40 protein-coding genes (2 of these 40 only partly in view) are annotated in these 57,671 nt (G+C 71.9%); 27 read left to right on the forward strand and 13 right to left on the reverse strand.

Annotated elements, in window-relative coordinates:
- Positions 1-1,907, reverse strand: the 5' portion of a protein-coding gene (locus IPJ59_RS14495; protein WP_293272172.1) for an IPT/TIG domain-containing protein. Its footprint begins 259 nt before the window's first position; the window shows 1,907 of its 2,166 coding nt (coding positions 1-1,907); its start codon is at positions 1,905-1,907; its stop codon lies beyond the left edge, outside the window.
- Between the two features lie 258 nt (positions 1,908-2,165).
- Between IPJ59_RS14495 and IPJ59_RS14500 the strand changes: the two genes are divergently transcribed.
- Both IPJ59_RS14500 and IPJ59_RS14505 read left to right on the forward strand, forming a co-directional pair.
- Positions 2,166-5,558, forward strand: coding sequence for a M4 family metallopeptidase (locus IPJ59_RS14500; protein ID WP_293272173.1), 3,393 nt, complete (start codon positions 2,166-2,168; stop codon positions 5,556-5,558).
- Between the two features lie 85 nt (positions 5,559-5,643).
- Positions 5,644-6,348, forward strand: a complete 705-nt coding sequence (locus tag IPJ59_RS14505) for a DUF4215 domain-containing protein (protein ID WP_293262420.1) — start codon at positions 5,644-5,646, stop codon at positions 6,346-6,348.
- On the opposite strand, the gene IPJ59_RS14510 is transcribed toward IPJ59_RS14505, so the two are convergent.
- From IPJ59_RS14510 to IPJ59_RS14540, 7 genes are all read right to left on the reverse strand, one after another.
- On the reverse strand, positions 6,337-7,278 hold the full coding sequence (locus tag IPJ59_RS14510) for an FHA domain-containing protein (protein WP_293262423.1): 942 nt from the start codon (positions 7,276-7,278) through the stop codon (positions 6,337-6,339). The genes IPJ59_RS14505 and IPJ59_RS14510 overlap by 12 nt on opposite strands.
- A gap of 189 nt (positions 7,279-7,467) precedes the next feature.
- Positions 7,468-9,372 (reverse strand): IgGFc-binding protein, encoded by a 1,905-nt coding sequence (locus IPJ59_RS14515; protein ID WP_293272174.1) that lies wholly within the window; start codon positions 9,370-9,372, stop codon positions 7,468-7,470.
- Positions 9,373-9,566: 194 nt separating this feature from the next.
- The gene (locus IPJ59_RS14520) at positions 9,567-11,483 is read right to left on the reverse strand and encodes a hypothetical protein (protein WP_293262429.1); all 1,917 of its coding nucleotides are present in this window, start codon (positions 11,481-11,483) and stop codon (positions 9,567-9,569) included.
- 159 nt (positions 11,484-11,642) lie between these two features.
- Entirely contained in the window at positions 11,643-13,472 is a 1,830-nt protein-coding gene (locus IPJ59_RS14525; RefSeq protein WP_293272175.1) for an IgGFc-binding protein, read from the reverse strand.
- A 94-nt stretch (positions 13,473-13,566) separates the two neighbouring features.
- Complete coding sequence (locus IPJ59_RS14530; protein WP_293272176.1) at positions 13,567-14,292, reverse strand: hypothetical protein; 726 nt, start codon at positions 14,290-14,292, stop codon at positions 13,567-13,569.
- Between the two features lie 8 nt (positions 14,293-14,300).
- Entirely contained in the window at positions 14,301-15,365 is a 1,065-nt protein-coding gene (locus tag IPJ59_RS14535) for a DUF4384 domain-containing protein (RefSeq protein WP_293262438.1), read from the reverse strand.
- Positions 15,362-16,417 (reverse strand): caspase family protein, encoded by a 1,056-nt coding sequence (locus IPJ59_RS14540; RefSeq protein WP_293272177.1) that lies wholly within the window; start codon positions 16,415-16,417, stop codon positions 15,362-15,364. Before IPJ59_RS14540 ends, IPJ59_RS14535 begins: the two co-directional genes overlap by 4 nt.
- 431 nt (positions 16,418-16,848) lie before the next feature.
- Here IPJ59_RS14540 and purT point away from each other — a divergent pair, with 431 nt between their 5' ends.
- Positions 16,849-18,045, forward strand: a complete 1,197-nt coding sequence (gene purT, locus IPJ59_RS14545) for a formate-dependent phosphoribosylglycinamide formyltransferase (protein ID WP_293272178.1) — start codon at positions 16,849-16,851, stop codon at positions 18,043-18,045.
- A 196-nt stretch (positions 18,046-18,241) separates the two neighbouring features.
- Positions 18,242-19,792, forward strand: coding sequence for a thrombospondin type 3 repeat-containing protein (locus IPJ59_RS14550; RefSeq protein WP_293272179.1), 1,551 nt, complete (start codon positions 18,242-18,244; stop codon positions 19,790-19,792).
- Between the two features lie 48 nt (positions 19,793-19,840).
- On the opposite strand, the gene IPJ59_RS14555 is transcribed toward IPJ59_RS14550, so the two are convergent.
- From IPJ59_RS14555 to IPJ59_RS14565, 3 genes are read right to left on the reverse strand one after another with little or no spacing between them, the layout of a single operon-like run.
- Entirely contained in the window at positions 19,841-23,008 is a 3,168-nt protein-coding gene (locus tag IPJ59_RS14555; protein WP_293272180.1) for a poly(A) polymerase, read from the reverse strand.
- A 54-nt stretch (positions 23,009-23,062) separates the two neighbouring features.
- Positions 23,063-24,082: a polysaccharide deacetylase family protein gene (locus tag IPJ59_RS14560; protein ID WP_293262457.1), complete on the reverse strand. Its 1,020-nt coding sequence runs from the start codon at positions 24,080-24,082 to the stop codon at positions 23,063-23,065.
- A 19-nt stretch (positions 24,083-24,101) separates the two neighbouring features.
- A complete protein-coding gene (locus IPJ59_RS14565) occupies positions 24,102-24,926 on the reverse strand; it encodes an arylamine N-acetyltransferase (RefSeq protein WP_293262460.1) in 825 nt (274 codons plus the stop codon).
- A 62-nt stretch (positions 24,927-24,988) separates the two neighbouring features.
- Between IPJ59_RS14565 and IPJ59_RS14570 the strand changes: the two genes are divergently transcribed.
- From IPJ59_RS14570 to IPJ59_RS14580, 3 genes are all read left to right on the forward strand, one after another.
- Positions 24,989-26,605 carry an aldehyde dehydrogenase family protein gene (locus tag IPJ59_RS14570; RefSeq protein WP_293272181.1) on the forward strand — a complete coding sequence of 539 codons (1,617 nt, stop codon included), beginning with the start codon at positions 24,989-24,991 and terminating at the stop codon, positions 26,603-26,605.
- Between the two features lie 62 nt (positions 26,606-26,667).
- Positions 26,668-28,359, forward strand: coding sequence for a sodium-dependent transporter (locus IPJ59_RS14575; protein ID WP_293272182.1), 1,692 nt, complete (start codon positions 26,668-26,670; stop codon positions 28,357-28,359).
- Between the two features lie 150 nt (positions 28,360-28,509).
- Positions 28,510-29,124, forward strand: coding sequence for a Uma2 family endonuclease (locus IPJ59_RS14580; RefSeq protein ID WP_293262469.1), 615 nt, complete (start codon positions 28,510-28,512; stop codon positions 29,122-29,124).
- On the opposite strand, the gene IPJ59_RS14585 is transcribed toward IPJ59_RS14580, so the two are convergent.
- Positions 29,125-32,958 carry a serine/threonine-protein kinase gene (locus IPJ59_RS14585; protein WP_293272183.1) on the reverse strand — a complete coding sequence of 1,278 codons (3,834 nt, stop codon included), beginning with the start codon at positions 32,956-32,958 and terminating at the stop codon, positions 29,125-29,127.
- A gap of 174 nt (positions 32,959-33,132) precedes the next feature.
- Here IPJ59_RS14585 and IPJ59_RS14590 point away from each other — a divergent pair, with 174 nt between their 5' ends.
- The 4 genes from IPJ59_RS14590 to IPJ59_RS14605 all read left to right on the forward strand — a co-directional run bounded on the left by IPJ59_RS14590 (position 33,133) and on the right by IPJ59_RS14605 (position 37,804).
- The gene (locus tag IPJ59_RS14590; RefSeq protein WP_293272184.1) at positions 33,133-34,344 is read left to right on the forward strand and encodes an acetyl-CoA C-acyltransferase; all 1,212 of its coding nucleotides are present in this window, start codon (positions 33,133-33,135) and stop codon (positions 34,342-34,344) included.
- 63 nt (positions 34,345-34,407) lie between these two features.
- Positions 34,408-35,079: a hypothetical protein gene (locus tag IPJ59_RS14595; RefSeq protein WP_293262478.1), complete on the forward strand. Its 672-nt coding sequence runs from the start codon at positions 34,408-34,410 to the stop codon at positions 35,077-35,079.
- Positions 35,076-36,020: a homocysteine S-methyltransferase family protein gene (locus IPJ59_RS14600; RefSeq protein WP_293272185.1), complete on the forward strand. Its 945-nt coding sequence runs from the start codon at positions 35,076-35,078 to the stop codon at positions 36,018-36,020. The genes IPJ59_RS14595 and IPJ59_RS14600 overlap by 4 nt, the downstream gene beginning before the upstream one ends.
- Positions 36,021-36,139: 119 nt before the next feature.
- Positions 36,140-37,804, forward strand: coding sequence for a metallophosphoesterase (locus tag IPJ59_RS14605; RefSeq protein ID WP_293272186.1), 1,665 nt, complete (start codon positions 36,140-36,142; stop codon positions 37,802-37,804).
- Positions 37,805-37,871: 67 nt separating this feature from the next.
- Here the strand turns inward: IPJ59_RS14605 and IPJ59_RS14610 are convergent, their stop codons facing one another.
- Positions 37,872-38,405, reverse strand: coding sequence for a Csp1 family four helix bundle copper storage protein (locus tag IPJ59_RS14610; RefSeq protein WP_293262487.1), 534 nt, complete (start codon positions 38,403-38,405; stop codon positions 37,872-37,874).
- Positions 38,406-38,676: 271 nt separating this feature from the next.
- Here IPJ59_RS14610 and IPJ59_RS14615 point away from each other — a divergent pair, with 271 nt between their 5' ends.
- The 16 genes in view from IPJ59_RS14615 to IPJ59_RS14690 are tightly spaced (at most 42 nt apart) and all read left to right on the forward strand, a layout consistent with a single transcriptional unit that may run on beyond the window.
- On the forward strand, positions 38,677-39,261 hold the full coding sequence (locus IPJ59_RS14615) for a Pvc16 family protein (RefSeq protein ID WP_293262490.1): 585 nt from the start codon (positions 38,677-38,679) through the stop codon (positions 39,259-39,261).
- Positions 39,258-40,073: a hypothetical protein gene (locus IPJ59_RS14620; protein WP_293272187.1), complete on the forward strand. Its 816-nt coding sequence runs from the start codon at positions 39,258-39,260 to the stop codon at positions 40,071-40,073. The genes IPJ59_RS14615 and IPJ59_RS14620 overlap by 4 nt, the downstream gene beginning before the upstream one ends.
- 14 nt (positions 40,074-40,087) lie before the next feature.
- Positions 40,088-41,398, forward strand: coding sequence for a phage tail sheath family protein (locus tag IPJ59_RS14625; RefSeq protein WP_293272188.1), 1,311 nt, complete (start codon positions 40,088-40,090; stop codon positions 41,396-41,398).
- A gap of 42 nt (positions 41,399-41,440) precedes the next feature.
- On the forward strand, positions 41,441-41,914 hold the full coding sequence (locus tag IPJ59_RS14630; protein WP_293272189.1) for a phage tail protein: 474 nt from the start codon (positions 41,441-41,443) through the stop codon (positions 41,912-41,914).
- A 5-nt stretch (positions 41,915-41,919) separates the two neighbouring features.
- Positions 41,920-42,363 carry a phage tail protein gene (locus tag IPJ59_RS14635; protein ID WP_293262502.1) on the forward strand — a complete coding sequence of 148 codons (444 nt, stop codon included), beginning with the start codon at positions 41,920-41,922 and terminating at the stop codon, positions 42,361-42,363.
- 10 nt (positions 42,364-42,373) lie between these two features.
- A complete protein-coding gene (locus tag IPJ59_RS14640; RefSeq protein WP_293272190.1) occupies positions 42,374-42,856 on the forward strand; it encodes a phage tail protein in 483 nt (160 codons plus the stop codon).
- A gap of 2 nt (positions 42,857-42,858) precedes the next feature.
- On the forward strand, positions 42,859-43,071 hold the full coding sequence (locus IPJ59_RS14645; RefSeq protein ID WP_293272191.1) for a DUF5908 family protein: 213 nt from the start codon (positions 42,859-42,861) through the stop codon (positions 43,069-43,071).
- Between the two features lie 16 nt (positions 43,072-43,087).
- The gene (locus IPJ59_RS14650; RefSeq protein ID WP_293272192.1) at positions 43,088-43,834 is read left to right on the forward strand and encodes a CIS tube protein; all 747 of its coding nucleotides are present in this window, start codon (positions 43,088-43,090) and stop codon (positions 43,832-43,834) included.
- Positions 43,831-45,450: a type VI secretion system tip protein VgrG gene (vgrG, locus tag IPJ59_RS14655; protein WP_293272193.1), complete on the forward strand. Its 1,620-nt coding sequence runs from the start codon at positions 43,831-43,833 to the stop codon at positions 45,448-45,450. The genes IPJ59_RS14650 and vgrG overlap by 4 nt, the downstream gene beginning before the upstream one ends.
- 14 nt (positions 45,451-45,464) lie before the next feature.
- Positions 45,465-45,641 (forward strand): hypothetical protein, encoded by a 177-nt coding sequence (locus IPJ59_RS14660; RefSeq protein ID WP_293262518.1) that lies wholly within the window; start codon positions 45,465-45,467, stop codon positions 45,639-45,641.
- Positions 45,638-46,066, forward strand: a complete 429-nt coding sequence (locus IPJ59_RS14665; protein WP_293262521.1) for a GPW/gp25 family protein — start codon at positions 45,638-45,640, stop codon at positions 46,064-46,066. The genes IPJ59_RS14660 and IPJ59_RS14665 overlap by 4 nt, the downstream gene beginning before the upstream one ends.
- Positions 46,067-46,069: 3 nt before the next feature.
- Positions 46,070-46,504: a hypothetical protein gene (locus IPJ59_RS14670; RefSeq protein ID WP_293272194.1), complete on the forward strand. Its 435-nt coding sequence runs from the start codon at positions 46,070-46,072 to the stop codon at positions 46,502-46,504.
- Between the two features lie 2 nt (positions 46,505-46,506).
- Positions 46,507-50,838 (forward strand): baseplate J/gp47 family protein, encoded by a 4,332-nt coding sequence (locus IPJ59_RS14675; protein WP_293272195.1) that lies wholly within the window; start codon positions 46,507-46,509, stop codon positions 50,836-50,838.
- Between the two features lie 16 nt (positions 50,839-50,854).
- A complete protein-coding gene (locus IPJ59_RS14680; RefSeq protein WP_293262530.1) occupies positions 50,855-52,762 on the forward strand; it encodes a hypothetical protein in 1,908 nt (635 codons plus the stop codon).
- 24 nt (positions 52,763-52,786) lie between these two features.
- Positions 52,787-56,644, forward strand: coding sequence for a hypothetical protein (locus IPJ59_RS14685; RefSeq protein WP_293272196.1), 3,858 nt, complete (start codon positions 52,787-52,789; stop codon positions 56,642-56,644).
- A gap of 9 nt (positions 56,645-56,653) precedes the next feature.
- A protein-coding gene (locus tag IPJ59_RS14690; RefSeq protein ID WP_293272197.1) for a contractile injection system tape measure protein crosses the window boundary here: on the forward strand, positions 56,654-57,671 show its 5' portion. It continues 854 nt past the right edge of the window; 1,018 of the gene's 1,872 nt are visible here — the first part of the coding sequence; its start codon is at positions 56,654-56,656; its stop codon lies beyond the right edge, outside the window.

Below are 57,671 nucleotides of genomic sequence, written 5' to 3' on the forward strand. Positions count from 1 at the left end.
GCGCGGTAGAGCTTGTCGACGTCGAGCTTGACGGTGGTGGCGGCGTCGGTGAGGAGCTTGCCACTGCCAGCGAAGCGGCCCTTGCAGGCGGCGACGAGCTTGGGCTGGGCGGCGCCGACGCTGGCGACGGCGGCGTCGACCTCGGCCAGGCCGGCGCCGGCGAGCGCGTCGGGGCCGAGGTTGGACCACAGCTTCTCGAGAGTGGCCAGCAGGGTCTGGCTGTGCCGATTGCTCTGGCGCAGGAGCTCGCCGGCGGCGGCGTTCTTGGCGGTCTGGGTGGCATCCTTGCCGCTGGTCATCGCCCCGCAGAGGGCGGCCTGGGCCAGCGAGACGCGCTGGAGATCCTGGGCGAGGCGGAGGCCGAGGGCGGCGACGCGGGCGGCCTCGGCGTTCTGCTGGGCGGCGCCCTCGGCCTCGCCGACCAGGTGCGTGCTGACCTCGAGGTCGAGCTGGGCGGCGACGAGGTCGTAGTTTTGCAGGCCCGTGGGGAGCAGCGCGGCGAGCTGGTCCGCCGGGACGCGGTAGCCGTTGCCGGCGCCGTCGACCTCGATCGGCGCGCCGGCGTACTTTCCGGCCTTGGCGCTGAGCTTCTGGGCGCTGGCGGGCGGGGCCTTGGCGAGCGAGAAGCCGACGCGGTCGGCGGCGACGAAGCTGGTGCTGAGCGGCTTGCCCGCGAGGGTGAACTTGGTCTTCTCCGAGAAGTCGGCGCCGCGGATGACGCCGTCGACGCCCTTGCCGTCGGGACCTGTCCAAAAGGCCAGGCCCTGAACGATCGGCGTCTTGACGGTGGCGACCGGCTTCTTGCTGGTGAACTCGCGGCCCTGGGTGACGGCGATCAGCGGCTGGTCGATCGGGGCGTCGGCCGGGACGGTGAGGGTGACCTTGCTGGCGGTGGCGGCTGCCACCGGGGTGAGGGTGACCTGGCCCAAACGCCAGGTCGTGACGGCGTCGAGGTGCTTGCCGCTGACCTTGAGCTCGCCGGGTGCGCCGACCTCCTTGGGCACCGTGCTGAGCACGGGCGTCGGGTGGACGGTGAAGTCGCTGCCGAGGCTCGCCTTCTTGCCGCGGGCGCTGGCGGCGAGCGGGCCGGACTTGGCGGCCTTGGGGACCACGAGCTTGGCGCTGGTCTCCGTCTGGTCGGCGGGGTCGGCGAGCTTGAGCGACTTGCTGCCGAGCTTGAACTTGACGGGGGCGGCCAGGTGGGTGCCCTTGAGGGTGATGGCGTCGCCCTCGAACGCGGCTGGCGGATCGACGCTGGCGAGGGTGGGCGCGTAGAAGACCTCGTAATCCTTCTTGAGCGCCGCCTCGCCGCCGATGCTCTTGACCGCGAGCGGACCGCTGTGATTGCCGTCGACGGCGGTGAACTTGATCGCGATGTCGGTCTGCTCGTCGATCTTCAGCTTGGCGCCGCCGAGGCTGAGCTCGCTGACGCGGGCCAAGCCCTTGCCCTTGAGGGTGACGGTCTCGCCGGGGGCGGCGAACTTGGGCGTGACGCCGCTGAGCTTGGGCGCTGGCACGAAGGTGAAGCGGGCCATGCCCTCGCTGCTGGCGGCAAACGTGGCGACCTGCTTCTTGGCGCGCTTCAGCACGAGCTTCTTGCCGGCCTTGGCGGTGGCCGGGACGGTGCCGGTGATGCTCGTCGGCGTGATCTTGAGGTCGGTGAGGGCGTGGCTGTCGAGCAGCAGCACGTCGCCCTCGGCGAAGCTGTCGCCGGAGATCGTGATGGTCGCGCCGGCGGCGAACTCGGCCGGGCTGACGCTGGCGATCGTGGGCGCGGCGGCGGCCGCGGGTGGGTCCCCGTCGAGGGCCATATTGAGGGCCACTTCGACGGCCGCGATCTCGGCCGCGCGCGCGCGCTGGGGGCCGGCGAACAGCATGGCGACGGCGACCACCGAGGATGCCACCACGGATGCATTCAATCGGCGACGCGGCGATCGGGGACGCGCGCCGTCCGAGCTCGTGCAATCGGGGATCCGCATGTTTGTGCTAGAGGAGCGACGATCTGTGAACCACACGCGGCGACTTTCCCTCCTCGGCACGCGCCCCGTCAAGCTATTCTCGCGGCCACCACGATGACGCGCCGCAACTGTTCCTCTGTTCGCGCCTCCCTTCGCACTTCGTCGTCTCGCATCGGCACGGTCTCCGCGCTCGCGTGTGGCGTCTGCGTGTCGCTGCTGCTGGCGCCCGCGCCGGCCCACGCCGATGGCAAGCAGTCGCCCGCGCAGGCCGGCAAGCGCATCGGCAAGCCGCCGCCGAAGGTGCTGCCCGCGGACATGAATCGGGCCGCGGCGCTGACCCTCGCGGGCGCGGCCAAGGCGAGCGCGCCGGCGCCTCACGTGCGCGACGCGCTGCTGCACCTGCACCGACTCGCGTCGGGGACCGCGAGCGTGCGGCTCGACCCGCAGCGCGGCTCGCTGCAGCGGTTTCGCGGGCGGGTGGCAAACCCGCACGGCAAGGGCGCGCTGGCGGCGGTGCGGTTGCTGCTCGAGCACCGCGACGCGCTGGGAATTTTGGCCGCGCCGGAGCGCATGACCCTGGTCCAGAGGCACCTGTCCGAAGTGCCAGGTGAGGGGCTGCACGTGGTCCTCGACGTCCACTACGACGGCCTGCCGGTGTGGGGCGCCGAGGTCGCGGCGCACTTCGACGAGGACGGCGCGCTGACCTCGATCAACGCGCAGCGGCTCGGGGCGCTGCGGCCGGCGCAGACGCTGCGCTACGGGCCGGCGGCGGCGCAGCAGCGGGCCCGGCGGTGGAACGCGGCCGCGGCGGGTGACGGCGTCGTGCGCGAGCTCGGCGAAGCGACCCTCGGCGTGTGGCCGGGCCGCGGCGGCGAGGACGACGGCGGCGCGCTGGCGTGGCGGCTGGTGCAGTCGCTCGAGACGGCCGACGGCGCGCCGCAGCACTACGCGACCTACATCGACGGCAACAGCGGGGCGGTGCTGGCCCGCCACGCGCTGGTGCACACCGAGACCGTGACGCCGACCACCGGCAGCGGGACCAATCTCTTCGGCAAGAAGGTGACGCTGCGGATCTCGAACTACGAGGACAAGGGCTACTACGGGCTGTTCGACCAGAGCAAGGGCCTGGCGGCGGCGACCCTGCAGACCTTCGACGCCAACCACAGCCAGTACGACGCGACCCTGGCGACCTCGGCGAGCAAGACGGCGTGGTCGGCCTCGCTGGCGACCGCCCACGATCACATGCAGCAGGTGATCGACTATTACAGCAAGACCCACGCGCGCAACTCGTGGGACGGCAAGGGCGCCCAGGTGCGCCAGCTGGTCCACTACGGGCAGGACTTTAATAACGCGTTCTGGGACGCGTGGTCGAAGCACATGGCGATCGGGGACGGCGACGCGTTCACCTTCAAGGAGTTCACGCGCGCGCTCGACGTCTCGGCCCACGAGTTCTCCCACGCGGTCGTCACCGGCACCGTCGACCTGGTCTACCAGGGCCAGCCGGGCGCGCTCAACGAGAGCTTCGCCGACGTGATGGCGGTGATGGTCGACCGCGACGACTGGCTGATCGGCGAGGAGATCGTCGGGCCGCAGGTGTTCCCGCAGGGCTACGCGCGCAGCTTCATCGACCCGGGCGGCGGCAACCAGCCGGCCCACATGGACGAGATCTACAAGGGCCTCGACGACTACGGCGGGGTGCACATCAACAGCGGCATCCCCAACCACGCGGCCTACCAGCTGGCCCAGGCCAAGAGCCGCGAGGTGGTCGAGAAGATCTGGTACCGCACGCTGTACAAGAACCACATCGGCAGCCAGGCGAGCTTCATCGACATGGCCGAGGGCACGCTGACGGCCTGCGACGAGCTGGTCGCCAGCAAGACGCTGACCGCCGGCGACTGCACCGCGACGGCGCAGGCGTGGGTCAAGGTCGGCGTGCTCGGGGCGGCCGACGTGCCGATGGGCGGCTGCCCGACCAACGCCAGCGAGCAGGGCGGCGTGTGCTTCTGCGACCCGGGCTTCGTGCCGAACCAGGACGGCAGCGCCTGCGTGGCGGTCGACAACGTGATGTGCCCGCAGAACGCGATCGAGGGCAACGGGCAGTGCTTCTGCAAGGACGGCTTCAAGCCGAACGCCAACAACACGCAGTGCGTGGCGGTCGAGATGGGCTGTCCGCTCAACAGCGGCTGGGACGCGGTGGCCAAGGCCTGCAAGTGCGACCCGGGCTTCGAGGGGGCGCCGAACGCCGCGGACGGCAAGTGCGAGGCGGTCGAGTCGGACTGCCCGGAGAACGGACACCCGATCTTCGACGAGCAGCAGCAGGGCATGTACGTGTGCGGCTGCAACGACAACTTCCAGGACGACGGCATGGGCGGCTGCGAGGTGGTCCCGGGGACCTGCGGCAACGAGTCCTTCTTCGGCCGCTGCACCGGCGACACCCTCACCTACTGCGAGCTCGGCGGCGGCGACCCGACGATCACGGTGGTCGACTGCAAGGCCGACGGTCTGGTGTGCGGCAAGTTCGACAGCATCGTCGGCTACGACTGCCTGAACCCCAAGGGCGTGGCCGCGGGGGGCAAGTGCGCGGCCGACAGCTACCAGGTCTGCGACGACACCGTGCCGTTCTGCGTGTCCGAGGAGGGCCAGCCGGACGGCTTCTGCTCGCACGAGTGCAAGGCCAAGTCGGAGTGTCAGGCGAGCCAGGTCGAGAAGGACGCGTTCGACTGCTGCGCGACGGTGTCGGACGGCACGCGCGCGTGCCTGAAGGACCCGTACTGCGCGGAGAACGTCGACACCAAGGCGAGCTGCGACGACGTGCCGGGCGGCAGCACGTACTTCGGCAAGTGCAACGGCGACGTGCTGATCTACTGCGACGGCTCGACCGACACCACGCAGGAGGTGTTCTGCAACAAGCTGGGCCTCGACTGCGGCTGGGTCGACAAGAAGACCGGCTACAGCTGCGTCGACCCGGACTCGGGCGCGCTGCCCGAGGCGCCGGACGACTGGTGCCCGTACGAGGGCGACGGCGTGTGCGACGCGCCGGAGCGCTGCCCGGAGGGCACCGACCTGCTCGACTGCAACCCCTGCGGCGAGGTGCCAGCGGCGGGCGTGTGCGTCGGCGATGTGCTCAAGGTGTGCGACCCGGCGGCGGGCCTGGTGACGACCAACTGCGCCGAGCAGGCGATGACGCCGGTGTGCGGCGAGGGTGGCGACGGTCAGGCGGCGTGCGTGCCGGGCGGCGGTGAGCCGACGCCGACCGAGGGCGGCGGCGACGACACGACGACGCCGGACAGCGAGTCGGGCGGCGGCCAGGACGGCGGCGACCAGGCGATCAGCTGCACTTGTCGCGGGGATGGCCGCGGCGACGGCGGTGGCGGCAGCGCGGGCCAGGTTCGGGGCGCTCGGGCTCCTGTTCCTGCGGCGACGTCGCGGCTGAGACCGGTGCCCGCGTGGCGTGGAGGCCCGCCTGCTGGCAGCAGGCGGGCCTCTCTGCGTGGTGCATCCTCCCCGCGTCTGGGGGCCCCGGCGGCCGCTGTAATTGCCTGTAAGGATCCCCGGGCGGCCATCGCGTCGCTATCTCGACAACGAGGTTGCCGCGGCTGACGCGGCGACCACCGGGACCGGAGGACGCTTCACGATGTCGTGGAGCCCTGGGCCTGGGCAGACCGCACGCGATCGAGGAGTTGACATGAACCGCATCATCACCGTTTTGAGTGGCGCTTTCCTGGTCCTTCTCGCCGGCTGCGACGGCATCGACGACGACTCGATGGACTCCGAGGCCGAGCAGTTCGCGGCCAGCGAGGACGAGGAGATGCTGACCGACGAGGACGAGAGCGACGACGAGGACGACGCCCCGCGGGTGCAGTCCGCGAGCCGCATCCGCCCGGCGGCCAGCTCGGGCTCGACCGCCGCCACGGACATCCTCCGCGCCCGCCCCGGCAGCAACCCCGGCGATCTGAGCCCCGCGGCCTTCTGCGGCAACGGTGTGGTCGAGCCGGGCGAGCAGTGCGACGACGGCAACGACCTCACGGTCGACGGCTGCGACGACTGCGTGGTCCATGCCGGCCCCGAGCTGGACGGGGGCGCCGACGCGCCCGCGCCGACGCAGGCCGGCCCCGACGAGCTGGTGGCGGCGTCGTTCTGCGGCAACGGCATCGTCGAGTACGGCGAGGAATGCGACAGCGACGACGGTATCGGCTGGTGCGTGGACTGCAAGCTGCAGGGACGGGCCGTCGCGGACCGCGAGCAGATCGGGCCGGCGCCCGTGTGCGGCAACAGCATCGTCGAGGTCGACGAGCAATGCGACGACGGCAACGGCTTCGACGGCGACGGCTGCGACGCCTGCGTGCGCGAGAAGTCGATCGGCCGCCTGGCTGCGGGGTCACTGCGCTAGTTGGGCCGCGTCGAGCGGGACCAGCTCGAGGCGCGCGACGCCCAGGCGGAGCTGGCGGGTGCCCGAGCGGCGTTCGACCAGCCCGGCCACGTCGGCGACACCGAGCTTGCCGAGCTGGGTGCGGGCGCGATGGAGGCTGATATGCAGGTAGTTCTCGTCGATGCGCAGCTGCTTGAGCAGCTCGTCCTGGCGGATCCATCCCTGCTCCGACTCAGCCAGGCCGGCGGCGCGGTCGGCCAGGCGCTGACGCGCGAGCAGGAGCAGCGGATAGTGGTACGCCCGCGCTTGCAGGTCGAGGCAGCGCTCGCCGTGGAGGGCGCGGAGCTCGACGTGCTCCTCGTCGCGCGTGAACGAGAAGCGCAGGAGCAGCATCCCTATCAGCAGCGGCGGCTCGTTCTCCTTGAGCGTCCCGTCGCCGAGGCTCGGCAGGTGGACCCGCCACACGGCCCCGTTGGCGACGGCGATCACGGCGCGGTCCTCGAGGCTGGCCTGCTCCCCGCGCGTCTCGGCGACCCAGACGCCGCGCGCGTCCTGGTAGACCGCGACCTCTGGGCGCTCCGCGTCAGGCAGCACGAGGTATCCGCCCGCGGCCAGCTGCGACTCGCCGGTGGCCAGCTGCACGGCCATGAGCGAGGGCCCGCCGTCGTCGGCGAGCAGCCACGCCGGGGACTCGCGGCCGAAGCGGAGTTCAGCGCCCCGGCGGATCGGCACCCGCTCGCCGGCCGCCAGGCGGAGTCCGTTGACGTGCGTCCCGTTGCGACTGCCGAGGTCGCAGACCTCCCACTTGCTGCCGTTCCACTCGAGCGCGGCGTGCTGGCTCGAGACCTGCGGTTCGCCGAGCACGAGGTCACAGGCCCGCGAGCGCCCGATCAGGCAGCGGGCCGGCAGCTGCAGCGTGTGCCCTGACTCCTGGGCTCGAAGCACACCCATGCGCGCGACGCTAACCGATCGCCCGCGCACGTACAACTGCGCGCGCGCGGAGCGTGCACGCGTTGGGTCGACGGCCCGCAACGACTGCGAGCCGTTCTGCGGGCCGTCCTGCGGGCCGTTCTGCTGGCCTGATTGCGGCCTATTGCGGCCTATTGAGGCCTACTGAGGCCTATTGCGGCCTATTGCGGCCTATTGCGGATTGATGACAGCGAGCTTGAGGCCGCCGGGGTACGCGTAGGAGGTCGCGTCGGTGTAGCCGACGCTGATGATGCCGAAGGGCGAGTCGCTCTCGGCCAGGTGGGCGCCCTCGCTGATCTTGTAGTCGGCGACCTCGTACTCGCCGACGGCGTAGTAGCCGTTGACGATCGCGCCGTCGATCTTGACGTCGGCGGCGCCCTTGAGGCGGATGATCTGGGCGTAGTGGACGACGTAGCCCTGGCCGGTGACGAAGGCGTAGCGGTCGAGGAACTGCTCGACGGGGATCATCTGGTACATCGCTGGGTCGCCCGTGCCGGCGCCGCCGCTCTGGCTCTCGAGGTACTGCACCGGCAGGAAGGGCTTGTCGCTCTCGAAGATGAAGCTGGTGTTGTTGGGGATCACGAGCTCGGCCCACTGGGCCTTGTTGACCATGAAGGGCGTGCCGGGCTGGACCGGGTTGGTGGTGACCATGGTGCCGTCCTCGCCGCCGAACACGCGCCAGTAGTGCTTCTCGGTGCCGCGCTTGGGCGAGTGGGCGCCGACGTACTTCTTCCCCCAGTAGTCGAGCGCGAGCATCTGCTCCTGGATGTGGTCGCAGTAGAGGGTGCCCTTGTTGGGCACGTTGATGCATTCGGCGGCGCCGACCACCCAGATCGGCTTGTCGGCGCTGACGAAGGTGCCGGTGAGGTCACCGCCGAAGTTGGCGCGGGCCTGCATGGTGTCGAAGCGGTTCATCATGATCTGGCCGGTCGCGCCGGCGGCGACGGCCGGCACGCCGGCGCCGGCGAGCGTGGCCTGGCTGGCGGTCCACTTGACGGTGGTGCCGTCGACCAGGGCGATCACGTTGAAGTAGCTGGGGTACGCGTTGTGCGAGTCGGGCCACGAGGAGATGACGTAGTCCTGCTTGAGCGCGTGCTCGGGGAACAGCACGGAGGCGTCGTTGGTGGCCTGGCCGGTGATCGGCGAGTGCTGGTAGGCGATGATCGGGATCGTGCTCTGGACGCGGTAGTTGCCGCCCTTGCGCAGGCCCGAGACCTTGTCGAAGGGCGGGTTGGTCATCTGGAAGATCTGGGTCTTGCCCGGCGTGACGATCACCGGGGCGCCCTGGGCCTGCTCGACGTTGGTGCCGTTGGGCGTGAAGTACAGCTGGACCGAGGCGTTCTTGGTCTTCGAGGTGTTGCCGAGGACCAGCGAGTCGATCTCGTTGCCGTAGATGTTGTCGACGCGGCTGGCGATGAAGGAGCAGCCGATCGTGCTCGGCTCGGCCTCGGCGAGCAGGCACAGGCTGGTACACAGGCCGCCGCTGCAGCCCTCGGTGTCGGCGCAGTTGACCGGCGGGTCGAAGGCCTCGCCCTGGCCGTTGCAGGTCTTGGTCGCGGCCTCGCCCTCGCACACCTTCTCGCCGGGGATGCAGAACAGGGCGGTGCAGACGTCGTTCTTGCAGCTCTCGCCCATGGGACAGGGCGCCGGCTCGAAGCCCGTGCAGTCGTCGGCGCAGATCAGCTGCTGGTCGCCCATGCAGCCGCCCGCCTCGCCCGGCGTGCAGGCGCAGGCCATGGTGGTGTCGCCGACGGTGCTGCTGGTGCTGGCGCTGATCGGGCCGGTGCTGTCGGTGGTGGTGGCCGCCGTGGTCGCGGTCGGGTCGGTGGTGGTGGTCGCGGGCTCGCCGGTGCTGGTGACGACGTCGGTCGCGCCGCTGGTCGGGGGCGTGGTGCTGACGGTCGTGTTGGGATCGCTGGTCGGCGTGTCGCTGGTGCTGCCCGGCGTCAGGCCGGAGGTCACGGTGGTCGCGCCGGTGCTGGCTTCGCCCGAGCTGCTGGTGCTGCCGTCGTCGCTGCAGGCGGCCACGGCGACGAGCGCGGCGGCGAGAGAGTGTAATCGGAGGTCTTGACGCATGGCCCCCATGTGCGGCCATCCGCGGGCGCGAAGCAACGACGCTGATGCGGACCTCGCCGGTTCGCGCGTGGGCGAGGCCCGCATTCCGATTCGCATGCGCGCAGGCACGCGCATGCGCGCGTGCGAGATCGGTGATCGGGGCCTGGTGAGCCCTGTTGCCATTGAGGCTATGAGGCCATCGCGGCCTCGTGAGCCTATTGCGGGTTGATGACCGCGAGCTGGAGGCCGCCGGGGTAGGCGTACGAGGTCACGCCGGTGTAGCCGACCACGGTGACGCCGAAGTTGGCGTCGCTCTCCGCGAGGTGGCCGCCCTCGCTGATCTTCCAGTCGGCGACCTCGTACTCGCCGACGGCGTAGTAGCCGTTGACGACCACGCCGTCGACCTTGACGTCGGCGCCGCCCTTCTGGCGGATGATCTGGGCGTAGTGGGTGGTGTAGCCGGTGCCGGTGGCGAAGGCGTAGCTGGCGAGGAACTGCTCGACGGGGATCATCTGGTAGCTGGCGGGGTCGCCGGTACCGGCGCCGCCGTCCTGGCCCTCGAGGTACTGCACCGGCAGGAAGGGCTTGTCGCTCTCGAAGATGAAGCTGGTGTTGTTGGGGATCACGATCTCCTTCCACTGGCCCTTGTTGAGCATGATGGGCGTGCCGGGCTGGGCCGGGGTGGTGGTGATCGTGGTGGCGTCCTCGCCGGCGAAGACGCGGTAGTAGTGCTTCTCGCTGCCGCGCTTGGGCGAGTGGGCGCCGACATACTTCTTGCCCCAATAGTCGAGCGGGAGCATCTGCTCCTCGATGTGGTCGCAGAAGGTGACGCCGTTCGGCACGTTCACGCAGTTGACGGCGCCGACCACCCAGATCGGCTTGTCGCTGCTGACGAAGGCGCCGGAGATGTCGCCGCCGTTGCCGACGCGCACCTCCATGGTGTCGAAGCGGTTCATCAGCACCTGGCCGGTCTGGCCTGCGGCGACAGCGGGGACGCCGGTGCCGGCCTGAGTGTTCTGCGGCGGGGTCCAGCTGACCGTCGTGTTGTCGGCGCTGGCGATCACGGAGAAGTAGCTGGGGTAGGCGCCGAGGCCGTCCTTGTAGGAGGCGACGATGTGCTGGGTCTTGAGCGCGTGCTCGGGCAGCAGCATCGAGGCGTCGTTGGTGGCCTGGGCGCCGATCGGGGAGTGCTGGTAGGCGACCACGGGGATCGTGCTCTGGATGCGGTAGGAGCCGCCCTTGCGCAGGCCCGAGACCTTGTTGAAGGGGGCGGTCGCGAGCTGGAAGGTGGCCGTCTTGCCGGGCATGATGACGACCGGGCCGCCCTGGGCCTGCTCGACGTTGCCGCCGACGGGCGTGACGTAGAACTGCACCGAGGCGGCCTTGGTCTTCGAGACGTTGCCGACGATCATCGAGTCGTTGGCGTTGTTGGAGTAGTTGTCCATGCGCTGGGCGAAGAAGGAGCAGCCGACCGAGCTCGGGGTCGCCTCGGCGATCAGGCACAGGCTGGTGCACTGGCCGACGCTGCAGCCCTCGCTGTCGGCGCAGTTGACCGGCGGGTCGAAGGCCTCGCCCTGAGCGTTGCAGGTCTTGGTCGCGGCCTCGCCCTCGCACACCTTCTCGCCCGGCTGGCAGAACAGGGCCACGCAGGCGTCGCCCTTGCAGACCTGGCCCATTGCGCAGGGGGTCGCGACGAAGCCGGTGCAGTCGTCGCTGCACACGAGCTGCTGGTCGCCCTCGCAGCCGCCGGCCTCGCCGGGGGTACAGGCGCAGGCCATGGTCGACTCGCCGACGCTGGTGCTGCCGCTGACGGGGCCGGTGCTGTTGTCGGTGGTCGCGCTGGCGCCGGTGGTGGTCGCGGTCGGGTCGCTGGTGCCGGTGGCGACGCCGCTGGTGTTCTCGCTGTCGGAGACGCCGCTGGCGACCGTGCTGCTCGCGCTGCCCTCGGTGGGGGTGGTGGGGCTGCTGGTCGGGTTGCTCTCGGTGCTGTCGGTGACCGTGGCGGGGGTCAGGCCGCTGTCGGTGATGGTGGCGGCGGTCTCGGTGTCGCGGCCGGTGTCGTCGCCGCACGCGGCGGTGATCGCCAGGGCGGGCAGCAGGGGCAGCAGGGATAAGGCGTGACGGCTTCGCATACCGCCATGTGCGGCGATCTCGTCGCGGGCTGCAAGCGGGAAGCGGCGGCTCGGGGGGTCGCGGTGCGGCGCGGAGTCACACCGGGCGTGTGCGTGCGGGCGGGGGCAGTTGACCGGACCTGGCCTTGCAGCGCTCGGCTCGTGTGCTCGACGATCGGCTCATTGGGGGTTGATCACTGCGAGCTTGAGGCCACCCGGGTATGCATACGAGGTCACGCCGGTGTAGCCGACCACCGTGATGCCGAAGGGGGCGTCGCTCTCGGCGAGGTGTCCCCCTTCGCTGATCGTGTGGTCGGAGACCTCGTATTCGCCGACGGCGTAGTAGTTGCCCACGACCGCGCCGTCGACCTTCACCTCGGGGCCGTTCTTGGTGCGAATGATCTGGGCGTAGTGGACCGAGTAACCGGTGCCGGTGACGAAGGCGTAGCTGTCGAGGAACTGCTCGACGGGGATCATCTGGTACATCGCGGGGTCGCCCGTGCCGGCGCCGCCGTCCTGGCCCTCGAGGTATTGCACCGGCAAGAAGGGCTTGTCGCTCTCGAACAGGAAGCTGGTGTTGTTGGCGATCACGAGCTCCTTCCACTGGCCCTTGTTCAGCATGATCGGGGTGCCGGGCTGGGGCGGCGTGGTGGTGACCACGGTGCCGTCCTCGCCGCCGTAGACCCGCCAGTAGTGCTGCTCGCCGCCGCGCTTGGGCGAGTGGGCGCCGACGTACTGCTTGCCCCAATAGTCGAGCGGGAGCATCTGCTCCTCGATGTGATCGCAGAAGGTGACGTTGGTCGGGACGTTCACGCAGTTGACGGCGCCGACCACCCAGATCGGCTTGTCGGCGGTGATGAAGGTGCCGGAGACGTCGCCGCCGTCGGGGGCGCGGACCTCCATGGTGTCGAAGCGATTCATGAGCACCTGGCCGGTCTGGCCGGCGGCGACGTCGGGGACGCCGGCGCCGCCGAGCGTGCTCTGCGGCGGGGTCCACTTGACGGTGGTGTTGTCGGCGATCGCCAGGACGTTGAAGTAGCTGGGGAGGAAGCCGAGGCCGTCGATGTAGGAGGCGACGACGTAGTCCTGCTTGAGCGCGTGCTCGGGCAGCAGCATGGAGGCGTCGTTGGTCGCCTGGGCGCCGATCGGTGAGTGCTGGTAGGCGACCACGGGGATCGTGCTCTGGACCCGGTAGGAACCGCCCTGACGCAGGCCGGAGGCCTTGCTGAAGGGGGCCTCGCTGAGCGGGAAGGTCTTGGTCATGCCCGGCGGGATGTCGACCGGGGCGCCCTGGGCGACCTCGATGTTGGTGCCGCTGGTGGTGAGGTAGAGCTGGACCGAGGCGGCCTTGATCTTCGAGGTGTTGCCGACGATGAGGGAGTCGTCGGCGTAGTTGTTGTAGTTGTCCATGCGCTGGGCGAAGAAGGAGCAGCCGACCGAGCTGGGGGTCGCCTCGGCGAGCTCGCAGAGGGTCAGGCAGGTACCGTTGAGGCAGGTCTCGTCGGCGCCGCAGGGGACCGGCGGATCGAAGGCGTCGCCGCCGGCGTTGCACGCCTTGGTGGCGGTGTCGCTGTCGCACACGATCTCGCCGGGGTTGCACAGCTGGGCCGAGCAGGCGCCGTCCTTGCAGACCTGTCCGTTGGGACAGGGCGTGGCGGCGAAGCCGGAGCAGTCGTCGGCGCACACGAGCTGCTGGTCGCCCTCGCAGCCGTTCTGCTCGCCGGGGGTGCAGGCGCAGGGGCCGGTGGTGGTGGCGGTGGCGGTGGCGCTGAGCTGACCGGTGCTGGCGGTGTCGGTGGCGCTGGCCTCGGTGGCGCCACCGGTGGCCCCGCTGACCGCGGTGCTGGCGTCGGGGCCGTTGCTGGTCGGGAGCTCGTCGGTGACGCTGGCGGGGGTCAGGCCGGAGCCGGCCGTGGTGCTGGCGCCGGCCGAGTCGACGCGGCCGCTGTCACCACAGGCGGCGGCGAGCAGGAGGAGAGGGACGATCGGCAGGGGCAGGCGGCTGCGCATGCCTCATGTCGGCCGATCGACGGGAAATTGGCAAGGGGGTCAGAAGCGCAGGCGGCTGCGCATGTCGGCCGATCGACGGGAAATTGGCAAGCGGTCAGAAGCGCAGGTTGACGCCGCCGCCGGCGAGGCGCAGGCGGGCCTTGCCGAGCGCGAGGCCGTCGAGCTGGCGCTTGGCCTTGATGGCCTTCGAGAGCGGGACGAAGGAGTAGACGAGGACCAGGACGCCGACCAGGCCGATGAGGTAACCGGCGGTGATGAACTTGTCGGGTGGGGCTTCCGTGGTGCCGCTCGAGTCCGACTTCTTTTGGAACCCGTACACGAGCAGGCCGACGCCGGCGCCGGTGGCTGCGGCGCCGAAGGTCAGGGTGGTGGCACCGACGGCGATCTGTCTCTTGTAGCCGCTGGCGATCTTGCTGCGGCGCTCGCTGAGCTCCTCGATCCGCTGCTCGGCGACGATCGCCTCGTCGGCGAGGGCGAACGGGATGAAGGACTTGTACTCGCGGACGGCGGTGCCGAGCTTGCCCTGGGCCTCGGCCATGACACCGAGGTTGAAGTGGAGCGGGCGCCACTGCGGGGCGAAGAAGGCGGCGCGGCGCAGCTCGGCCTCGGCGACCGCGTAGGCCTGGTTCTTGTACTGCTGGTAGGCCTTGACGACGTGCTGCTGGGCCTGGGGGCTGAGCTCGTCGGTGGCCTCGCCGGGGTCGGGTGTGGGCTCGGGCTGCGGGCTGCGGGCGTGGGCGGCGGCGGGCAGGGCGAGGCTGACGCTGCAGGCGATTGCGAGGGCGGCGCGCAGGACGGTGAGGGGGTGGCGCGGGGTCATGGCGGCTCTCAGGGGCTCTTCGGGTGGATCTCGTAGGTGAAGGTGGCGCGGGCCCAGCGACTGATCGGGACGCTGGCGAGGGCCTGGGTGAGCTTGGCGGCGTACGTGACGGCGTCGCTGCCGTCGCCGATCGCGGTCGGCTTGAACTGGTCGAAGTCGGCGCGGGTGGTGAAGGCGTAGACGACGAGGGTCTCGCGCGCGAGGGTCGTCGGGTCGGCCAGGCGGGCGCCGATCGGATGCTCGCCGACGCCGGGCAGGACCAGTGGTTGGTTGGCCTTGACCTGCGGCACGGGCACGTCGGGCGCCGGGTAGAGCACCGCCCCTGCCCCACTCGCCTCGAGATAGAAGATCACGAGGTAGGCGTCCTGGTTGGTGGTGAAGGTGAACTGGACGAGGTCGCCGTCGTCGAGCTGGGCGGGGGCGTCGACCAGGAGGTCGAGCGCCTTGGTCTGGGGGGCACGCTTGTAGGTGAAGGCGTAGGCCTGGGGGGTCGACCAGGACATCTCGTCGGCGACGTCGGTGGCGCCCTCGCGGGTGGCACCGATCTGCAGCGGACCGCGGCCGACGTTGCCGGTGGCGTTGCCCTCGGCCTTGCGCAGCAGGCGACGCTCGCCGGTGCCGACGCGCACGGAGTTGACGATGACGTCGCCGCAGGGGCCCTCGGTGTCGGCGGTGAGGGTCTCGGCGTTGTTGATCTTCATCGCCGCCTCGACGGAGCGGCCGTAGCGGGCCTCGAGCTTGAGGATCTCGCTGTAGCCGCCTGACATCGCGGTCATGTCGCCGAGGCCGATGCGGTAGGACTTCTGGTACTCGGCGGCGGAGCGCTTGACGCGGACCTGGCAGCCGGGGGCGCGCTCGTCGGCGATGGTCCAGGCGCCCTTGCTCGAGAGGTGGACGGTGCGACCGAGCAGGTCCTCGGCGTCGGCGGTGGGCTCGAGCAGGAAATGGGTATCGGTCGAGAAGCTGCCGATCTTATCGTGGACCTCGGGGTCGGCGTCGGGGGCCTCGAGGAAGCCCTTCTTGGTGCAGCCGGCGAGCGTGAGCAGGCAGACGAGTGGGAGGACGCGCTTCACTTGGCGTACCCCCACGAGACGATGAAGTCGGCGGGGGCGCCGAGCTTCTTGCCGACCTGGACGCTGGGGGTCTGGTCGCGGTTGGCTCGCTTGGCCTCCCGCTTGACGCGGGGCTTGATCCAATCCTCGAGCTCCTTGAGCGAGATCTGGCCGTCGCCGTTGATGTCGGCCTGGCCGGAGCCGATCGCGTCGATGAGATATTTTGAGAACAGGCCGCCCTTGCCGTCGGCGCTGGGGCCCGAGATCTCGGCGCCGGTGGAGGCGGACAGCAGGACGACGCGGGCGGTGGTCTTGACGGGCTCGACGCGGACCAGCGGGCGGGTGCCGGGGGCGAGCACGGAGCGGCCGCCGGCGCCGGAGAAGCAGGAGTCGGCGATCGCCAGGACGTCCTTGGCCTTGGTCTTCTCGAGGTCGCCCAGGACCTCGGTCATCTTCATCGCCGACTCGCCGAGGTACTGCGGGTCGCCGTCGTAGGGGACGATGTACGAGGCGCCGGAGGTCGGGTCGGGCGCGCCGTGGCCGCTGAAATACACGTAGATGCGGCCGCCGGCGGGGACGTTGCTCTGCAGCCAGCGCAGCTGCTTGGCGATGTCGGTCTTGCTGGCGCGGTCGTCGAGCAGGAGGCGGACGTTCTCCTCGGGGACGCCGAGGGTGGTGCGGGCCATCTCGGCGAAGCGCTCGGCGTCGCCGCGCGCACCGGTGGCGGCGGGGACGTCACGATACTTCTCGATGCCGATGATGAGGGCGTAGCTGCCGGGCTGCGGGGCGGCGACGACGAGGGCGCCGGCGCGGAGCGGGTCGGCGGGACGGTTGTCGGCCGGGCGCGGGTCAGCCGGGCGGTTGTCGGCGACGCGGTCGTCGCCGCGGTCGGGCGTGACGTCCGGGCTGGCGCCGACGGGCCGCGACTGGCCCGCGTCGGCGACCAGGTCGGCCGGGAGGATCAGCGCGGGGAGCTCGTCGGAGGGGGTCTCCGACTTGGGCACGGCGTTGCTGCAGGCGCCGAGGAGCGCCGCGAGGGCGACGACAAAGAGGCTTCGAGATCGCGTGGACATGGCGGAGCCGGGCGAGACTATACCCGTCCCCTGGCCGCGGCGAGGGGGCCCGCACATGCGGCGTGAACGCGGGGTTGTGCGGTCCCTGGCGCCAGTTGGGGCGTGACTTGTCGCGCCCGGCGGAGCACGGTGCGACCCGGCGTGGCGCGGCGGTCGACCTGGCTCTCGGGACATGTCGACCTGCGAATCGATGACATGTCCCTTTCGACATGTTGCATGCGACATGTCGCAATCGCCAGGTGGCCAGCCCGATGCGCGGCCCGACGCGCGTGAGCTGCGCCGCCCGACGCGCGTGAGCTGCGCCGCCCGACGCGCGTGAGCTGCGCCGCCCGACGCGCGTGAGCTGCGCCGACATGCGCTGCGTCACGGTCGAAAGGGGGCCCCGGGCGGCTTGCCGCGCGCGCGTTCGACCCACTATCCTGCGGCGGCGTATGGACCTCGAACTCGGGACCCCCCTCACCCCCTCGGCGACGCGGATGCTGTTGCTCGGCTCAGGCGAGCTCGGGCGCGAGGTGGCGCTCGAGGCGATGCGGCTCGGCGTGGAGGTGATCGCGTGCGACCGCTACCGCGACGCGCCGGCGATGCAGGTGGCGCACCGCAGCCACGTGTTCGACATGCAGGACCGCGACGCGGTGCGGGCGGTGGTCGGGCGGGAGAAGCCGCACTACATCGTGCCGGAGGTCGAGGCGATCGCGACCGACGCGCTGGTCGAGCTCGAGGCGGAGGGCTGGACGGTGATCCCGACGGCGCGGGCGACCCGGCTGACGATGGACCGCGAGGGCATCCGTCGGCTCGCGGCCGAGCAGCTGGAGCTGCCGACCAGCCCCTACGCGTTCGCCGACAGCCTGGCGGAGGTCGAGGCCGCGGTGGCGCGGATCGGCCTGCCGTGTGTGATCAAGCCGGTGATGTCGAGCTCGGGCAAGGGTCAGAGCACGGTGCGCGAGCTGTCCGAGCTGCCGACCGCGTGGGACTACGCGCTGGCCGGGGCGCGCGGCAAGTCGGCGCGGGTGATCGTCGAGGGCTTCGTCCGCTTCGACAGCGAGATCACGCTGCTGACGATCCGGACCCGCGACGAGGGCACCCTGTTCTGCCCGCCGATCGGGCACCGCCAGGAGCGCGGCGATTACATGGAGTCGTGGCAGCCGCACGCGATGTCGGCGACGGCGCTCGAGCGGGCCCAGATCGTGGCGGAGACGGTGACCGAGGCGCTCGGCGGGGTCGGGCTGTTCGGGGTGGAGCTGTTCCTGGTCGGCGACGAGGTGATCTTCAGCGAGGTGAGCCCGCGGCCGCACGACACCGGGATGGTGACGATGACGACGCAGGACCTCAGCGAGTTCGAGCTGCACGTGCGGGCGATCCTCGGGCTGCCGATCGTGCGGGTGATCCAGCGCGCGCCGGGGGCGTCGTCGGTGATCCTGGCCGAGCGGGCGGGCCACAACCCGCGCTTCCTCGGGGTCGCGCAGGCGCTGCAGGACCCGCGCACGCGCGTGCGGCTGTTCGCCAAGCCGGACACCCGCCGCTACCGTCGCATGGGCGTGGTGCTGACCTACGGTGACACGGTCGAGGAGGCGCGCGCGCGGGCCAACGCGGCGGCGCGGGGCATCGAGGTCGTGGTCGACGCGGGCTGAGCTCCGGCAGCAGGGAGCCCGCGGTGCCCGGGCGTCACCGGCCGTCCGTGGCGCTTGTGCGCACGCGGGCTTGGGCGCCGAGAGCCACGCGCGTTGCGGTCATCGGCGTCGCTTGTCCCGCTGTCCCACGAGGGTGATAGTCGCGGTGTCGCAATGCGCGACGCCGGCTCCTGGGTCGGCAGAAGGAGCCCGATCGATGACATCCACACGCCCTATCTTCGCGGTCCACTCGCGTGGCCTCAGCCTCGCCGCCCCCCTGCTCGCGCTCGGGCTGGCCCTGACCCCCGGCGACGCCGCGGCCGTCTGCAGCAACGGTGACCTGCTCGACTGCAACCCGGTCGGCCAGACCCTGAACCCCGCCGCCCGCTTCGTCGACCCCAACCCTCCCCCCGGCTACACGCAGTGCGCCGGCTTCATCAACACGAACCAGGACGACGTGAACCGCTTCTGGGAGAACAACTGCCTGCCCTTCAAGGGCGGCCAGCTGTGGCTGCGGCTGTACGACCTGAACAACAACATCATCGCCGGTGCCCACCTGTTCGACGGCGTCGGCGGCTGTCCGTGGGGCGCATCGCACATCGGCTACGACACCGATATGAACGAGGGCGCCGGTTTCCTCGACCAGCAGGGCGCCTGCAACGACGGCGCCGGCGTGTCGCTGGCCTGGTTCATCGACAACTCGAACTACTGCGGCTGCGGCGACTACAGCTGCAACGACATCTACACCGCCAACCAGGCCAACAACAAGGTCCTCTACGTCGGCGGCGACGCCAGCAACCCGGGCCGGGAGATCGTCTACAGCGGGCCCGGGGGCAAGGGCGGCTGCGCCGTGGACGGCAACGCGGTGTTCTTCGCCAAGCTCGCGATCTACAACCTGAACCCTGACGCCGACGGCGACGGCGTCCCCAACCCGCAGGACAACTGCCCCAACGACGCCAACGCGAACCAGGCCGACGCCGACAACGACGACCTCGGCGACGTCTGCGACGCGTGCCCCGACGACCCCGACAACGACGTCGACAAGGACCTCGTCTGCGGCGACGTCGACCTCTGCCCCGACGACCCCGACCCCGACCAGGAGGACGCCGACAGCGACGCCCTCGGCGACGCCTGCGACGCCTGTCCGGCGGACCCCGACAACGACGTCGACCTCGACCTCGTCTGCGGCGACGTCGACCTCTGCCCGCAGGACGCCGACCCCAACCAGGAGGACGCCGACAGCGACACCCTCGGCGATGTCTGCGACGCCTGCCCGAACGACCCCGACAACGACGCCGACGCCGACGCTGTCTGCGGCGACCTCGACAACTGCCCGATTGACGCCAACCCCGGTCAGGAAGACGGCGACATGAACGGCATGGGCGACGCCTGCGACCCGATCGACCCGCCGGGCACGACCTCCGGTTCGACCACCGACACCACGGACGGCACCACCTCGACCACGACCGACGCCACCAGCACCACCGGCGACGCCGAGAGCACGGGCAACCCGACGACCACCGATCCCGGCACCACCGGCACCCCGACCAGCGACCCGACCGGCACGCCGACCAGCGATGCCACGACCCTGCCGCAGGGCGACAGCACCGGCGAACCAGCCGGCAGCAGCGGCAGCGGCAGCGACAGCGACACCGCCGGCGTCGACGACGGCGGCTGCGGCTGCACGAGCGCCGGCACGCCGCCGATGAGCGCGCTGTGGCTCGGCCTCGCCGGCCTCGCGCTGCGTCGTCGCCGACGCGGCGCGTGAACGGGCCACGGGCGCGAGCCGCCGCCACCGATCGACGGGCGAGCTGGATCAGGTCGTGATCAGCTCGGCGTGGAGGGTGGCGCCGGCCGGGCGCTCGGGCCACATCGCGAAGTCGAGGCAGAAGTCGTGCGCAGCCGCGAGCAGCTCGCGCGCGGGGCCGCCGATGAGGCCGATGCTCTGGTGGGCTTCGGCGCCGCGGGTCGCTCGCGGGTAGGGGCGGACGCGGGCGCTGCAGGCCTCGAGCGCGAGCAGCAGGCGGAGGACGTGGCCGTCGAGCCAGCCGCGACAGGCGAGCTCGCCGTCCAGGTCGACGCCGCTGAGGCTGAGGACCAGGCGACGCGGGTCGCTGGCGGGGTCGACGGGGGCGCGCAGCTCGTCGGCGTCGGCGCGGACGATCGCGTCGGCGCGGCGCAGCTCGTGGCGCACCAGCGTGTAGGTCGAGCGGGTCAGACCGCGGGCCGAGTTGAAGGGCGGCGGGGTCGGCGTGTAGATCGGCCAGGGGGCGCGGCGCGTGGGGGCGATCGCGGGGAGCGGGCCGAGAGCGACCGGACGACCGGGCTCCCACACCGCGAACACGGCGAAGAAGTGGCGCAGCAGGGCGTCGGGGTCGGACGGGACGCCGAGCCTGGCGGCGTCGCGCGCGGCGAAGGCGGCGAGCAGGGCCCACGAGTAGCCGCCGAGCAGGCCCCAGGCGCCGACGTCGAGGGCGCGCGCGCGGGCCCAGGCCCGCACGCGCTGCAGCATGGCGATGAAGACGGGGAGCTCGAGGTGGCCGTCGAGGGAGGCGGGGACGGCGTCGGCGTCGAGGCAGGTGAGCGCGGCGCGGCGGCTCGGGTCGTCGAGGCTGGCGAGCTCGTCGGGCGTGAGCGCGGCGAGGCGAGCCGCCGAGAGCGAGGCGGGGAGGCCGGCGTACTGGAGGTCGACGGCGAGCTCGCCGAGGCGCATGCGCAGGACGGGGAGGCCGGCGCTGGTGGCCTCGCGCACGGCGGTGACGCGCTCGCCGAGGCGCTCACGTACGGCGGTGAACAGCGCGGCGCGATCGAGGGTCGAGGGGCCGGCGCACACGAGGTCGAGGTCGGAGTCGGGGGTGGCGACGCCGAGCCGCGCCGAGCCGACGATGTGCAAGCAACGATCGCCGACGAGCTCGCTGCACGCGGCGGCGATCGCAGCGACGGCGGCGAGGTGACGCGGCGAGGGCAGCTCGGCCCAGGGCGGCGGGGCGACGACGCCGGGGATCGCGGCGAGGGGTGAGGGCGGCGTGGGCCGTCGCGCTGGGAGCTCCGAGCTGCGCGTCGCGGCGGTCGCCGGATGCTCTGGCGGGAGCGTCGGCGCGGTCGCCGGGCGCCCCGTTGTGCCAGCCGCCGAAGCGTCGGGTCGACTCGTCGCGGCGCGATGCGTCGCGCCGAGCGGGAGGCTGTGGCGGATCGCGAACGGCTGCTCGTCGCGGCGGCTGATCAGGTGGAGGGCGTCGATCGTGCACTCGAGCGGGCGCCAGCGGGCCTGCCACTGGGCGATGGTGGCGGCGATCTCGGCCTCGCTACCGGCGAGCTTGGCGACGGTGAGGTGGGGGGTGAAGCCGGCGCTGGCGCGGCCGGCCTGCTCGACGCAGGCGGGGAACAGCGGGGCGAGGGCCTGCTCCAGCGCGACCAGGGCGGTGGGCGGATCGCAGGCGGGTGCGAGCCACACGGTGGTGCTGCCGCGGTGATCGAAGCGACGCAGCTCGCCGAGGCGCAGGCGGATCGGCGGGTGGGCGCGCAGCAGCGGCGCGATGCAGGCGACGGCCTCGGCGAAGTGGGCCTCGGGGATGAAGCCGTAGATGAGATTGATGTGCGGCATCCAGCGCGCGTACGCGGGATCGTGGGCGGCGCGGATCGCCTGGATCGGGGCCCACACGGCCTCGGGTGGGATCACGACGAGGGCGCTGCGGTGCACCGGGGCGGCGTCGATCGGCGAGGCCGCGGTGAGCGAGGCTGCGGCGGCCGGGCCCACGGCGGCCGGGCCGAGCTGCAGGAGGGCGCAGAGGCCGAAGTGGTCGGAGGCGAATTGACTCTCGCCGTGGCGCTCGCCGATCGGTCGGTCGGCGAAGCGGACCACCTCGATCGGGGCGATCGCCCCGGTCGGCGCGCGCAGCAGGACGCGATCGAAGCGCGCCGCCTGGCCGCTGCGCGACATCAGGGCGGCGAGCGGGTTGGCGACCGGGTCGAAGGTGAAGCCGGGGTGGTGCGGGTGCAGCTGCTGCCAGGCGTCGACGAGGCCGGCGGCGGCGAGCTGGTGGTTCTCGTCGCCGTCGCCGAAGTTGAAGTCGCCGAGGACCAGCGCGTCGCCGGGTCGGCGGGCGAGGCGAGCGAACAGCACGGCGAGCTGCTCGGCCCGCTTGTCGGCGGCGCCGTCCTTCTGATTGCTCGTGAGGTGCAGCGCCGCGATCGTGAGTGGGCGACCGGCGAGCGCGAGCTGGCCGAGCAGCAGCTTCTTTTGGGCCGAGAAGCTGTGCAGCTCGAGCGCGAGCGGCCAGCGCGACAGCAGGGCCTGGCCGTAGGGTTGCAGGCCGAGCGCCTCGGGACCGGCGGAGACGTGGTAGCGGGCCTGGACCCACGGCTCGGCGAGCAGCTCGGCCCAGAACTCGGGGGTGACCTCCTGCAGGGCGATGATGTCGGCGTCCTGGGCCTGGAGGAGCGCGCGGCAGGCGAGGCGGCGCTCGTCGCTGTAGATGTGCTCGGCCTCGTGGACGTCGTAGAGGACGTTGTAGGTGAGGACGGCGAGCGACTCGAGGGCGAGCTCGCGGTGCGGGGGATCGACGGGGCGCCACGTCGCGGTGGTGGGGTCGAAGCGGAGGCAGGGGATCGCGACGAACTCGGCGGCGCCGCGGGCCTGGCGGGCGGGCTCGGGCGCGGGCGCGGGCGCGGCGGCGCAGGCCCGCTGGATCGCGGCGAGGTCGGCGGCCTGGCTGATGCCCGAGCCGAACACGAGGTCGATGCGCTCGCGGCGGTCCCACACGATCAGCGGGCCGGCCTTGATGAACCAGATGCGGTGCCAGGGGACCTCGCCCTCGCCGAGGAAGTCGGCGAGCGGGGCCTCGCGCACGCCCGCGAAGCGCTCCTCGTAGCCGATCGTGAAGTGGGCCGCGGCGAAGATCGGATCGAAGCGGATGCGGCCGACGATGTCTTGCACCGGCCGGAGCCCGCGCTCGGGCCTGCGGTTGTCGCGGATCGTCGCCATCGCGGCGGCGACGATAACAGCAGCGCCGCGGCTGTGGTGGGCGCAGCTGCGCGCTCAGGGCGGTGGCGCGGCCTGGGCGGCCTGATAGAGCTCGTTCACGAACGCTGGCGGCTCGGGCTGGGCGCGCCAGTCGACCTGCTGGCGCCCGCGCGAGTGGTCCCAGCGGAGCATCCACGACACGCCCGCGGGTCCCGCGTAGGTGTCGGGCTCGCGGTAGGCCGGGTCGGCGAGGGCCTGCTCGAGGGTGATGAACGCGTAGCCGCGGCGGCGGAAGATCGCGGCGACGGCGGTGAAGTGATCGGCGTTGAGCTCGTTGGCGTGGAGCAGCAGCACGTGGCGGATCGGGCGGCCGAACATGGCCTGCTCGGCGCCCTCGTAGAACACCACGCTGGCCTCGAGGTGGGCGAGGTAGGCGGCGGCGATGCGATCGGCGAGCGCCGCGTCGCCGCGGGTGTGGGCGTCGGTGTAGACGAAGTTGAACATCCAGTCGGAGTTGTCGAGCGTGACCGGGGCGACGGTGTAGCCGCGATCGGCGAGGAAGGACTCGAAGGCGGCGCGGGTCGCTAGGTCGGGGCCGGTGTGCAGGTAGGGGTGCCGGAAGTAGCGCAGGGGCTGGCCGCGCTCGGCCTGCAGGGCGCGGATCGTCGGCTCGCCGGCGATGAGGTCGGCCTCGTACTCGGCCAGCGGCGTGCGGGTGAGCGACGGGTGGGTCGCGGTGTGGTTGCCGAGCTCGAGGCCGGCGGCGCTCCACTGGCGGAGGATCTCGAGGCGGGCCGGTCGCTCGTCGCAGGTGCACAGCTTGGCCTCGTTGACGAAGCCGACCGCGGGCACGCCGGCGGCGCGGACGCTGGCCAGCAGCGCGGTGGTCATCGCCCGGGTGCGCGGCACGCCGAGGTCGCGGCCGCCGACGATCAGGTCGTCGATCGTGACGGCGACGGCGCGGGTGGTCGCGACGGGGGCGGGCGCAAGCGGGGTCGCGGGCGCAGGCGGGGTCGCGGGCGCAGGCGGGGTCACGGGCTTGCAGGCGGCCAGGGCGAGGCCGACCAGCAGCGTACGAACCAGCGGTGGCGCCACGCGGGGACTCTGGCGGCGATCAGCCGCCGGCGAAGATGTCGACGCCGCGGCCGCGCAGGACCTCGACCGCCTCGCGCACGGGCAGGCGGGTCAGCTGGAGCTGATCGCGGACGATCGCCTCGAGCTCGTCGATGTCGCGGATCGGCGTGATGGTGGTGATGTTGTGGTGCGTGGTGACGAGGTTGTTGTCGTAGACCTCGAGCACGCGCGAGGCGAAGAAGCGGGAGATGCGGAGCGATCGCTGGGCCCGGCCGGCCGGGTCGGCGGCGCGCTGGATCGCGGCGGTGAAGCCGTCGGCGGCGAGGGCGGGCGGCTTGGCGACGTAGCTCTGGACCTTGTTGCCGCCGCGCAGGGTCGCGACCTCGACCGCGCCGGCGCCGGCGACGTGGCGGTCGATGGCCAATTGGAAGTCGCCGTGGAGCACGATGTGGGGCAGCGCGGCCAGCGAGATCGGCTGGTAGAAGGGCACGCCGTAGCCGATGTCGACGAGGTAGTGGGTGTCCTCGAAGCGCACGCGGCAGACGGCGTGCGAGCGCGGGACCCCGCCGATGTCGGCGCCGAGCAGCTCGACCTCGTAATCGAGGTACTGCAGCAGCGACGCGAAGTGGATCGGGATGGTGAAGTTGTCGCCGCCGAGGTCGCGCTCGGCGATGCCGTCGAGGAAGGACCCAATCGGCTGCAGCTCACCAGCGTTGCCGGCGTGCCCCGCGAGCAGCTGCGTGACGTTCTCGTAGGGCACCTTGATCAGGTGGCTGCTGACGAGCTCGTGCAGGCCCGGGTCGCCGACCCAGCCGAGGATGCCGAGGTAGCGGCGATAAAGCTCGTCCTGGGGGCTCTGCGTCATACCTGCGCGCGGGATGGTAACAGCTTTGCCGGCGCGACAAGGCGACCGGATCCAAAAACCGCGTGAGGCTGGTACCATCCCCCGCCGCCCAGGAGGCCCCGCCGATGACCCTCGCCGACCCCACGCTGTCCGCCCCGTCCCCCACCCGCCTGTTTGAGAAGTACAGCCCGGTGACGGGCGCCTCGATGGGTCAGTTCCCGATCGCCGACAGCGAGGCGGTGGAGGGCGCGGTGGCGCGGGCGCGGGCGGCCTTCCCGGGCTGGCGCGACACGCCGCTGGCGGTCCGGCTGGAGGCCATCAACCGCGGCCGCGACGTCCTGCTCGAGCAGGCCGAGACCTACGCGCGCAAGATCGCCGACGACACCGGCAAGCCGATCATCGAGGCGCTGATGTTCGAGCTGGCGGTGGTGCCGATGTTCCTCGACCACTACCTCAAGCGCGCGCCGAAGCTGTTGACGCGGCGCAAGGTCAGCACGCCGATGGCCCTGCTCGGCAAGACGGGTTACATCGAGCACTTCCCGCGCGGGGTCATCGGCATCATCGCCCCGTGGAACTTCCCGTTCCAGCTGTCGGTGCTGCCCGTGATCTCGGCGCTGATCGGCGGCAACACGGCGGTGCTCAAGCCCTCCGAGGTGACCCCGATCGCGGGCGAGGTGGTGGCCGACTTCTTCCGCCGCATGGGCCTGCCGCCGGGGGTGGTCGAGGTCGTCGCCGGCGACGGCAGCACCGGCGCGGCGCTGTGTCGGGCCAACGTCGACATGCTGTTCTTCACCGGCTCGGTGGCGACCGGGCGCAGGGTCGCGGCCGCGGCCGCGGAGCGGCCGATCCCCTGCGAGCTCGAGCTCGGCGGCAAGGACGTCTTCATCGTCTGCGCCGACGCCAACCTCGAGCGCGCCGCCGAGGCGGTCGTGTTCGGCTCGATGGCCAACTGCGGCCAGGCCTGCGTCTCGGTCGAGCGGGCGCTGGTGGTCGACTCGGTGCACGACCGCTTCGTCGAGCTGGTCAAGCGCAAGCTGGCGCGCATCAAGGTCGGCGGCCCGGACGAGCAGGCGGAGATGGGGCCGATGACCTTCGCCAAGCAGCTGCAGACCGTCGAGCGCCACGTCGAGGCGGCGCGCCAGGCCGGGGCGAAGGTGCTGACGGGCGGCCAGCGGCTCGACCGCGCCGGCCTGTTCTATCCGCCGACCCTGCTGACGGACGTGCGCCCCGACATGGACATCTACCGCGAGGAGACCTTCGGCCCGGTGCTGCCGGTGATCCGCGTGCGCGACGAGGAGGAGGCGGTGCGCCTGGCCAACGCCAGCGAGTTCGGGCTGGTCGGCAGCGTGTGGACGCAGGACCTCGACAAGGGCATGCGCATCGCGTCGCGGCTCGAGTCGGGGCAGGTGATGATCAACGACGTGTTTAGCTCGGTCGGCCACCCGGGCCTGCCGTTCGGCGGGGTGCGCTCGAGCGGCCTCGGCCGCTACCACGGCGACGAGGGCCTGCTGACCTTCATGAACCCGCGGGCCATCCTGGTCGACCGCGGCAAGGCCGACTACGACCCGATCTGGTACCCGTACACCGACAAGCTCGCCTCGGCCTTCGAGGTGTTTCGCGGCGTCGCTGGCAAGAAGCTGGGCAGCCTGGTCCGGGGCTTTTTGGGGCTGCGCAAGGCCAGCATCGACGGCCACAAGTGAGGTGATTCCGCGGACACGGGCGCGTTGTTGACATCGCGGGGGGTCCAGGTAGCCTCGCGCCGATGAACTCGCCGACGAAGTCGCCGACGCAGCGTCCGGGTCCGAAGCCAGAGCGCTGGGGTACACGCGTCGGCCTGGTGCTCGCGGTCGCGGGCAACGCGGTCGGGCTCGGCAACTTCCTGCGCTTCCCGGCCCAGGCGGCGCAAAACGGCGGCGGCGCGTTCCTCATTCCGTACCTGATCTCGTTCCTGCTGATGGGCCTGCCGCTGCTGTGGGTCGAGTGGGCGATCGGCCGCCACGGCGGACAATACGGGCACCACGCGTCCCCCGGGATGTTCGCGCGGATGGGCCGCGGGTCGTGGCTCAAGTACGTCGGCGTGTTCGGCCTGTTCACCAACCTCACGGTCGCCGCCTATTACTGTTACATCGAGAGCTGGACCCTCGCGTACGTGTGGCACTCGCTGATCGGCACGTTCACGCACACACCAGCGACCACCTTCTTCCCCGAGTACCTCGGCACCACCAACCCGTCGATCACCGCGGTGCCCTACGAGGCCGCCTGCTGGTTCGTCGGCACGCTGGCGCTCAACACCTGGATCCTCTCGCGCGGGCTGGTCAAGGGCATCGAGCTGGCGGCCAAGATCGGCATGCCGATGCTGCTGCTGTTCGGCGTGGTCCTGGCGATCAACGGCCTGACCCTCGGGCCAGGTGACCCGGGCGTCGTCGAGAGCCCGCTGGTCGGCCTCAACTTCGTGTGGATGCCGCAGACCTCGGGCCTGTGGAACCCGAGCACCTGGCTGGCCGCCGCCGGTCAGGTGTTCTTCACGCTCTCGGTCGGCATGGGCTCGATCCACTGCTACGCCGCGTACCTGCGCGAGCGCGACGACATCGCCCTGAACGCCACCACCGCCGGCGCGGTCAACGAGTTCGTCGAGGTCGTCCTCGGCAGCGCGATCCTCATCCCGATCGCGACCGCCTACCTCGGCCTCAACCTGGTCCAGGCGGCCACCGCCGGCGGCAGCGGCTTCGACCTCGCCTTCCTCACCCTGCCGACCCTGTTCAACCAGTGGGGCGCGTTCGGGCCGATCGCCTGCGCCATGTGGTTCGGCCTGCTGTTCTTCGCCGGCATCACCTCGTCGCTGGCGATGGGCCAGCCGGTCGTCGCCTTCCTGCAGGACGAGTTCAAGGCCCGCCGCGGCGCCGCGGCGGGGGTGTTCGGGCTGTCGACCCTGGTGCTCGGCATGATGTGCGTGATCCTCTACCCGGGCGGCACCTTCGACGAGTTCGACTTCTGGACCGGCACCTTCTCGCTCATCATCTTCGCCTTCGCCGAGGTGATCATCTTCGGCTGGATCTTCGGCATCGAGAAGGGCTGGGCGGAGATCAACCGCGGCGCCGATCTCAAGCTGCCCGGCTTCTTCAAGTACGTGATCAAGTACGTGACCCCGACCTTCATCGGCGTGGTCCTGCTCGGCGCCCTGATCAAGCCGAGCGGCGGCTGGGGCGACGCGCTGTCGGCCCTGCTGCACACCGGCCGCTGGCCCTTCGCCCCCGGCAGCGTGATCGGCAAGGTGTTCCACGTCGGCGAGACGCAGAGCTGGTTCGACCCCGCCGGTCAGGTCACCCGCGTGTTCGTCGAGGACCTGACCCGCGTCGTCCTCATCACCGTGTTCGTCCTGATCGCCCTGCTCGTGCGCAAGGCCTGGGCCGGCAAGAGCATCACCCACGACCAGCAAGAAGGACCCCGCCTGTGACCCTCAGCGCCTGGATCATGCTCATCGCCACCTGGTCGGTGGTCGCCGGCGGCGCGCTGTTCCTCGTGCTCAAGGTGCTGTCGACCCCGCCCCGCGACGGCGAGTAGGCCGCCGTCGCCACGGGCGGGGCGCCAGGTTATGCTGGCGCGCATGGACGACGGTAACCGCAACCTCGCCACCTACGCGGACCTGCTCGCGCTGCCCGAGGGCGCCGACGCCGAGGTCATGTACGGGGTCGTCCAGGCCCTGCCCAGCGCGCTGCCCGAGCACAACCGGGCCCAGGGCGGCCTCCAGACCTGGCTCGGTGGCCCCTTCGACCTCGACGACGGCAACGGCGGCCCGGGCGGCTGGTGGATCCTCATCGAGACCGACGTCCGCTTCAGCGTCCACACGATCGTCCGCCCTGACATCGTCGGCTGGCGACGCACCCGCCTCGAGGCGCCGTGGGGCATGCGCCCGATCGACGTCGTGCCCGACTGGATCTGCGAGGTGGTGTCGCCCTCGAACCGCCGCCGCGACCGCATCGACAAGAGCCGGCTCTACCTCGCCCAGGGCGTGCCGCACTTCTGGCTGATCGACCCCGAGGAGCGCACCCTCGAGGCCTACACGGCGCACAACGGCTACTGGCTGCAGACCGGCGTCTACGAGGACAGCTGCGCCGCCGCCCGCATCGCCCCCTTCGAGGCCGTCGAGCTCCCGGTCGCGCGCCTGTTCCCGCCGCCCGCGCCGCCGCACCAGCCCCAGCCGCCCGCGCAGACGGAGTGATCAGGCGTCGGGAAAGCCCGGCGCGAGCGCCCGCGTCATGCGCTCGGGCCGACGCACGCCGTGCTCCGACATCGCCATGTCGGCCGCGCCGACCAGCCCTGAACCCTCGCTGCCGCCGAGGAACTGGCCGCAGCGTCGGCGCGCCGCCTCGGCGTAGAGCGCCATGTCGACCGCGCGAAAGCCCTGCTCCGCCGCCCGCAGGCCCTGCACCGCGCGGTCCTTCTGCCTGTTCACGACCAGCAAGCCCGCGTTCACCAGCTCGACGAAGGGCGTGGCCCACAGCGTGCGCTCGCCCTTGAGGCCGTCGAGGTCCGCCTCGACCGCCCGCAGCAGGCCGGCCCGCTCGCTCTCGCCGTGGTCCGCGTGCAGGCGCCCGAGCGCCGCGCCGGCCCGCAGCGCGTGCAACATGACCCGCGTCCACTGGCCCTGGAACATGAAGCTGCGCGAGAAGTCGTCCCACTCGCGGCCGACCCGGGCCCACGCGGCCGCGGCCTCACCGGCGTAGAAGTCGATGTGCATGGCGCCGACGAAGGTCCACAGGCGCGGCACGTTGGGCGCGTCGTCGGGCCAGCGCTGCTGCACGTAGGTGAGCTCGGCGCGGGCGCGCGGGAGGTCGTCGTCGGCCAGCCAGTACCCGACCTGCGGCCCGGCGCGCAGGAAGGTGTCGGCCCACGCGTCGTCGCGCTCGCGGGCCTCGGCGATGAAGTTGGCCATGCGCGCCCCGAGCGTGCGCATCTCGCCCAGCATGAACATCGTGACCAGGCGGAAGGCCTGCGCCGTGGTGATTTCATAGCCGGTGCCCACGCACTCGCCGCGGAGGATCTGCTCGGCCCGGTCGAGCACCCCGATCGCCTCCTGCCAGCGGCCGAAGTGAAACGCCGCGATCCCGCGGGACAGCGCCAGGAGCCCGCGCGGCAGCGGGTCGGCCAGGCGCTGGGCCAACGCGGTCGCCTGGGTCGCCGTCCGCTCGGCCCGCTCGCGGCTCCCCTCGCCTCGGATGGACGCGTAGCCCACCTCGCCCGCGAGGGCGATCGCCGCGTGGAACACATGACCTGTCTTGAAGGCCAGGTTCAGGTGGCGCGCCTGGAACAGCGCCGCGAGCAGCGGGTCGTGGATCCCGACGCTGCTGGCGATCGTCCGGCACACGGCCATCCGCGCCAGCTCGGCCCGGTCGACGCTGGCCGGCTCGCGCTCCCGCAGGGTCAGGCCGCGCAGCTTGAGCCGGGCCCGCTCGTAGGTCAGCGCCGCGATCATGCCGCGCGGCGTCGTCGGGATCGCGAGCCCGACCTCGGCGACCACCTTCCGCATCGTCGCGCTGCCCTCGGCGATCTGGCCCGCGCGCAGCAGCTGCCCGGTCGCCCGCCGCCGCAGGTCGAGCCCGGCCTCCGCGGGCATCACCGCCGCCGCCGCGAGGTAGAGCTTGGCCGCCTTGACCCCGCGACCCGCGTTGGCGAGCGCGTCGGCGAGGCGGCAGGTCAGCTCGCCGCGGCCCGGGTCGTTCTGCGGCTTGAACTCGAGGGCCAGGCGATAAAGCCGGGCGGCGCGGTCGAAGGCCAGGTTCGCCGCGGCCTGCTCGGCGGCCATCTGCGCGTAGTCAGCCGCCCGCTCCCACTCGCCCGCCTCACGGAAGTGCAGCGCCAGCGCGTCCGAGTCACGGTCGCCCGCGGCCTCCATGGCGAACGCAAGCTGGCGGTGACGCTCGCGGATCCCCTCGGTGCCGAGGCGCCCGAGCACGACCTCGCGGATGCGGTCGTGGTAGGTCTCGACCGCGTTCTCGTCGCCGGTCAGCACCAGGTGCTCGCCGCGCAAGGTGGCCAGCGCGGTGCGGGCCTCGGGGACCACGCCCGCCGCGACCGCCGCGAGGCGCACGTCGACCGGCCCGCCCGCGACCGCGACCACCTCGAGCAGGCCCCGGGCCGCGGGTGGCAGCGCCTCGAGCCGGGCCAGCAGCACCTGGTCGAGCGAGACCTCGCCCGGCCGCGCCCCGCCGGCGATCGCGTAGCGCACCAGCTCGCGCACGAACAGCGGCGAGCCCTGGGCCTCGTGGGCGATCTGCCGCGCGCGGCCCTTGAGCTGCGGCGCCTTCTCGGCGAGCAGCTGCAGCGCGAGGTCGGCCGCCTCCTCCTCCGACAGCGGGCCGACGTCGATCTCCCGCATGTCGACCTCGCCGCGGGTCGCGTCGCCCAGCGCCCCGAGCACCGCGCCGTTGCTCGCCTCGCTGCGGTAGCTGGCGATCAGCAGCAGCGCCGGCGCGTCGGGCGGGCGCAGCAGGTCGGCCAGCAGCGCCGCGCTGTCGCGGTCGCCCCACTGCAGGTCGTCGATGTGCAGCACCAACGACTTTCGGTCGGCCAGCCGCGCCAACAATTCCTTCAGCGCCGCGAAGGCCCGCCGCCGCAGCTCCCGCGGCTCCGGGCTCTCGCCCACCCGCGGCGGCGACTGCGAGACCGCCTTCACCCGCTGCAGCACCGGGAACACCCGCGCCAGCGCCAGGATGTCGCGCGGCATCAGCTCGGCCGCCCGCGCGTCGGGCAGGCGCATCAGGTGCTGACACAGCGCGTCGACCAGGCTGTCGAGCGCCTTGAACGACACCGACTCGCGCTCGTAGCAGCGGCCGACCAGCGCCACCGCGCGGTCGCTGCGGTGCAGGCGGGCCAGGAACTCGCGGACCAGCGCCGACTTGCCCATGCCCGAGCGCCCGCCGACCTTGATCGCCACGGCGCGCCCGCGGTGGGTCGCCGCGAACGCGTCCTGCAGCGCCCGCAGGTGCAGCTCGCGGCCGAGGAACAGGTCGCCCGCGTCGCGCCGCACCGCGTCGCGCGGGCGGATCCCGCTCGGCCCGGTCCCGACCCGGCGCAGCACATCGGCCGCCCCCGGCCGCTTGCTCGGGTCGCGCTGCAGCAGATCGACGCACAGCGCCTCGAGGTCCGGCGGCAGCCCGGGCGCGAGCGAGCCGGGCGCCGGCGCGTCGCGCTCCTGCTTGGCCAGCAGCACCTTCAGGCCCTTGCCGCGGAACGGCAGCTCGCCGGTCAGGGCCACGAACATCATCACCCCGACCGCGTACCAGTCGCTCGCCACCGACGCCGGCTGACCCGCGGCCTGCTCCGGCGACAGGTACCCGGGCGTGCCGATCATCGCCCCGGCCGCGGTGCTGCGCAGGGTCTCGGTCACCGACTCTGACACCAGCCCGAAGTCCAGCACCACCAGCCGACCCTCGCGCGTGAGCAGGATGTTCGACGGCTTGATGTCGCGGTGCAGCATGCCCGCCCCGTGGATCACGCCGAGGCCCGCCGCCAGCTGACGCAGCGCCGCCCGCAGCCGCTCGTGCCGGATCTCCGGGTCCTCCGGCCCGTCCTCGCTGTCCGTGCCGCGCACGTACTCGACGAAGCTGAGCCCGTCGACGTACTCCATCGAGAAGAAGATCTGCTCGCCCTCGAAGAACAGCTCGTGCAGCGCGATGAGGTTCGGATGGGTGACATCGGCGAGCAGGCGAAACTCCCGCTTGAACCGGTACAGCGCCCCCGGGCTCACGTTGAGCAGGGTCTTCACCGCCACCGTCTCGCCGCGCTCGCGGTCGATCGCCTCGTACACCACGCCCATCCCGCCGGCGCCGATCCGCCGCCGGATCGTGAAGCGCTTGAGGCTCGCGAACTCGAGGAACTGCGAGCTCTCGCCGGGGTCAGGCCCGTCCGCCCCGTGGCCCCCGTGAAGGTGATGCGGCGCGCCGAGCTCCCCCGGCTCGCTGTCGTCCGACGGCGTGTCCATCGGGTTCGAGGCCTCGATCGACCCCGAGGGCGTGATGGCCCCGGCGGTCTGCGTCTCCTCCTCGCTGCTCATCCGCTCGCCAGGGTACTGCAGCCGCCGCGGCCCGCGTACGCGCAGTTGTCCCCGCGAGCCAACAGACAGGCCCGGCGAAAGCGCCGCCAAAGCCCGCCAAAGCCGGCTTCCGTGAGATCGCGCAAGCTTGGCGCCACCCGGGCCCGGGTCTCGAACGTGGTACCCCGTTTGCGCATGACCTCGGATGCTCGCACGCCTGTCATCGTCGCCGCTGTCCGCACGCCGATCGGCCGGTTCCGCGGCGCCCTGGCCACGGTGCGCCCGGACGACCTCGCCGCCCACGTGATCCGCTCGCTCGCCGAGCACTACGGCGCCGCGATCGAGCAGGTCTCCGACGTGTACCTCGGCTGCGCCAACCAGGCCGGCGAGGACAACCGCAACGTCGCCCGCATGGCCCTGCTGCTCGCCGGTCTGCCCGTCGAGGTCCCCGGCGTCACCGTCAACCGCCTGTGCGGCTCCGGCATGGAGGCCATCCTGCAGGCCGCCAAGTCGATCATGGTCGGCGAGGGCGAGGTCTACATCGCCGGCGGCGTCGAGAGCATGACCCGCGCCCCCTTCGTCATGCCCAAGGCCAGCGAGGCGTTCGCCCGCGACGCCCAGCTCTTCGACACCGCCCTCGGCTGGCGCATGGTCAACCCGGCGATGGAGCGCCTCTACGGCGTCGACCCGCTCGGCATCACCGCCGAGAACGTCGCCACCCGCTACAACATCAGCCGCGCCGACCAGGACGCCTGGGCCCTCGCCAGCCACCAGCGGGCCGCCGCCGCCCAGGACGAGGGCTGGTTCGACAACGAGATCGTCCCCATCGACATCCCGCAACCGAAGGGCCAGGAGCCGCTGCGCGTCACCGCCGACGAGTGCGTCCGTCGCGACAGCTCGCTCGAGCAGCTCGCCAAGCTCAAGCCGGTGTTCAAGCCCGGCGGCAGCGTCACCGCCGGCAACAGCTCCCCGCTCAACGACGGCGCCGCCGCCCTGCTCATCACCAGCCTCGCCAAGGCCCACAACCTCGGCCTGCGCCCGATGGCCCGCATCGCCGCGTGGGGCCACGCCGGCGTCGCCCCCAGCGTGATGGGCATCGGCCCCGTCCCCGCCTCGCGCACCGCCCTCAAGCGGGCCGGCGTCGCCCCCGGTGAGCTCGGCATCATCGAGCTCAACGAGGCCTTCGCCAGCCAGACCCTCGCGTCCCTCCGCCAGCTCGACCTCGACCCCACCCGGGTCAACCCCGCCGGTGGTGCCATCGCTCTCGGCCACCCGCTCGGCTGCTCCGGCGCCCGCATCGTCGCCAGCCTCAGCCACGGCCTGGCCCGCACCCGTGCCCGCCACGGGCTGGCGAGCATGTGCATCGGCGTCGGCCAGGGCATCGCAATCGTGCTCGAGCGCACATGAGCCGCTGCCGACCCCGGCGGTGATGCTTGCGAGCCCCCGCGTGCCTGTGCCTACTCTGGCCGCATGCGCACCCTCGTCGCCACCACCCTCGCCTCACTGCTGTTGCTCGCCTGCGGTGACAACGGCGACATGCAGATCACGCTGACGATGACCGCCCCGGAGTCCACGAGCTCGGCCGGCCCCACCACCAACAGCATGAGCGACCCGGGCACGACCCAGGCGGCGACCACCGACGCGCAGACCAGCGCCGTCCCGACCACCGACGAGCTCACGACCAGCCCGGTCACCAGCGGCCCGAGCACCGACCCCGGCACCACTGGCAGCACCAGCGTCGACCCCAGCGAGACCGGCAGCAGCAGCGGCGGCGACGACGGCAGCCTGATGAAGACCTACGGCGCCGCCTGCGACACCGACACCGACTGCCAGGCCCTGCTCGGCCCGACCGGCAAGTGCCTCAAGGACATCCTCGGCGTCTACGCCCTGCCCGGCGGTTACTGCAGCACCTTCTGCCAGCTCCCCGACCAGCAGACCACCTACATCACGGACGCCAAGGACTGCCTGATGATGGCCGACTGCGTCGGCCTCATGGGCTACTTCGAGGGCTGCGCCCACGCCTGCACCGACAACGCCCAGTGCCCGCGCGCCGGCTACGAGTGCCGCCGCATGCCGCAGATCAGCAACATGGGCGACCCCTCCTTCTGCCTCATGACCGAGGACAACATGATCCCGCCATGACGCCGATCGTCCTCGACGGCGCCACCGGCACGGAGATCGAGCGCCTCGGCCTGCCCCTGCAGCCCCCGCTGTGGTCCGCCCAGGCCCTGATCGACGACCCCGCGCTGGTCCGCAGCATCCACCGCGCCTACGCCGAGGCCGGCGCCCAGGTCCTCACCAGCAACAGCTTCCGCACCCACGCCCGCAACCTCGGCGAGCTGGCCCACCGCGCCGCCGAGCTCACGACCCTGTCCGTGCAGCTCGCCCGCGACGCCCGCGACGCCCACGCCCGCGTCGACCGCGAGGCCGTCGGCATCCGCATCGCCGGCGCGATCAGCCCGCTGGCAGACTGCTTCCGACCCGGCGACTCCCCCGGCAGCGCCGCCGGCCCCGAGCACCGCGCGATCGCAAGCCAGCTGGTCGACGCCGGCGCCGACCTCCTGCTCATCGAGACCATGGGCCGCGTCGACGAGGCCCGCGCCGCCATCGCTGCCTGTCAGGATCTCGGCCGCCCGATCTGGCTCGCCGTGGTCGCCCGCATCGACGGCCGCCTGCTCGCCGGCGACACCTTCAGCGAGCTCCTCGCCGACCTCGCCGACCTCGAGCTGCAGGCCCTACTGATCAATTGCAGCGACCTCAGCCACCTCGGCGCCGCCCTGCCCGCCCTGTGCCACGCCGCCGCGGTCCGCCCCGATCTCGTGCTCGGCTGCTATCCCCACACCGGCCACCACGACCCCGTGCTCGGCTGGCAGACCCACGCCGTCACCGCCGAACAATTCGCCGACGAGCTCGCCGCCTGGGCCGATCGCCTGCCCCAGCTCGCGCTCCTCGGCGGCTGCTGCGGCTCGACCCCCGCGTGGATCGCCGCCCTCGCCGATCGCCTGCAAACCCACCCCGAGGCCCGCAGCGAGGCCTTCGCTCGCCTGAACGCCCTCGTCCCGCGCAGCCCCCACGCCCGCTAGAGTCCGCGACGCGAGCAGATCAAATACGCTGTGCCCGACGCAACGACTGCAGCGCTACCCGCTTGATATGCGTCGAGCGTGGAACGCCCGGTCCACCCCGCGTGATACGCTCGGCGATCATGGTCGCACGTCTCCGCCCCGCCCTGATCCTCGGCCTCCTGCTCCCCGCCTGTCCCGGCGACAAGGACGACAGCGGCGGCGACAGCACGACCGCCAGCACCACGGCCGGGAGCAGCGGCGACGCGAGCACCAGCACCGCGCCGACCACCACGGTCGACCCGACCACCGACCCCGGCAGCACCGGCGGCTCGACCACCGGAGCGCCCGCGCTCGAGCCCCTGCCCCCGCTCGCCGACCCCGTCCCGCTCACCGACGAGGTCCTCCGCGTCCCGACCCACCCGCGCGACATGGACAAGCTGTTCGACCCGCGGATCCCCGCCGAGCTCGCCAAGGGCCTCGCCGACGGCTACGGCGACATCGAGCTGATGCCCGGCGAGCCCGTACTGCCCCGCACCCTCGACGACAGCCCGCCGCCCAAACCCGGGCCCGCCCCCAAGCTGCTCGCCCGCTTCGTCCACCTCGCCGACACCCAGCTCTCCGACGACGAGTCGCCCGCCCGCCTCGCCAACTTCGACGCCGCCGCCAGCGGCGCCTTTCGCCCGCAGGAGGGCCACCTCTGCCGCATGCTCAACGCCGCCGTCCGCACGGTCAACCGCATCCACCAGGACACCCCCGTCGACTTCGTGCTGCTCGGCGGCGACAACACCGATAACTCGCAGAGCAACGAGCTCGACTGGTTCCTCGGCATCCTCGACGGCGCCCCGCAGGTCGAGTGCGACTCCGCCGAGGACAACGACATCGTCCCCGGCCCGGACAACGATCCAAAGGACCCCTTCGGCCCCGTCGCCCTCGACGTCCCCTGGCGCTGGGTCACCGGCAACCACGACGTCCTGCGCCAGGGCAGCTTTCCGCAGATGCAGTTCATGAAGGAGCCCACGGGCACCAGCGCCACCGGCGGCACCCGCGACTACAGCATGCCCGGCTCACCGATCATCACCGGCACCGTCCTCGCCGACCCCGCCCGCGCCTTCGTCAACGAGGCCGACCAGCTCAAGCGCGTCGCCGACGCCGGTGACGGCCACGGCATCACCGCCGCCGCCCTCGACCTCGGCCGCGCCGTCTACACCTTCGACGTCGAAGGCAGCCCGCTGCGCATCTTCGTCCTCAGCAGCGCCGCCGCCACGGGCTCGTCCACCGGCCTCATCCGCCAGGCCGACATCGACTCAGTCATCGAGCCCACGCTACAAACCGCGGCCGCCGACAACAAGCTCGTCATCGTCACCTCGCACCACCGCTCCGTCTCGCTCAACAACGGCGTCGAGCCCGGCCTCGGCGTCGGCATGGAGTTCGCCGACGCCCTCACCCCCGACGAGTGGGTCGACTACCTCGGCACCCACGACCACGTGATCCTTCACCTGGCCGCGCACTCGCACACCATGCACGCCGACCCGCGCAGCCCCGTCGGCGGCCACGCCTACTGGGAGGTCGCCTCGCCCGCGCTCGCCGACTTCCCGCACGAGCTGCGCCTGCTCGAGGTCTGGGACCAGGACAACGGCTCGCTCACGATCCGCACCGTCGCCTTCGACTTCGTCGCCGACGACGACCCGATCGCCGACGCCGGCCGCACCATGGGCGTGCTCGACTTCACCTCCTTCTGGGAGGGCGACGGCCGCGGCCCCGAGCCCACCGACCGCAACGTCGAGCTGTGGATCGCCAAGCCCTGAGCCCGGCTCCCGGCCTGACCCGCAGGTCAGGCCGGCACTGCCCTCAGCCGACCACTCAGCCGACCACTCAGCCGACGAGGCGCCGGTACTCGACCGCCGCCTCCTTGCAGCGCTCGCCGCAAGTGCGACACACCTCGTGCTTCGCCGCGTGCACGCTGCACGCCTCGGCGCAGCGCGTCACCGCGGCCAACGCCACCGCCGCCTGCGCCTTGAGCTGCGGCGAGTCCCCGGCCGCCAGCGCCTGCGCGGCCTGACTCACCGCCACCATGTCGGTGGTCGAGCGGGCGCACTCCGCCATCGTGGTGTCCCCACCCGCGAGCAGGCCGATGCAGTGCTGCAGACAGACCTGCCCGGCCGCGACGCACTTGCCCGCCGCCTCGACCACCCCGGCGTCGCCGTGACCCGCGTGCTCCGCGTGCCCGGCCATGTCGTGCCCCGCGTGCGGGTCCGCGTCCGGCGTCAGCTTCGGCTTCGGCTCGACCGGCTTCTTCTTGGCCGGTTTCACCTCGACCTGCGGCGGCGCGATGTCGTCGTTGGTGCAGGCGGTGGAGGCGGTGGTGAGGAGGGCGGTCTGTCCGGCGATGAAGTCGCGACGTAGCATGAGGAGCTCCGATCGCCGCGACCCTATCACACGATCGAGCCCAGGAGCGCCGCCGCTCCCGACCGCCGGCCCTCGATCGTGACAGGCGCCGCCTCCACTCACACGAGTCGGACAGCGCGAATGTGACAGTCAGCGCGAATGTGACAGCCGGCGCGCATGCGACAGGGCTGTGCATCGCGCACATAACTGGCTTGCCCGGTCCGCTACACCGGTGATACCTTGCCCGGCACATAGGATAGAGTAGCTCGCATTCGCCCCGCGATTGAAATCGATGCTCGCCGAAGCGCTGACATTCCTACGACGGCACCTGGACGAGCAATTGCGCGTCCGGCTCGGCGGATCGCAGGATGACGCCGCGGGCGACAAGGTGGTGTTCCTCGACGGCGACAAGATGGACCCGATCAGCTTCCAGCTGAACGCGGTCACCACGCTCCTCATCAACATCGAGGAGGAGCGGATCCTCCGGGGCGCCGACCCCCACGTCCGTCAGGCCGAGGACGGATCTCGCCAGCGGGTCCAGCCCGACATCCGCCTGATCCTTTATGTCTTGTTCGTCGCGCGCTTCAAGAAGTACGAGTCCGCCTGGCAGCACCTGTCCATGATCGTCGAGCACCTGCAGTCGACCCGCGTGTTCGAACCCGGGACCGCGCCCGAGCTCCCCGAGGGCATCGAGCGGCTGATCCTCGAGCTCGTCACGCTCGGCTTCGCCGAACAGAACGAGGTCTGGAACGCACTGCGAACCACCCACCACCCCTCTGTCCTCTACCGCGTCAAGCTCGTCGCCTACCGCGACCGCCGGCCGGCCGAGGCGCCGATCATCGTCGACACGCAGCGCGAGCTGGGGAGGCTCCCGTGAGGCACCGCCGGCTCTTCGACCTGCGCGTCCGCCACGACTTCCACGCCGGTGGTGGCTCGCCCGACCTCGAGATCGAGCCGCGCAGCTGGCACCCCGGCGGCGCCCGGGCGCTCGCTCGCCACCGCTTATTGGCCCGCCCGCGACCCGACGGCCTCGAGATCCTCGCCGAGCTCGACGCCCACGGCGACCCCCAGATCCACCTCGCCGACGACCTGACCCTCGGCTTCGACGTCCGTGTGACCGGCCCGGACTTTGTGCATACCACCGACCCCGATCCCTGGACCGGGCTCGCCGCCCCGACCTATCGCGGCTCGGCGCCCGCAGGCGGCGCCCTGACCCTCGGTCCGGCGAGCACGCCGCACCCGAAGGACGTCGCCGCCGGTATCGAGATATCCGGGATCACCCCCGCCTGGCTGACCGCGCCGCCGCGCTTCACCCTCGATCTCCCGGCCCGACGCGCGCTGTGGGTCTATTACCTGTGTACGACCCGCAGCAACGGCGCCTCGCCACAGATCCACGATCTCGAGCCGACGCGGGCCCTCGCGTTCCAGGGCGAGCAGCTGGCACCGGAGACCGACGATCCCATCGGACAGCGATTGCTGGCGAGGAACCCCGAGCGCCGCTGCTACCGGTTCACCTCGGCCCGGCCGATCGCCTGCCAGCGCGCCCCCCTGCGCCAGCTCGCGCTCATGCTCGGCCAGGATCTGCTGATCCAGGACCTCCCCAACCCCGCCATCCAGAGCCACGCAACCCTCAAGGTCGGGCCCGCGAAAGAGCCCAGCAACACCCTGTTCCGCGTCATCGAGTACTGACCCGAGAGAGCACCATGCCCACGTACCACACCCCAGGCGTCTACGTAGAAGAGCTCTCGACCTTGCCACCCTCGGTGGCTGAGGTCGCGACGGCGATCCCCGCGTTCATCGGCTTCACCGAGAAGGGCGCGCCCGACGGCGTGGAGATCGCACAGATCAGCACACTCCTCGAGTACGAGCTGCGCTTCGGCAAGGCCAGACCGACGGCCTTCACGGTCGACGCCGACGACAAGCTCAGCCCCTCCGGACCGACCCTCCCGGCGACCAAGCTGCACTACGCGATCAGCCTCTACTTCCGCAACGGCGGCGGACGCTGCTATGTGGTCTCGATCGGCAATCACAGCTCGCCGCCCACCGCCGAGCGCTTCACCAACGGCCTCGCCGCGCTCGAGCGTGAGGACGAGCCGACCCTGATCGTGGCGCCCGACCTGATCGCGCTCGCACCGACCGAGTACCACGCGGTGTGCCAGCAGATGCTCGCGCTGTGCAAGAAGCTCGGCGACCGCTTCGCCATCCTCGACGTCCAGGCCGGCGACGTGGCCGCGTTCCGCGACAACATCGGCACCGCCGACCTCGCCTACGGCGCCGCGTATCACCCTTACATCGTCACCGCGCTGACCCACCGCTATGACGAGCAGCAGGTCACCCTCAGCGAGGGCGACAAGCAGACGACCCTCGCCGCGATCGCCACCACCAACACCAGCCGCTACAACCGGATCAAGAAGCAGCTCGCCGAGCAGCGGGTCATCCTCCCGCCGAGCGCCGCGATCGCCGGCATCTACGCGCGCACCGACCGCGAGCGCGGCGTCTGGAAGGCGCCCGCCAACGTCAGCCTGAGCGCCGTCGTCGGCCCGACCGTGCAGATCACCCACGAGCAGCAAGAGGGCCTCAACGTCGATCCCAGCTCCGGCAAGTCGATCAACGCGATCCGGGCCTTCCCCGGCAAGGGCACGCTCGTGTGGGGCGCCCGGACCCTGGCCGGCAACGACAACGAGTGGCGCTACGTCCCGATCCGTCGCCTCTTCATCATGATCGAGGAGTCGGCCCGCAAGGCGACCTCCTTCGCCGTGTTCGAGCCCAATGACGCGACCACCTGGCTCAAGGTCAAGGGTATGCTCGAGAGCTACCTCTACGGCCTGTGGGAGCAGGGCGCGCTGCAGGGCAGCACGCCGGAGGCGGCCTACTACGTCAACGTCGGCCTCGGCAAGACCATGAGCCAGCAGGACGTGCTGGAGGGCAAGATGGTCGTCGAGATCGCGGTCGCGGCCGTGCGCCCGGCCGAGTTCATCATCCTGCGGTTCTCACACAAGCTGATCGAGGCCTAGCGCCCCGCCGAACCAACAAAACCCAAACCGAGGGCGAATCAAGTGGCAGTCTCCATTGAATCCATCAAGACCGATTACCCGCTCCCCGTATACAACTACCGCGTCGAGATCGGCGGCGAAGCGGTGGCATTCTCGGAGGTCTCTGGGCTCAGCATCGCCTATGAGACCACCACGTATCTCGCGAGCCCGACGACCCGCGGCGCGCCGGGACCCGACATGATGATCATGCCCGCCCAGCCGGTCGCGCCGACGATCACCCTGCGCCGGGGCATCGTCCGCAAGACCAGCATCAAGCACCTCTACGCCTGGCTCCGTACGGTGCAGATCAATCAGATCGAGAAGAAGGACGTGTTCGTCCGCCTCTGCGACGAGAAGGGCGAGGCCGTCGTCTCGTGGAAGATCGGCAACGCCTTCCCGGTCAAGCTCGACGCCCCGACCTTCGACGCCAAGTCCAACGACGCGGCGATCGAGACCATGGAGCTCAAGGGCGACTACATCACGATCGAGGAGGCCTGATCCGCGTGCCCCACTCCCTGCCCGAGCAGCGCGCGAGCTATCCGCTCGCGGCCTACAACTTCCGGGTCCTGCTCGACGCGAAGGCGCTGAGCTTCGCCCGGGTCTCGGGCCTGCAACGTGAGCACCAGTTCGTGACCTACCGCCACGGCCTCAGCTGCATCGAGGGCGAACTGCTGGCCAAGTATCGCATCGACAAGTACGTGCCCGTGACGCTCGAGCGCGGCAGCACCATCGGCGCCAGCTTCCTGCACGAGTGGCTCGAGCAGCGGAGCCCTCGCGTCCTGCAGATCGACCTGTGCGACGCCAGCGGCGCGCCCGTGCTGGCCTGGCGGATCGCCCGCGCCTTCGCCGTCAAGCTCACCGCGCCGACCTTCGACGCGCGCACCAACGAGGTCGCCATCGACAGCCTCGAGATCATGGCCGCGGGCATCTCGATCGTGCACCTCTGAGAGCCTCCCCATGAGTCTGCCCATCCCTCCGCTCACGCTCGACCCCCTGATCGGCCCGGCCCTCGGCTTCCGCTTCGCCGTGTTCTTCTTCGCCGGCGGCGCCGTGCCCAACCCGATCGACATCCGCTTCCAGCGGGTCTCCGGTCTGTCCGCCAGCATCGACACGACGACCGTCATCGAGGGCGGCCAGAACCTCTACACCCACCGCCTGCCCACCCGGGTCGGCTACGCCAACCTCGTGCTCGAGCGCGGCTTCGTGGTCGGTTCACCGCTCAACCTCGAGTTCAACGCGGCGATGAGCCTCTTCAAGTTCGCCCCGAGCAACGTGATCGTCACGCTCCTGAGCGAGCGCCACCTGCCCCTCGCCGCCTGGCTGTTCATCAAGGCCTACCCGGTCCGCTGGGCCACCGCCGACCTCGACGCCAACGACGAGCGCCTGCTGATCGACACCATGGAGCTCGCCTACACCCGCATGCAGGCGCTCCGGATCTGACCATGACCATCGAGATCCGCCAGCTCGTCATCCGCGCCGTCGCCGAGGCCCGCCCCGCGGCGGCCCAGGCCCGCGTCAGCCTGCCCGCGAGCACAACCGGCCCGGAGCCCGCGCAGCCGCCCGCGGCGGCGACCCCCGCGGCCGACCACGAATCGCTGGTCGCCGCCTGCGTCCGCGAGGTCCTGCGCGAGCTCCGGCGGTCGAGCGAACGGTGAGCCCAGGGGACGAATCATGGCACTGGGAAACCTGTTCAAGCTCGCCAAGCTCACCGTCGAGGCCTACACCGACATCGAGCGCACAAAGCCGCTTGGCGGCGGCATCCACGGCGGCAACACCCTCGAGGTGATGTACAACCCCGAGACCCTCGCGACCCGCCACGAGGTCGCCTTTCACGCCAAGAAGGGCATCTCGACCCACGGGGCGCAGACCCGCTGGTCCCACAGCGCCGCCGAGGAGCTCACCGTCAAGCTCGTCTTCGACGGCACCAACGTCGGCTACTTCGGCGTCGAGCTGGTCCGCCAGGTGCCCACGGTCGCCGTGTGGATCAAGGCGTTCCTGTCGCTATGTTATGACGTCCAGAGCACCTCGCACGAGACCGCGTATCTCCGGCTCCGCTGGAACAAGGGCGTGCTCGGGACCGCGGGCTTCGAGTGCCGGCTCAAGTCCGCGGATATCCAGTACACCGCGTTCGAGCGCGACGGCTCGCCGCTGCGCGCCGAGATCACCGCCACCTTCATTCAGGCCCTCGACCCGAAGAAGAACGCCCAGAAGCTGCGCCTCTCCTCCCCCGACCTGACCCACCGCCTCGTCGTCCGCGAGGGCGACACCCTGCCGCTGCTATGTCAGCAGATCTACGGCTCGGCCGCCCACTACCTGCGGGTCGCCCAGGTCAACGGCCTCGATAACTTCCGCGACCTGAGCGTCGGCCAGGAGCTGTTCTTCCCGCCCTTCGAGCGCCCGGAGCGAGGCTCGCCGTGAAGCTCTCCACGGCCACGATCAAGAGCGAGGGCCTGGTGATGCCGGCCGAGGTCGAGCTGCTCTCGATCGAGGTCCGCAAGCAGCTCGACCGCGTCCCCGAGGCCAAGCTGGTGCTCGTCGACGGCAGCGTGGCGGCCGGCAAGTTCGGCCTCAGCAACAGCGACTTCTTCGCGCCGGGCAAGCGCGTGCAGATCCTCCTGCGCTACGGCGACGGCAAGGACCAGCAGATCTTCGCCGGGCTCGTCGTGCGCCACAGCGTCGAGGCCCGCGACGACGCCTCGGAGCTGCGCGTCGAGCTCAAGGACGCCGCCCACGCGATGACCCGCGCGCGCCGCAGCGCGGTCTACCACGACCAGCGCGACGACGAGGTCATCAGCGCATTGATCGGCAACGCCGGCCTCCGACGCGGCAAGGTCGATCGCAGCGCCGTCACCCACCGCCAGCTGGTCCAGCACAACGCCAGCGACTGGGACTTCCTGCTCTCGCGCGCCGACGTCAACGGCCTGGTCGTGATCGTCGACGACGGCGAGGTCTCGGCCCGGGCGATGGGCGCCGCCGGGACCGTCAAGGCCAGCTTCACCTACGGCCTCTCCGAGATCGCCGAGCTCAGCCTCGAGCTCGACGGCAGCAGCCAGTGGGGCGCCGTCACCAGCACCGCGTGGGACCCCGCCAACGTCGCCCCGGCCGCCCCCACGACCGGCGATCCGCTGCGCGTCGCCGCCGGCAACCTCGACGTCAACGCCCTCGCGGCCAAGCTCGGCGGCGCCAGCTACACCCTCCTCATGCCGGCCTCGCTGGCCGCGGACGAGCTCAAGGCCTGGGCCGACGCCCGCCTCGCCCGCAGTCGCCTCGCGCTGCTGCGCGGACGCCTGGTGGTCGCCGGCGACGCCGGCCTGCGGCCCTTCGATCGCGTCAAGCTCGAAGGCGTCGGCGAGCGCTTCAACGGCACGCTCCTGGTCGGCGGCGTGATCCATCGCGTCGACGCCGACGGCTGGTGGACCGAGCTCCAGATCGGCCTGTCCCCCGAGTGGTTCGCGCGCAGGCCCGACATCGCCGATCCGCCGGCCGGCGGCCTGCTGCCGCCCGCGACGCAGCTGCAGATCGGCGTCGCCCAGGCCTTCGAGCGCGACCCCGACGGCGAGTTTCGCCTGCGCGTCCAGGTGCCCGGGCAAGACCCCTTGTGGGCCCGCCTGGCCCGCCCGGACGCCGGCGACAGGCGCGGCGACTGCTTCTGGCCCGAGCCCGGTGACGAGGTCGTCGTCGGCTTCCTCGGCGGCGACCCGCGCCAGGCCGTCGTCCTCGGGTCCCTGTTCGGCGGGGCCAGGCCGCCCCCGAACGGCGAGGAGCCCGGCGACGGCAACGACCGACGCGCCATCGTCAGCCGCTCCGGCGTGAAGATCGGCATCGACGACAAGCAGGTCGCGCTGACCCTCCAGACCCCCGGGGGCAACAGCGTCGTCATCGACGACGACGCCAAGGCCATCACCATCACCGACCAACACGGCAATACCATCACCATGGATTCGCGCGGCATCACGCTGAAGAGCGCCAGCGACCTCGCCATCGAGGCCGCCGGCAAGGTGGTGATCAAGGGATCCACCGTCGATATCCAATGAAGTCAAGAGGACCCATGAACAAGATCGATCTGCAACTCTCCATCGACGACACCAACCTCATCCTCGAGGCCCTCGGCCAGCTCCCCTTCGCCCGCGTGTTCCAGCTGATCGCGCGGGTCCAGGAGCAGGCCCGGGCCCAGCTCGCCGCCGCCGATCGAGCCCAGGCGGGCGGCCCGGAGCGCGGCGAATGAGCGCTCCACAGCCACGGCCGACCTCGTTCCTCGGCACCGGGTGGAGCTTCCCCCCGGCCTTCGCCGCCGGCGGAGCCGAGCTCGCGCTCGTCTCCGGCGTCGATGACATCCACCAGTCGATCGAGGTCCTGCTGGCCACCCGCCTCGGCGAGCGACCGATGCACGAGGGCTTCGGCTGCGCCCTCGACGATCTGCTCTTCGAGGAGGTCGACCAGGCCCTCGTCAATCGCATCACCACCATGATCAGCGACGCGATCCTCCGCCACGAGCCGCGCATCGCCCTGCACGACCTCGACGTCAGCCAGAGCCGGGCCGACGCCGGCCTGCTCGAGATCCGCCTCGACTACGTCGTGCTCGGCACCAACTCCCGCTTCAACATGGTCTTCCCGTTCTATCTCAACGAGGCCGTCAGCCCCGGACTGTGAGCCATGGCCGACTACGTGCTCATCGACGGCGACCAGGCGCTGTTCCTCCCGAGCTTCGGCGCGGCGACCGTGGTCGTGCAGCCCGGCACGCTGCGCGCCAGCGGACCCGCCACCCTCGCCGCGAAGAGCCTCTGCGTCGTCGGCGACGAGGCCAGCGTCTCGGTCCGCGGCTGCATCTACACCACCCCGCAATACTCGATCCCCGGCACCGGCACCCTCGAGATCGAGGCCCTGGCCGGCGATCAGCAGGCCCAAAAGACCGCCACGGGCGCGACCCGGTGGCTGCTCGTCGGCGGCAGCTTCACCGCCCGATTCGTCGTCCAGAGCCCGGCCAAGCAGCCACCTCCGGGCCCTGGCGCGCCCATCCCCGATGCCACGCCGCAGTACGCCGGCAGCGGGAATTTCGTCACCACGAACACCAAGCTCCGCGGGGTCTGATCGTGTCCAGACGCTCCACCTCCCTGCTCCCAGGCGGCCGCGACGGCACCAGCCAGCGCGGGCGAGAGCTCGCCGAGCTCGCGCCGACCAGCGTGACGATCGACGGGCGCGACCACGCCGACCTGCTCGCGTTCGTCCAGGCCCTCGCCGGGCAGCTGCGCTTCTTCAGCGCCGAGCAAGTTGAGCTGCGCGACGCCGGCAGCTGGACCCCCTTCGCCCAGCGCGACGACATCACGGTCGCCGACATCGTCGCGTACATGCACGACCCCACCCGCTTCGAGGGCGAGCGGGCGCGCTGGCTCGGTCGCCCCCACTTCGCCCTGCTGCTCAGCTTCCTCGAGCTCCTCGGCCACGCCCGCGAGCAGCTCAACGGCCTGACCGCGCGGCACCTCGACCACTACTATCGCGACATCCTGCAGATGCGCCCGCAGCCGGCCGCGCCCGATCGGGCGAGCGTCGTGTTCCGGCTCGCCGCCGGGGTCACCGAGCTGCGTGTGCCCGCAGGCACCGCGCTCCAGGCCGGCCGCGACAGCGCCGGCAATCCGCGGATCTACCGGACCGAACGCGAGCTGATCGTCAGCCGGGCCCGCGTCGACGCCCTGCGCTCCGTCCACGCCCACCGCCGGATCACCGGCATCCCCGACGTCCGCAAGGACCGCGGCCAGAGCCCCGACGAGGCCTTCGACGGCGCCCTCGCCATCGCCCTCGGCGCGCCCCGACCCGGCGATCCCGTGCCGCCGTGGAACGGCAGGGCGATCGACCGCAGCTTCGTGCTCGGCCTCTCTGCCGGCCTGAGCTTCGCCCGCGAGCGCCTCTTCCTCGACCACCACGAGCTCCGTGCACTCATGGCGCTGGTCCGCCGACGCGCCGACGCCGGCCCCGAGTGGGCCGAGATCAACCGCCTCCTCGGCGTCCGCGACCCCGTCGACCCGCGTGACTTCGCCGCCAACTTCACCCGCGTCGTCGGTCCCCTCGACTTCGCCGCCGACGGCCTCGCCCAGGTCAACAACATCGACGACCTCTACGAGCGCCGCACCATCCCCGAGGTCCGCGAGTACATCGACCTGCGGCTCGCGGCCCTCGGCCACGACAACTTCACCGCGCTGATGGCGATCAAGCAGCGGATCGACGCCGAGTGGGCCGAGATCAACCGCCTCCTCGAGCGCCTCGGCGCGCGCCAGCGGGGCCTCCTCGCGTGGGAGCTCGGCGCCGTCGCAGCGACGGACTTCGCCGACAACCTGCGGCGGGCGCTCGGCGACGCCTGGCCGCCGCCGTGGCCGTGGGGCAGCAGCGACATCGCCAGCTACGAGGCCACGATCCGCCGCCTCGAGGCCCACCTGTCGATGAGCGCCGAGCGCCTCGCCCGGCTCGCCGAGCTCGCCAGCGCCGTCGAGACCCGCAGCGAGGGCGCCTGGCAGGAGCTCGACGCGCTCCTCGCCGACGCCCACCGCGAGCGCCACCACGCGGCCCGGCGAGCGGCCCTCGCCGCCGTCCGCGGCGACCACGACGACCTCCCCGGCTTCGACGCCCTCGTCCGCGCCGCGCTCGGCAATTCCCAGGAGCTGCTCCCCTGGGACCTCGCCCGCACCCGCCTCGCGCCGCACCTCGATCCCGGCCAGCAGGCCCTCCTCGACAGCTTCCGCGGCCAGCTCGTCGACCCCGCCGCCGCGCGACGCTTCACCTGGTCCGACGTCGAACGCTCGCTCGAGCTGGCCCAACGACGGATCACGGGCAGCCCCGAGCCCGTCGCGCGCAAGGTCGTGTGGCGCAACCTCCACGTCCACGACGACCCCGCCGCCGACACCCTGGACCCCGCGTCGCCGCGCTGGAAAACCTTCGGTCGACCTCCGATCGGCGCGAGCGAGGCCCACCCGCCCGCGGCGGCGATCGGCTTCGCCCTCTGCTCCCCCTCGCTCGCGCTGTCTCAGGGCCAGCGCACCCTGACCCTCACCCTCGGCCTCCGCGCGCTCGACCTGCCCGCCTTCCTCCGCGAGCTCGGCCTGCTCCCCGAGCTGCAGAGCGACACCTCGCTGCGCGCGGCCCTCGGCGCCGCGCTGTGCGTCGAGGTCAGCGGCGCCCGCGGCTGGGTCGAGCTCCCGCTCGCCAGCGCCAGGCTGGCCTCCGGCAGCCCCGGCGACGACTACTGGACCCTGCTCGCCGAGCCGCGCCGGCACAACGAGGACCGCCCTGGCCTGCGCCTCCAGCTCGTCGCCGGCCCCGAGCTCGGCCCCATCACGCCGCTCCCCGACAGCGCCGATCCGTGGCCGACCCTCCGCGTCACCCTGCGGCAGCGATGGGACGCCGGCGCCCGCGAGTGGACCACCACCCTCGACCCCTTCGCGCCGCTCGTGCTCGCCGCGGTCCACCTGCGCGTCGAGGTCGACGGCCTCGTCGACCTGCGCCTCCAGCACGAGGATCGCCCGCTCGATCCGCGCCGGCCGCTCGAACCATTCGGGCACCGCCCCGCCGTCGGCGCCCGCATGTACCTCAGCCACCCCGAGCTCGTCGGGCCCCGGCTCGACCGGCTCCGCCTCGATATCACCTGGATGGGCCTGCCCGGCAGCCTCAAGGCCAACTACCGCAATTACCCCGGGGTCACCAGCGCCGCCGACTTCAAGGCCCGCATCAGCCTGATCGACCGCGGCCTCGGCTTCACCCTCGCCGACATCAGCCTGTTTCGCGAGGGTCCGGGGCCCGAGGCGCGCACGGCCGCCGCCCAGACCGTCGAGCTCGCCGACATCGCCGGCACGATCGCCGCCGTCAGCCCGGGCTATCATTACACTCCGCGCAGCGACCTCCCGCTCACCGGCGACATTCGCCGCGCCGACCGCTACCTGCAATGCGAGCTGACCCCGATCGACTTCGGGCACAGCGCCTACCCCGTGCTCGCCGCGCGCAAGGCCAGGGAGCTCGCCATCGGCCTCGCCCGCGGCACGGTCGACCCCGACGCCGCCGACGGCTTCGCCCTCGACCCGCCGTATACCCCGACGATCCAGCGGATCGTCGCCGCCTATCAGACCTCGATCGAGCTCGACCCCGGCGCCGACGACCAGCGCGTCGACCGGCTGCTGCACGTCCACCCCTTCGGCGTCAGCCCGATCGACCCCACGAGCCCCCACCTGCTGCCGCGCCACGACTCGGCGGGCGAGCTCTACATCGGCCTCCGCGACCTCATCGCGCCCCAACGGCTCGCGCTGCTCTGGGTCGTCGCCGAGGGCACCTCGGCGCCCGACCTCGACGCGGTCCCGGTCGAATGGTCGGTCCTCGACGGCGACCGCTGGCGCTCGCTCGCCGGCAACCTCCGCCACGACTCGACCCGCGGCCTCCTCAACTCCGGCATCGTCGAGCTCGACCTCCCGGCCGTCGCTGCGAGCACCCGCCTGCCCGCCGGGCGCTACTGGCTGCGAGCCGCCGTCGCCAGCGACGCCGCCAGCGTCTGCGACACCGTCGATATCCGGGCCCAGGCCGTCACCGTATGCTTCGACGATCGCGGCAACGCCCCTGACCACTACGCGAAGCCCCTGCCGATCCGCAGCATCGACCGCCTGCTCGCGCCCGACCCGCGGATCGCCGCCGCCCTGCAACCCTACACATCCTATGGCGGGACCCCGGCCGAGGCCGACGCACACTTCTACACCCGGGTCAGCGAGCGCCTGCGCCACAAGCACCGCGCCCTGACCCCCTGGGACTACGAGCGCCTGGTGCTCCAGCGCTTCCCCGCGATCTACAAGGCCAGCTGCCTCCCCGCCGGCCCGCCCGGCAACGTCGATATCATCGTCGTCCCCGACATCCGCCAGCAGCTCCCCTCCGACGCCTTCGCGCCGCGGGCCCCGGCCAACCTGCTCGCCGACATCCAAACCTACCTCGCCGGCATCGCCCCGGACGCCGCCCGCGTCCACGTCCGCAACCCGCACTACGTCGCCGTATCGGTGCGCCTGGGCGTCCGCTTCCACGCCGGCCAGGACCTGCGCCACGCCCAGAAGCGGCTCAGCGAGGACCTGAGCCGCTTCCTCTCCCCGTGGGCCTACGACGAGGGCGCCGAGCTCACGATCGGCGGCAAGATCTACGCCAGCAGCATCCTCGATTTCGTCGACCGTCGCGACTACGTGGATTACGTCGCCGAGCTACGCCTGGCCCGCAGCGACAACGGCGTCGATTTCACCGTCCTGCCGCCGACCGACGAGGACTACCACGTCGCCGCCGAGCGGCCCGACCAGGTGCTGGTCGCCGCCCACGAGCACCACGTCGATATCATCTCGGAGCTGGATTATCAGCAGACTTCATTCACAGGCATCAACTACCTGAAGCTCGAGCTCGATTTCATCATCGGTTGAGCCCGCGAGGAGTGTCATGGCGATCACCACCAAGAACCGCAAGCAGCTCAAGGCCTACTTCGTCAAGAACGCGATCCCCACCGAAGGCAACTTCAGCGACCTCGTCGACGCCCAGCTCAACCAGGCCGAGGACGGCGTGTTCAAGCTCCCGGGCGAGCCGCTCAGCGTGGTCGCGGGCCCCGGTGAGCAGCGCCGCGCGCTCCGCTTCTACAGCACCTACCCCGCCGCCAACCCCGACTGGCAGATCAGCCTCGCCCCGGCCCAGGACCCCGGCAACCCGGCGAGCGTGCGGCCCGGCTTCGGCGTCAGCGACGGCGCCGGCCGGACCCGCCTCTACATCGACCCCGCCACCGGCAACCTCGGCGTCGGCACCAACAACCCGACCGACAGGCTGACCGTCAGCGACGGCGACCTGCGGATCGAGGGCGAGGGCTACCAACGCCTCAAGATCCTCGCGTTCAACGCCGGCATCGAGCTGGTCGCCCGCAACCCCGGCGGCACCCCGCACATCGACTTCACCCAGGGCCTCCTCGACAACCCCGACTACGGCCTGCGCCTCATCGCCACCGATAACAAGGTCCTCCACGTCCAGTCCGGCCTCGGCCCGGCGACCCTGCGCGTCCAGGGCGACCTCGAGGTCGACGGCCAGCTCGCCAGGCTCGACCTCCGTGAGCAAGCCGCCGCGACGGTCCGCGCCCATGACCTGCTGTTCGGCCACTCGGGGCGCCACGGCGCCCCCGGCCGCGCGCTGGTCGACGGCAGCGACGCGCTGATCGTCAACTTCGCCGGCGACTGGTCGCGCACCGACATCCAGAGCCCGCTCCACGTCAGCGGCGCCGTCGGCATCGGCACCACCGCCCCGGCCGGCCCGCTCGACGTCCGCGTCGCCGGGACCGGCACCTGGGACCGCCTCGTCGTCACCGCCAGCGACGCGTGGAACAACGGCAACCAGCACGTCACGATCGGGGCCGGCGGCGCGGGGGGGATCATGTTCAACAACCCGCACGTCAGCTGGATCGCCGGCGAGAAGCGGGCCTCGATCCGCTACGGCCAGAGCCTCCCCAACAAGGCCTGGTGGGACGTCGGCCTGCGCGAGAACGACGCCTTCACCTTCGTCGCCGCCGGCAGCCCCACCGCCCTGTCGATCCTCGGCAGCGGCGACGTCGCCGTCACCCGCGACCTCGACTACGGCGGCAAGCTCGGCAAGCTCGACGTCAAGGAGCAGGGCGCCGTGACGCTGCGCGCCGCGGACCTGCAGTTCGGCCACTCGGGGCGTCGCGGCGCCCCGGGCCGCGCGCTGGTCGACGGCAAGGAGGCGCTGATCGTCAACTACGGCGCCGACTGGTCGCGCACCGACATCCACGGCCCGGCCCTGCTCACCGGCAGCCTGACCGTCAACGGCGACACGAACCTCGCCAACCTCCGCGTCAACCAAAACGCGAGCGTCGCCGGCAACCTCGAGGTCAACGGCCAGGCCAGCCTCGGCTGGGCCCAGCCGACCGCCGACTTCAACCAACCGCTGCGCAGCGGCTTCTACCAGTGGGACAACCCCGCCGGCCGCGTCCCCGACACCGCCCACCCGTGGGTGCACATGATCTCGGTGCGCCACGCCAATCCCGGCAACCACCACGCGCTCCAGATCGCCGCGAGCTACGCCGAGAACGACAAGCTCTACTTCCGCAAGGTCGCCCGCGAGCTGGTGGCCGCCAGCTCGCCCTGGAACGAGGTCGCCACCGTGACCAACGGCGTCCTGCGCATCGGCGGGTGGTCGCTCGAGGCCAGCGCGAACTCCCTCCTGGTCAAGTGCGGCGCGCAGCTCGTCGCCCGCTTCTCCATCGAACACGACCGCTTCATGGTCTTCAGGAACATCAACGGCCAGGCCCCCTACTTCTACTACAACGCCCTCGGCATCTCCGGCACGTAGCAACGGCGCAGCTCGGAGCCCGCGATGAGCACCTCCCCGACCCTGCCGACCGGCCCGCTCGAGCACCTGGCGATGGACTACGCCCGGCTGCGCGAGGAGGGCATCCGCCTGCTCGGACGCCTCGCCGGCGAGCAATGGACCGACTTCAACGCCCACGATCCCGGCGTCACGATCCTCGAGCAATTGTGCTACGCGATCACCGACCTCGGATATCGCATCCAGCACCCCGTCGCCGATCTCATCGCCGGCACCGACCCCGCGATCGCGCTGCCCGGGCCCGCCGCGATCCTCACCTGCAACCCGGTCACCCAGGCCGACCTGCGCAAGCAAGTCCTCGACATCGAGGGCGTCAGCAACGCCTGGGTCGAGGCCCTCGGCGCGCCCGAGCTCCCGTTTTATCACCTCCAGGGCAGCGACGAGCTCCACCTCCAGCGCGACCCCGGCGACCACGCCGCCCGGCCCGTGCAGCTCGCCGGCCTGCAGCGCGTGCTGCTCCAGACCGGCGATCGCCTGTCCGCCGAGCAGGCGCTCACCCAGGTCGCCGCCAGCCTGCACCGCTGCCGCGGCCTCGGTGAGGACCACCTCCTCGCCCTGCTCACGCCGCACGAGGTGTGGATCCAGGCCAAGATCGAGGTCGGCCCGATCGATCAACCGGCCGAGCTCCTGGCCGACATCATCGAGCAGCTCGAGGCCTACCTCGCCCCCCCGGTGCGCTTCACCGGCCGCGACGACGCCACCGACCAGGGCCACCGCCTCGACGAGCTCTACGAGGGCCCGCCGCTGCGCCACGGCTTCGTGCTCGGCGAGCTGCCGCCGCCACGCACCGCCGTCCGCGCCTCCGACCTGATCCACGTGATCATGAACGTCCCCGCGGTGCGGGCCGTTCGCTCGCTCGCCCTCGCGACCTCCGCCACCGCGCCGCGCGAGCGCTGGCTGCTCGAGATCCCCGCCGGTCAGGTCCCCGTCCTCGCCACCGGCTCCGAGCTCTGCCTCCTGCGCGCCGGCTTGCCCGTCCGCATCGATCGCGCCGAGGTCCAGGCCCGCCTCGACGCCCGCCGCCTCGCCGCCCACGCCCGCCGCCGCAGCGACGCCGCCCACGGCCATCCGCCGCCCCATGGGCGCGACCGCCGGCTCGCCGATCACCGATCGATCCGCCACCAGCTCCCGAGCGCCTACGGCGTCGGCGCCCTCGGCCTGCCCGACCTCGCCCCGGTCGAACGTCAGGCCCAGGCCCGCCAGCTCGCCGCCTATCTCCACATCTTCGATCAGCTCCTCGCCAACGAGTTCGCCCAGCTGGCCCACGCCCACCAGCTCCTGTCGCCCGAGGATGCCCCGCTGCGCACCTACTTCGCCCAGCCGCTCGACGACCCGCGGCTGCACATCGACGAGCTCCTGCGCCACGATCCCGGGGTCCACCGCGCCTGGCTCGCCGACGCCGTCGAGCGCAGCGTCCACGGCGGCGACGCCCGCGTGCGCCGCAACCGCTTCCTGTGCCACCTCCTCGCTCGCTACGCCGAGCAGCTCGGCGACCACGCCCAGATCGGCGACACCGACTCGCCCACCCGCAGCGACGCGGCGCTCGTCGCCGATCGCCAGGCCTTCCTCCGCGACTACCCGCGGCTGAGCGGCGCCCGCGGCTCTGGCCACGACATCCTCGGCGACAGCGACGAGCTCTCCGGGCTCGTCCAGCGCCTCCGCCTCAAGCTCGGCCTCGGCGAGCGCCCGCGCCTGCACGTCGTCGAACACGTGCTGCTGCGACCGATCCCCGAGGACGCGCGCCAGATCGGCGACGAGGCCGACCCCCGCGTCCCGCTGCTCTCCGGCGTCCGCGAGCAAGACCCCTGGTCCTTGCAGGTCAGCTACGTCTTCGAGGCGACGCCCGGCGATCAGCCCGACTCGGCCTTCGCACAGATGGTCGCCCGCACCCTCCTCGCCGAGACCCCGGCCCACCTCCGCCCCCAGCTGCACTGGTTCGGAGACGACGACGCCGGGGCCCACTGGAGCGCCTTCAACGCGGCCTGGACCGCCTTCCGCGTCGCCCACCGGAACTACCGCGCCGCCAGCCTCCGCGCTGGCACCGTCCCCGACGAGCTCCACATCCCGCTCCGCGACGCCCGCGACCGCGTCATCGACCTCCTTGGCTTCGGACGCAGCTACCCGCTGCGCGACCTCCCGCTCGCGCGCCACCTCACCGTCGCCCCGGGCACCCCGGCCGCGATCACGATCGAACTCAGCCAGCGCGACGTGATCTACAGCCTGCGCGACCGCCGAAGCGGCGCCGCGATCTTGCGCGAGGGACGTCCCATCACCGCCGAGGGCACCGGCGGGACCATCGAGCTGCGGACCCCCGCGAGCGTCGAGGACGCCAGCTACCGGATCCTCGCCGAGAAGCGCGAGGAGCCCGGCGAGGCCCGCCCGCGCCGTCAGGCCTGGCTGCACGGCCTCGTCAGCGTCGTCCTCGGCGTCGACCCCTCGCTCGTCGTCAACCTCCGCGGCCTGCCCCTGCTCGACCGCAGCATCGACGCGCCCCGACCCTCGGACCCGCGCATCGCGGCCCACGGCTCCGTCGTCGAGGTCGAGGTCATCGCCAGCCAGGAGGGCGTCGTCTACCAGCTCGTCGACGCCGCCGATCCCACCCGCGTCGTCTCGCAGGCGCCGGTGGTCGGGACCTCCGGCACGATCGTCCTGCGCACCGTCCCCCTCCACGACGACCTCGAGCTGCGCGTCCACGGCAGCAAGGCCGTCGGCGACCCGGAGCACCCCGAGATCCGCAGCGCCCTCCTCACGACCGTGCTCTCGCTGCGGATCGAGGCCAACCCAGCCGTCGCCGCCGCGCTCCTCCCCGCGGCGATCGTCGCCCACACCGCCACGCCCACGCTGCGCCTGCACGCCAGCGAGACCAGCGTCGAGTACCGCGTCTGGCGACGAGCCATCCGCGACGCCGAGTTCGTGTTCACCGATCCCCCGCCCGCCCCCACGCTCGACCTCCAGCCCGACGACGGCCCCCTGATCCGCGTGCAGCGACCCGCGACCCTCGCCTGGCACGAGCTCCAGCCGCTCGGCGAAGCCCGACCCGGCACCGGCGGCCCCCTCGACCTCCCGCTCCCCACGCCCGGCGAGGACTCGCTGCTGGTCGTCCAGGCCAGCAAACGCCACCGTCGCCACGCCAGCGCGTCGGACACGATCACCTCGATCGTCCAGCTCGAGCCCGTGCTCATGCTGCTGCTGCGGCCCGACCCCAGCCCTGACCTCTCGCTGCAGCTCACGCTCGCCGACGCGAGCACCACCGGCCCGATCGTGCTCCGCGGCGGCCAGCCCGGCGTGTTCTACGAGCTCCACCGCGACGACGCCGCGATCACCCTGCCCGCCTACTTCCACCAGCGCGACGAGCTCGACCCGCGCAGCAACAAGGGCGTCGATCAGCTGCGCGTCGAGGTCGACCTGGCCCTCGCCCGCGACGCCCCGGGCGACGCCCGACCTCTCGCAGCGCCGCCGCCTCCGCTCGTCGACGCCGCGCCCCTGCCCCTCGGCGCCGTCCTCCGCGTCCACGCCCGCAAGGCCACCAGCGGCCTGCGCTGCGCGCTCGCCGGCCTCGCCACGATCGAGCCCGCCCCGGCCCTGCTCATCGAGCCCGCCAGCGTCACACCCGGCGCCGCTGTGAACGTGGTGATCACCGCCAGCCGCCGCGACGAGCGCTACCGCCTCCTCCGCGGCGAGACCCTCCTCGCCGAGACCGAAGGCGTCGACGGGCGCCTCGAGCTGAACACCGGCCCGCTCGCAGAGGCGACCCTGCTCGACCTCAGCGTCACCCGCACCACCCCCGGCGCCATCGTCGTCGAGCGCCGCCTGGCCATCGCCATCCCGGTAACGCCGCCCGGCTGAGCGCCCGTCATGGCCAGCCACCGGGTCAACCACGTGGAGATCGAGCTGCGTGTCGGCGACGTCGAGCTCGCCACCGACCTGATCGAGCGGACCAGCCGTCTGCACGAGCGACGGATCTCCCCGCTGCTCGACCGCCTCCTCGGCGAGCACAGCGACCCCGCGCAGATCGACCGCCTCGACCGCCTCGAGCTCGACCTCGGCAACCTCGACGTCGACGACTTCGAGGACGACCTCCTCCGCAAACTCGAGGCCGCCCTGCGCACCGCCCTGCGCCAGGCCCTCGCCGACCGCCGCAGCGACGTCCGCGGCGACGCCCCGCTCGAGCTCCTCACCACCTTCGCCACGACCGGCAACCTCCCGTGGTGGGCCGACGCCAGCCGAGGCGACCCGATCGCCGCGGCCAGCGTCACCCTGCTCCGCGAGGCCCCGGCCGCCCTCCTCACGCTCCTCGCCGAGCTCGCCGACGACCCCGTCGCCCGGACCCGCCTCGCCCGTCACCTCGACGCCGCCTGCCTCGACACGCTCGTCGGCCTGCGCTGGCCCGCCGCCCGCCTCGGCCTGCCCGCCGCCCTCCAGCTCCTCACGCAGCAGCTCGACGCGGCCCCGCAGGCCGGTCCCCGTCGCCTCCTCCGCCTGCGCCAGGCGATCCTCACCGCGGTCGCCCACCCGGCCCTCGCACCCACCCAGGCCCTGCGATCGATCGTCCTGCAGCTCGCCGACCTGCCCGGCTGGCGACCCGCCGCGCCGCAGCGACCCCCCGAGCTACCGCCCGCGCTGCACGCCGCCCTCGCCGCTGCGCTCACCGAGCTCCACGCGCGCGGGAGCTCCCATCGTGACACCGGGCCCGACCCAAACCACGACATCACAACGCCGCAGCCGTCGCCCGACCCCGACCCGACGTCGCTGCAACCCGCCGAGCTCGAGCCCCCCGAGCTCCGCGAGCTCCGCGAACCACGCCGCGTTCACGAACCATCGCCCCCCACCAGACCCCACGACGATCGTCTCCCCGAGCCGGAGCCGAGCAAGC

Source organism: Nannocystis sp., assembly GCF_016714285.1.
Taxonomy (GTDB): domain Bacteria; phylum Myxococcota_A; class Polyangia; order Nannocystales; family Nannocystaceae; genus Nannocystis.

Bases quoted from the DNA above. Each gene is read 5' to 3' on its own strand.
- IPJ59_RS14505 (WP_293262420.1), top strand. From the start codon at position 5,644: ATGAACCGCATCATCACCGTTTTGAGTGGCGCTTTCCTGGTCCTTCTC.
- IPJ59_RS14510 (WP_293262423.1), bottom strand. From the start codon at position 7,278: ATGGGTGTGCTTCGAGCCCAGGAGTCAGGGCACACGCTGCAGCTGCCG.
- IPJ59_RS14515 (WP_293272174.1), bottom strand. From the start codon at position 9,372: ATGCGTCAAGACCTCCGATTACACTCTCTCGCCGCCGCGCTCGTCGCC.
- IPJ59_RS14520 (WP_293262429.1), bottom strand. From the start codon at position 11,483: ATGCGAAGCCGTCACGCCTTATCCCTGCTGCCCCTGCTGCCCGCCCTG.
- IPJ59_RS14525 (WP_293272175.1), bottom strand. From the start codon at position 13,472: ATGCGCAGCCGCCTGCCCCTGCCGATCGTCCCTCTCCTCCTGCTCGCC.
- IPJ59_RS14530 (WP_293272176.1), bottom strand. From the start codon at position 14,292: ATGACCCCGCGCCACCCCCTCACCGTCCTGCGCGCCGCCCTCGCAATC.
- IPJ59_RS14540 (WP_293272177.1), bottom strand. From the start codon at position 16,417: ATGTCCACGCGATCTCGAAGCCTCTTTGTCGTCGCCCTCGCGGCGCTC.
- purT (WP_293272178.1), top strand. From the start codon at position 16,849: ATGGACCTCGAACTCGGGACCCCCCTCACCCCCTCGGCGACGCGGATG.
- IPJ59_RS14550 (WP_293272179.1), top strand. From the start codon at position 18,242: ATGACATCCACACGCCCTATCTTCGCGGTCCACTCGCGTGGCCTCAGC.
- IPJ59_RS14555 (WP_293272180.1), bottom strand. From the start codon at position 23,008: ATGGCGACGATCCGCGACAACCGCAGGCCCGAGCGCGGGCTCCGGCCG.
- IPJ59_RS14565 (WP_293262460.1), bottom strand. From the start codon at position 24,926: ATGACGCAGAGCCCCCAGGACGAGCTTTATCGCCGCTACCTCGGCATC.
- IPJ59_RS14575 (WP_293272182.1), top strand. From the start codon at position 26,668: ATGAACTCGCCGACGAAGTCGCCGACGCAGCGTCCGGGTCCGAAGCCA.
- IPJ59_RS14580 (WP_293262469.1), top strand. From the start codon at position 28,510: ATGGACGACGGTAACCGCAACCTCGCCACCTACGCGGACCTGCTCGCG.
- IPJ59_RS14585 (WP_293272183.1), bottom strand. From the start codon at position 32,958: ATGAGCAGCGAGGAGGAGACGCAGACCGCCGGGGCCATCACGCCCTCG.
- IPJ59_RS14590 (WP_293272184.1), top strand. From the start codon at position 33,133: ATGACCTCGGATGCTCGCACGCCTGTCATCGTCGCCGCTGTCCGCACG.
- IPJ59_RS14595 (WP_293262478.1), top strand. From the start codon at position 34,408: ATGCGCACCCTCGTCGCCACCACCCTCGCCTCACTGCTGTTGCTCGCC.
- IPJ59_RS14600 (WP_293272185.1), top strand. From the start codon at position 35,076: ATGACGCCGATCGTCCTCGACGGCGCCACCGGCACGGAGATCGAGCGC.
- IPJ59_RS14605 (WP_293272186.1), top strand. From the start codon at position 36,140: ATGGTCGCACGTCTCCGCCCCGCCCTGATCCTCGGCCTCCTGCTCCCC.
- IPJ59_RS14610 (WP_293262487.1), bottom strand. From the start codon at position 38,405: ATGCTACGTCGCGACTTCATCGCCGGACAGACCGCCCTCCTCACCACC.
- IPJ59_RS14615 (WP_293262490.1), top strand. From the start codon at position 38,677: ATGCTCGCCGAAGCGCTGACATTCCTACGACGGCACCTGGACGAGCAA.
- IPJ59_RS14625 (WP_293272188.1), top strand. From the start codon at position 40,088: ATGCCCACGTACCACACCCCAGGCGTCTACGTAGAAGAGCTCTCGACC.
- IPJ59_RS14640 (WP_293272190.1), top strand. From the start codon at position 42,374: ATGAGTCTGCCCATCCCTCCGCTCACGCTCGACCCCCTGATCGGCCCG.
- IPJ59_RS14645 (WP_293272191.1), top strand. From the start codon at position 42,859: ATGACCATCGAGATCCGCCAGCTCGTCATCCGCGCCGTCGCCGAGGCC.
- IPJ59_RS14650 (WP_293272192.1), top strand. From the start codon at position 43,088: ATGGCACTGGGAAACCTGTTCAAGCTCGCCAAGCTCACCGTCGAGGCC.
- IPJ59_RS14660 (WP_293262518.1), top strand. From the start codon at position 45,465: ATGAACAAGATCGATCTGCAACTCTCCATCGACGACACCAACCTCATC.
- IPJ59_RS14665 (WP_293262521.1), top strand. From the start codon at position 45,638: ATGAGCGCTCCACAGCCACGGCCGACCTCGTTCCTCGGCACCGGGTGG.
- IPJ59_RS14670 (WP_293272194.1), top strand. From the start codon at position 46,070: ATGGCCGACTACGTGCTCATCGACGGCGACCAGGCGCTGTTCCTCCCG.
- IPJ59_RS14680 (WP_293262530.1), top strand. From the start codon at position 50,855: ATGGCGATCACCACCAAGAACCGCAAGCAGCTCAAGGCCTACTTCGTC.
- IPJ59_RS14685 (WP_293272196.1), top strand. From the start codon at position 52,787: ATGAGCACCTCCCCGACCCTGCCGACCGGCCCGCTCGAGCACCTGGCG.